Annotated in this window: 43 protein-coding genes and 1 pseudogene (1 of these 44 running past the window's edge); 22 read left to right on the forward strand and 22 right to left on the reverse strand. The window is 68.1% G+C overall.

Annotation, left to right across the window (positions count from 1 at the left end; translation table 11 throughout):
• The 4 genes and pseudogenes from QJS31_RS33000 to QJS31_RS33015 form a co-directional block, all read right to left on the reverse strand.
• Positions 1 to 234 (reverse strand): annotated as a pseudogene (locus QJS31_RS33000) (AAA family ATPase); the annotation flags it as partial.
• An 896-nt stretch (positions 235 to 1,130) separates the two neighbouring features.
• On the reverse strand, positions 1,131 to 2,885 hold the full coding sequence (locus tag QJS31_RS33005; protein WP_306358576.1) for a hypothetical protein: 1,755 nt from the start codon (positions 2,883 to 2,885) through the stop codon (positions 1,131 to 1,133).
• Between the two features lie 104 nt (positions 2,886 to 2,989).
• Positions 2,990 to 3,697: a hypothetical protein gene (locus QJS31_RS33010; protein WP_306358577.1), complete on the reverse strand. Its 708-nt coding sequence runs from the start codon at positions 3,695 to 3,697 to the stop codon at positions 2,990 to 2,992.
• Entirely contained in the window at positions 3,694 to 4,854 is a 1,161-nt protein-coding gene (locus QJS31_RS33015) for a hypothetical protein (RefSeq protein WP_306358578.1), read from the reverse strand. The genes QJS31_RS33010 and QJS31_RS33015 overlap by 4 nt, the downstream gene beginning before the upstream one ends.
• A 787-nt stretch (positions 4,855 to 5,641) precedes the next feature.
• Here QJS31_RS33015 and QJS31_RS33020 point away from each other — a divergent pair.
• Positions 5,642 to 6,847: a GAF domain-containing protein gene (locus QJS31_RS33020; RefSeq protein ID WP_306358579.1), complete on the forward strand. Its 1,206-nt coding sequence runs from the start codon at positions 5,642 to 5,644 to the stop codon at positions 6,845 to 6,847.
• Positions 6,848 to 6,986: 139 nt separating this feature from the next.
• Here QJS31_RS33020 and QJS31_RS33025 read toward each other — a convergent pair whose 3' ends face one another.
• Together QJS31_RS33025 and QJS31_RS33030 are read right to left on the reverse strand one after the other, a co-directional pair.
• Positions 6,987 to 7,802, reverse strand: a complete 816-nt coding sequence (locus QJS31_RS33025; protein ID WP_306358580.1) for an alpha/beta fold hydrolase — start codon at positions 7,800 to 7,802, stop codon at positions 6,987 to 6,989.
• Positions 7,803 to 8,284: 482 nt separating this feature from the next.
• A complete protein-coding gene (locus QJS31_RS33030) occupies positions 8,285 to 13,078 on the reverse strand; it encodes an NACHT domain-containing NTPase (RefSeq protein WP_306358581.1) in 4,794 nt (1,597 codons plus the stop codon).
• A gap of 1,359 nt (positions 13,079 to 14,437) precedes the next feature.
• Here QJS31_RS33030 and QJS31_RS33035 point away from each other — a divergent pair.
• Together QJS31_RS33035 and QJS31_RS33040 are read left to right on the forward strand one after the other, a co-directional pair.
• Positions 14,438 to 14,647: a helix-turn-helix domain-containing protein gene (locus tag QJS31_RS33035; protein ID WP_306358611.1), complete on the forward strand. Its 210-nt coding sequence runs from the start codon at positions 14,438 to 14,440 to the stop codon at positions 14,645 to 14,647.
• Between the two features lie 296 nt (positions 14,648 to 14,943).
• Positions 14,944 to 16,038 (forward strand): hypothetical protein, encoded by a 1,095-nt coding sequence (locus tag QJS31_RS33040; protein ID WP_306358582.1) that lies wholly within the window; start codon positions 14,944 to 14,946, stop codon positions 16,036 to 16,038.
• Here the strand turns inward: QJS31_RS33040 and QJS31_RS33045 are convergent, their stop codons facing one another.
• Positions 16,039 to 16,281 carry a DUF3039 domain-containing protein gene (locus QJS31_RS33045; RefSeq protein WP_029923960.1) on the reverse strand — a complete coding sequence of 81 codons (243 nt, stop codon included), beginning with the start codon at positions 16,279 to 16,281 and terminating at the stop codon, positions 16,039 to 16,041.
• A gap of 159 nt (positions 16,282 to 16,440) precedes the next feature.
• On the opposite strand from QJS31_RS33045, the gene QJS31_RS33050 reads away from it, so the two are divergent.
• From QJS31_RS33050 to QJS31_RS33065, 4 genes are all read left to right on the forward strand, one after another.
• On the forward strand, positions 16,441 to 16,791 hold the full coding sequence (locus QJS31_RS33050) for a DUF3099 domain-containing protein (protein ID WP_029923961.1): 351 nt from the start codon (positions 16,441 to 16,443) through the stop codon (positions 16,789 to 16,791).
• A gap of 48 nt (positions 16,792 to 16,839) precedes the next feature.
• Positions 16,840 to 17,574: a VOC family protein gene (locus QJS31_RS33055; RefSeq protein ID WP_306358583.1), complete on the forward strand. Its 735-nt coding sequence runs from the start codon at positions 16,840 to 16,842 to the stop codon at positions 17,572 to 17,574.
• A gap of 53 nt (positions 17,575 to 17,627) precedes the next feature.
• Positions 17,628 to 19,148, forward strand: coding sequence for a methyltransferase (locus QJS31_RS33060; protein ID WP_306358584.1), 1,521 nt, complete (start codon positions 17,628 to 17,630; stop codon positions 19,146 to 19,148).
• Positions 19,149 to 19,529: 381 nt separating this feature from the next.
• On the forward strand, positions 19,530 to 20,498 hold the full coding sequence (locus QJS31_RS33065; RefSeq protein WP_029923966.1) for a sigma-70 family RNA polymerase sigma factor: 969 nt from the start codon (positions 19,530 to 19,532) through the stop codon (positions 20,496 to 20,498).
• A gap of 523 nt (positions 20,499 to 21,021) precedes the next feature.
• On the opposite strand, the gene ppc is transcribed toward QJS31_RS33065, so the two are convergent.
• From ppc to QJS31_RS33085, 4 genes are all read right to left on the reverse strand, one after another.
• Positions 21,022 to 23,784: a phosphoenolpyruvate carboxylase gene (gene ppc / locus QJS31_RS33070; RefSeq protein ID WP_306358585.1), complete on the reverse strand. Its 2,763-nt coding sequence runs from the start codon at positions 23,782 to 23,784 to the stop codon at positions 21,022 to 21,024.
• A gap of 73 nt (positions 23,785 to 23,857) precedes the next feature.
• A complete protein-coding gene (locus QJS31_RS33075; protein WP_143981758.1) occupies positions 23,858 to 24,199 on the reverse strand; it encodes a DUF4333 domain-containing protein in 342 nt (113 codons plus the stop codon).
• 32 nt (positions 24,200 to 24,231) lie between these two features.
• Entirely contained in the window at positions 24,232 to 27,030 is a 2,799-nt protein-coding gene (locus QJS31_RS33080; protein WP_372341762.1) for a GNAT family N-acetyltransferase, read from the reverse strand.
• Entirely contained in the window at positions 27,023 to 28,261 is a 1,239-nt protein-coding gene (locus QJS31_RS33085; RefSeq protein WP_282786072.1) for an acetoin utilization protein AcuC, read from the reverse strand. The genes QJS31_RS33080 and QJS31_RS33085 overlap by 8 nt, the downstream gene beginning before the upstream one ends.
• 176 nt (positions 28,262 to 28,437) lie before the next feature.
• Here QJS31_RS33085 and QJS31_RS33090 point away from each other — a divergent pair, with 176 nt between their 5' ends.
• Both QJS31_RS33090 and galE read left to right on the forward strand, forming a co-directional pair.
• Positions 28,438 to 29,124, forward strand: a complete 687-nt coding sequence (locus tag QJS31_RS33090; RefSeq protein WP_039815507.1) for a metal-dependent transcriptional regulator — start codon at positions 28,438 to 28,440, stop codon at positions 29,122 to 29,124.
• Positions 29,125 to 29,127: 3 nt separating this feature from the next.
• Positions 29,128 to 30,111, forward strand: a complete 984-nt coding sequence (gene galE / locus QJS31_RS33095; protein ID WP_282786073.1) for a UDP-glucose 4-epimerase GalE — start codon at positions 29,128 to 29,130, stop codon at positions 30,109 to 30,111.
• 346 nt (positions 30,112 to 30,457) lie between these two features.
• Here the strand turns inward: galE and QJS31_RS33100 are convergent, their stop codons facing one another.
• Positions 30,458 to 32,440 carry a DUF4192 domain-containing protein gene (locus QJS31_RS33100; protein ID WP_306358586.1) on the reverse strand — a complete coding sequence of 661 codons (1,983 nt, stop codon included), beginning with the start codon at positions 32,438 to 32,440 and terminating at the stop codon, positions 30,458 to 30,460.
• Between the two features lie 299 nt (positions 32,441 to 32,739).
• Between QJS31_RS33100 and QJS31_RS33105 the strand changes: the two genes are divergently transcribed.
• Together QJS31_RS33105 and QJS31_RS33110 are read left to right on the forward strand one after the other, a co-directional pair.
• Positions 32,740 to 33,159, forward strand: coding sequence for a hypothetical protein (locus QJS31_RS33105; RefSeq protein ID WP_282784144.1), 420 nt, complete (start codon positions 32,740 to 32,742; stop codon positions 33,157 to 33,159).
• 20 nt (positions 33,160 to 33,179) lie between these two features.
• On the forward strand, positions 33,180 to 33,686 hold the full coding sequence (locus tag QJS31_RS33110) for a hypothetical protein (RefSeq protein WP_029923974.1): 507 nt from the start codon (positions 33,180 to 33,182) through the stop codon (positions 33,684 to 33,686).
• Positions 33,687 to 33,690: 4 nt separating this feature from the next.
• Here QJS31_RS33110 and QJS31_RS33115 read toward each other — a convergent pair whose 3' ends face one another.
• Positions 33,691 to 34,398 (reverse strand): DUF5642 family protein, encoded by a 708-nt coding sequence (locus tag QJS31_RS33115; RefSeq protein ID WP_282784146.1) that lies wholly within the window; start codon positions 34,396 to 34,398, stop codon positions 33,691 to 33,693.
• 302 nt (positions 34,399 to 34,700) lie between these two features.
• On the opposite strand from QJS31_RS33115, the gene QJS31_RS33120 reads away from it, so the two are divergent.
• The 5 genes from QJS31_RS33120 (at position 34,701) to QJS31_RS33140 (ending at position 44,386) form a co-directional block, all read left to right on the forward strand.
• On the forward strand, positions 34,701 to 35,648 hold the full coding sequence (locus tag QJS31_RS33120; RefSeq protein ID WP_282784147.1) for a PAC2 family protein: 948 nt from the start codon (positions 34,701 to 34,703) through the stop codon (positions 35,646 to 35,648).
• A gap of 166 nt (positions 35,649 to 35,814) precedes the next feature.
• The gene (locus tag QJS31_RS33125) at positions 35,815 to 38,322 is read left to right on the forward strand and encodes an RNA helicase (protein ID WP_282784148.1); all 2,508 of its coding nucleotides are present in this window, start codon (positions 35,815 to 35,817) and stop codon (positions 38,320 to 38,322) included.
• Positions 38,323 to 38,529: 207 nt separating this feature from the next.
• A complete protein-coding gene (locus QJS31_RS33130; RefSeq protein ID WP_282784153.1) occupies positions 38,530 to 39,630 on the forward strand; it encodes a type III PLP-dependent enzyme in 1,101 nt (366 codons plus the stop codon).
• Positions 39,631 to 39,638: 8 nt separating this feature from the next.
• Positions 39,639 to 40,853 carry an adenosylmethionine decarboxylase gene (gene speD / locus QJS31_RS33135; protein WP_306358587.1) on the forward strand — a complete coding sequence of 405 codons (1,215 nt, stop codon included), beginning with the start codon at positions 39,639 to 39,641 and terminating at the stop codon, positions 40,851 to 40,853.
• Between the two features lie 224 nt (positions 40,854 to 41,077).
• Entirely contained in the window at positions 41,078 to 44,386 is a 3,309-nt protein-coding gene (locus QJS31_RS33140; RefSeq protein WP_306358588.1) for a DUF4132 domain-containing protein, read from the forward strand.
• A gap of 14 nt (positions 44,387 to 44,400) precedes the next feature.
• On the opposite strand, the gene QJS31_RS33145 is transcribed toward QJS31_RS33140, so the two are convergent.
• Positions 44,401 to 44,871 (reverse strand): hypothetical protein, encoded by a 471-nt coding sequence (locus QJS31_RS33145; RefSeq protein WP_143981765.1) that lies wholly within the window; start codon positions 44,869 to 44,871, stop codon positions 44,401 to 44,403.
• Positions 44,872 to 45,146: 275 nt separating this feature from the next.
• Here QJS31_RS33145 and QJS31_RS33150 point away from each other — a divergent pair, with 275 nt between their 5' ends.
• Positions 45,147 to 45,389 (forward strand): hypothetical protein, encoded by a 243-nt coding sequence (locus tag QJS31_RS33150; RefSeq protein ID WP_282779124.1) that lies wholly within the window; start codon positions 45,147 to 45,149, stop codon positions 45,387 to 45,389.
• 167 nt (positions 45,390 to 45,556) lie between these two features.
• On the opposite strand, the gene QJS31_RS33155 is transcribed toward QJS31_RS33150, so the two are convergent.
• On the reverse strand, positions 45,557 to 46,075 hold the full coding sequence (locus tag QJS31_RS33155) for an SRPBCC family protein (RefSeq protein WP_306358589.1): 519 nt from the start codon (positions 46,073 to 46,075) through the stop codon (positions 45,557 to 45,559).
• 56 nt (positions 46,076 to 46,131) lie between these two features.
• Here QJS31_RS33155 and QJS31_RS33160 point away from each other — a divergent pair, with 56 nt between their 5' ends.
• Both QJS31_RS33160 and QJS31_RS33165 read left to right on the forward strand, forming a co-directional pair.
• Entirely contained in the window at positions 46,132 to 46,803 is a 672-nt protein-coding gene (locus tag QJS31_RS33160) for a GntR family transcriptional regulator (protein WP_282779120.1), read from the forward strand.
• 22 nt (positions 46,804 to 46,825) lie between these two features.
• Positions 46,826 to 47,833, forward strand: coding sequence for a PHP domain-containing protein (locus QJS31_RS33165; protein ID WP_306358590.1), 1,008 nt, complete (start codon positions 46,826 to 46,828; stop codon positions 47,831 to 47,833).
• 120 nt (positions 47,834 to 47,953) lie between these two features.
• Here QJS31_RS33165 and QJS31_RS33170 read toward each other — a convergent pair whose 3' ends face one another.
• From QJS31_RS33170 to QJS31_RS33200, 7 genes are all read right to left on the reverse strand, one after another.
• Positions 47,954 to 48,592: a TetR/AcrR family transcriptional regulator gene (locus QJS31_RS33170; protein WP_282779118.1), complete on the reverse strand. Its 639-nt coding sequence runs from the start codon at positions 48,590 to 48,592 to the stop codon at positions 47,954 to 47,956.
• 21 nt (positions 48,593 to 48,613) lie between these two features.
• Entirely contained in the window at positions 48,614 to 49,837 is a 1,224-nt protein-coding gene (locus tag QJS31_RS33175; protein ID WP_306358591.1) for an NAD(P)/FAD-dependent oxidoreductase, read from the reverse strand.
• A gap of 237 nt (positions 49,838 to 50,074) precedes the next feature.
• On the reverse strand, positions 50,075 to 50,572 hold the full coding sequence (locus QJS31_RS33180) for a GNAT family N-acetyltransferase (protein WP_306358592.1): 498 nt from the start codon (positions 50,570 to 50,572) through the stop codon (positions 50,075 to 50,077).
• The gene (locus QJS31_RS33185; RefSeq protein WP_282779114.1) at positions 50,539 to 50,697 is read right to left on the reverse strand and encodes a hypothetical protein; all 159 of its coding nucleotides are present in this window, start codon (positions 50,695 to 50,697) and stop codon (positions 50,539 to 50,541) included. The genes QJS31_RS33180 and QJS31_RS33185 overlap by 34 nt, the downstream gene beginning before the upstream one ends.
• A gap of 425 nt (positions 50,698 to 51,122) precedes the next feature.
• Entirely contained in the window at positions 51,123 to 51,524 is a 402-nt protein-coding gene (locus tag QJS31_RS33190; RefSeq protein WP_306358593.1) for a hypothetical protein, read from the reverse strand.
• Complete coding sequence (locus QJS31_RS33195; RefSeq protein WP_306358594.1) at positions 51,448 to 51,966, reverse strand: hypothetical protein; 519 nt, start codon at positions 51,964 to 51,966, stop codon at positions 51,448 to 51,450. The genes QJS31_RS33190 and QJS31_RS33195 overlap by 77 nt, the downstream gene beginning before the upstream one ends.
• A 91-nt stretch (positions 51,967 to 52,057) precedes the next feature.
• Positions 52,058 to 52,492, reverse strand: a complete 435-nt coding sequence (locus tag QJS31_RS33200; RefSeq protein WP_282779108.1) for a GH-E family nuclease — start codon at positions 52,490 to 52,492, stop codon at positions 52,058 to 52,060.
• 430 nt (positions 52,493 to 52,922) lie between these two features.
• Between QJS31_RS33200 and QJS31_RS33205 the strand changes: the two genes are divergently transcribed.
• The 3 genes from QJS31_RS33205 to QJS31_RS33215 form a co-directional block, all read left to right on the forward strand.
• Positions 52,923 to 53,369 (forward strand): DUF5753 domain-containing protein, encoded by a 447-nt coding sequence (locus QJS31_RS33205; RefSeq protein WP_282779106.1) that lies wholly within the window; start codon positions 52,923 to 52,925, stop codon positions 53,367 to 53,369.
• 66 nt (positions 53,370 to 53,435) lie between these two features.
• On the forward strand, positions 53,436 to 56,648 hold the full coding sequence (locus QJS31_RS33210; protein ID WP_306358595.1) for a DUF4132 domain-containing protein: 3,213 nt from the start codon (positions 53,436 to 53,438) through the stop codon (positions 56,646 to 56,648).
• A 43-nt stretch (positions 56,649 to 56,691) separates the two neighbouring features.
• Positions 56,692 to 57,671, forward strand: partial view of a sensor histidine kinase gene (locus QJS31_RS33215; protein ID WP_282779103.1) — the 5' portion only. Its footprint extends 217 nt past the window's final position; only the first 980 of its 1,197 coding nucleotides appear in the window; it begins with the start codon at positions 56,692 to 56,694; the stop codon falls past the right edge of the window.

The raw sequence follows: 57,671 nt of genomic DNA on the forward strand, positions 1-57,671 counted from the left end.
GGCGCTGGCGGTCTCGGCGTTGGCGCGGTAGCGGCGCGGGGTCGTCTGGGTCTGTTCGGCCTGCCCGGCGCGCACCAGGGCGTCGAGGGCGTTGCCGATCGCACCGGAGGACCGGCCGGTGATCTTCGCGATGGCGCGGGGGCTGAATTCGGTGGCGGAATCGTCTGCCAACGTTTGCGCCACCATGCGCCGGAGTTCGCCGTTGCCCAATCGGGTGGTAGTCGGTGCGGTCATTTTCCCGTCTCCTTTTCGAAAGCGAACGAATTCCGGGTGCCCCGCCATTCATGCGGGATCGTCGCACAATGCGGGCGCGGCCGTCATTCGAATTCGTTGATGTGTGGAATTCCCCGGGTACCACTCGAAGCTAGCTCGACCCGACACCGGAACTCAAGCCGTATCCGAACAATTCCCGCCCCAATCTCCGCAGGTCAACGACCGAATTCGAGCAAGCAAGCCGGACAATGCAACCACTCCAGCACGCCGAGCGCCGACATAAGGGAATCAAGATCAGAAAAGAAAAAGAGAAGACATCGAGCCGGGAAATTCAGGGAATTGACCGGAGCAGAACATGATCGAATCAGACACGACCGCCAGTAGGCGACAACACCACCCCGCACCCCCTCATGTACCGCTACCCCGCTCGGGGGTAGGACCCTGGGCGGCCAGGACCACCCACGCACGGCCCTGACCGGCAGGAATGCGGCCCGGCTGGTGGTCGGACTTGATCAGGGCACCGATCCGACCCCCGAACAGACCCCCGATTCGACCCCCGACCCGGACCGGCGTCCCCACGGCGCGCCCTTCGCGCGCATCCGCGTTCGTTTCCGGAGCAGGCTCGCTCTCTCATCCGCCGTTACCGCCCGCGTCTGATACCTCGGCGACTCAGATGAGCGCGAAATGCTCGACCGCGCGAACTAAACCGTTCCGATGTGCAGAACAGCCGTTCCCCGCACCATTCCCAGCGCACGTTGATATTACCGCAGGCTCCAACGTAGGTCAGCGGAGCCATGTAAACAGCATATTCTTCTATTCTCAATAGGACCGGAAGGTAAACCGCATGCGCGTATCACAGGATTCTTCTGTTCGGGCCTTTTCTTGCACCCGCGTCATCGTTGCGGGTGCGTGATGGATCAGACAGCTTTCTCATCTCGTTGGTCTATGAGTGTCCGGCAATGTTCTTCGCGGAGGCGTTGTGCGAGATCGATCGTTTCCGGACTGGGCTTTTCTCCGATTTCGGCGAGGCGCTGGGTGAGCAGGGCGAGGGTGGTGGGGACCACGAGGTGTTCGCCGAGGCGGGCATGCAGGCGCAGCAGGTCTTGGTAGAGGCGTTCGTTGTAGGGGTCGTTGTCGATCGCGGCTTCGAGCAGGTGCAGGGTCGCGCGCGGGTCGTCGGCGACGAGCAGCTGGGCGAGTGCGCCGACGGCGGTGGTGGTCTCGCGCCGCGCCGCCTCGCGCAACGGGGCGAGCCAGCCGGCATCGAGGTCCGCGGCGAGGACGCCGGGTGTGGCCAGCTCGATGATGGCTGTACAGGCCGTGCGGCGCTGGGCGTCGGTGTTCGCGCGGCGGCGCTGCTGTACGGCGTCTCGGAACTCGCGGTAGTCGATGGTGGTGACGGCAGGATCGAGGCGGTAGCGGTCGCCCTCGCGTGCCAGCGGCCGGGTCACGGTGCCGTCGGTGGCGGCGGCGATCGCGGCGCGCAGTCGCCCCAGGGCGGTGTGCACGGCGCTGGCCGGGTTGCGCGGACACTGCTCACCCCACAGCGCCTCGACCAGTTGGGAGCAGCTCAGTCCGTCGGGATGGGTGGCCAGTACCGCGATCAGCTCGCGGGTGCGCGGCTGCAGCCGCGTGGTGATCTCGGTTGAGGTGGCGGGCTGGCCTTCTGGCCCCGACGCGGGCCGCCAGATCACCCGCAGCGGCCCGAAAAGCCGCAAGGCCAGCACTGGTGCGGTCTCGATCGTTTCGGCCGGGAGCGTGGCCGACGGCACGGCCACCGGTGCTGGGCGGGAATCGGCGCAGTTGGCGGTGGTGGCCGGCGAGGTCGCCGACTCACCCGGTGAGCTCGGTGCTCGGGTGTGCTCGCCGTTGGCGCACATCGCCGCCAGCGCCTGCGCGAGCGGGACGGTGTCGGGCTGGCCGGGGTGCGGGCTGGTGATCGTGTAGACCCGGGGAGCCGAGCGGGTGGTGCGGAATATGTTACCGCGAGGCCACCGTGCTCGCCGCGGCACCGGGCGTGCGGTGCCGGTGAGGGCGACGTGCAGGGCTTCGGCAACCGCGTGGGCGGCGGTACCGAAGTCGCTGGCACGCCACTGGTTTCGTCCACCCCACAGGTCGGCGGCCTCGGCGGGCGCGTACGGCAACCAGCCCAGCACCGCGACAGCGGTCTCGGCAGCGTGCTTTGCGGGTTCGGAACCGATCACCACCATCGCGACGCGGATGCCGTGGGCCGCCGCTTCGCGCACGTTCGGCCCTGAGGCGACCTCCTCGATGTCGCGGGCGCGGGCGACGAGCACGAGCAGGTCGGCGCCTGGTGTCGAGGCTGCGATCGCGGTAGTGGTACCGCAGTCGGCGAGGATGAGGGGGGCGCGCACCCAGTCACGGCCCGGCCCGGGCCGCAGGGCGAGGGGGTCGAGTACGGTGGCGGTGGCCGGTTCGGCGGGGGCGGCGAGGTAGGCGACTCCGGCCCGATGCCATTGCAGATGCTCGGCCAGGTCGAGACCGATCTGCCCGTCTGCATGTGTGCGGGCGGTGCGGAGGCTGGCCAGCCCGCGCCCGGGGTCGCCGCCGCAGCGGTGGGCCAGGGTGCCGCCGCGTGGATCGGCCTCGGTCAAGATCACCGGTTGGCCGATGGGCCAGGCGGCGGCCAGGGCCAGGGCGGTCGTGCTCACCCCGGTTCGCTCGTGTGTCCCTGCGACTGCGACCAGCATCACGACCACCTCCTCTCAAGATGCTCAATCATGGTGTTGCCGTGCCGGTTTCGGCTCGTCGGTTCTCACAGATGGGCTATCGCCGTGATCACCGCGCCCTCGGCGGCGGTGGTGGTCGAAATCTGTTGCCGCCATAGGCGTTCGACTCCGCCGGGGTGGGCTTCGCGGATCTCGACCTCGTGTAGCCCCGCAGCCAGGGTCGTGATGGTGGCGCAGTAGGTGGTGCCTGCGGGCAGCGAGTCGATCCCGGCCTGGATCGCTGCGGGTTCGGGGATCGACGCGGAGGCGGCGACGAGCTGGCGTGCCCGTTCACCGGAACGGGCGAGGTAGTAGGCGGCCTCGAACACCGTGATCGCGTGCGCTCCGTCGGTAGCGCGGAGCCGGTCCGGTCCGGCCACCGCCGCGGCGAGGTCGCCGCGCGGGGTGGTCGTGGCGCAGCCTGGCGCGTTACCGCTGACCACCCGCCGCGCGGACGCAGGCACGGTGGCCGTGGGGCCGCCGCTGGAGGCGGGAGCACCGTCGCGTCCGATCACGACATCGGCACCGGTGACCACCAGCCCGAGCACACCGATGCCCACCATCACCGCGCGCCACGGAGATCGGCGCGGGGCGGGCGCGGGCCGCGAAGGTCGGTCGGTGTCGGCTTCGAGGGTGCTGGTGGTGTGCACGGCCAGCCACCGACGCAGGTCCGCCGAGATGTGGTCGGGCTCGTCGAGCAGGAGCTCCGCGTCCTCACCGGCCCAGTCACCGTCGTTGCCGTGTGTGGTGGTCATCGGCACCACGCGGGGAGGTGGGCCATCGCGGCATCGATCACCGCGTGGGCCGGGGGTTCGACGGCGGCGACGACCGGGGCGAGGGCCTGCTCCGCCAGTGGTGTCCACTGCTCGGGCTCGGTCGCCATCTCCTGCACCCAGCCCAGCTCCTCGGTGATCGAGGCTGGCTCGCCGCCGATACCGGTGCCGAGCACGGTCTCGGTCGCGGGGCCGGCGAGTCCGGCCTCGTCCAGCACGGTCGAGGCGTGATCGACGACGATGGTGTTCCAGGCACGCTCGTGGTCACTGATCTGAGTCGGCAGCCAATCCGGAGCCGGGACCACGGCCGCACCGAACCGCAGCTCCGGCCCAGCAGCGTCCTGTGCGGTGACCGACTCCGAGAACAGTCGCGCGGATGGTCCCTGCACCGCACGCGGTGGCACCGACTGCTGCGGAGCCACCGACACCGGGCGCGGCTGCTCGGTCGCGGGCTCCGGCACCGCCACCGCGACCGCGCCGGGGGCGGCGCTGTCCGGGGCGGCCGGACCGGTGTTCGGGGCCGTGACGGTGGCCGGTGGGGCCGCGATCAACCCGGCCTGGCCGTGGGACGGGGGATCGGGCACCAGTCCCGGCTGCCCATCGGTGGGCGTGCCTGTGGCGGGCACCGCGCACACCAGCGTGGCCACGGCCGCGCACGCGGCCATCGCCAGCCGTGCCCGCGCACCCACCGCGCCCCGCCGGACCAGCCTCGGCCGGTGTGCCCCTGCCCGGGCACGGGGGGACACCGCCGGTATCAACCCCGCCAGTGGCCGTCCACGCAGCGAAGTCCACAGCGCGCCCGCACGCAGGGTCCGCGCATGCACTACACGGACACCGAATCCGTTGGCCGCCAAGAAATCTCCGATCACCACCGCGCGTCCACAGACCGGATGCGCCAGACGATTCGGCGCGACCGCGATCACCACCGCCACATCGGCGCCGGGGACGGTATCGTCGGGAATGCTCACGGGCACTTCGATGTCCAGACGCGTCGACCGCACGCATCGAAGTACTCGGCCCGCGCGCAGCCACACCACCCACAAGCCCACCGCAGCGGCCGAACCACCGGCTCTGCGTGCGGCGATCGCCGTCGCGGTCGACTCGACCGATGCTGTCTTCTTGCTCGTCAACCAATTCATGACCGACTCCTCCTCGGGAGGTGTCCGGCACACGCGAAGATCACCGGCTGGCCCGCAGCTCGGTGCAGCATGATCTGCACGTGTCTACGAGCACCGGATGCACCGCGCGGACGCGGGACACAGGTGTATTGACAGAATTTCGTGAGTGAATCGCGCCAGAACCAAGCCCACCCCTACAACCGGGGTGAACGCGCTGTGCGCTCATCCAGCAGCTGCCAGCGCAGCCGTGGGAATATACCGACCCCGCGAGGCGAAGCGAGAACACTTCACCCCGGACGAGCCGAGCAGGTTGTGCATCGACTTTCGCGCCAACCGCCAGACCATCAAACTCAATAGCTGGACAATTGCCTCGACGTCGAGTGCGATCCACGCTAAACCCTGCATGTGATCTAGGCAACACTTCTCAGCAAAAAGAGTGCGTGACCTGGGGTGTTCTGAGCGGCTGCGCCAGGCCGCCGGGCTGCGACGGGAGTGCAACCCTTCCAAGTCGAGCCCGTGGCGCATGTCATCGTGGTTTCCGTTGCCCGCCGGTGCGTGCTGTCGATTCGGTCGGGCACGCGACTTTTCCGCGACGGCCGGTCGTGCTGCGTTTCCTGAATTTGCTCATGTCGTTATCCGAGCTATCTATCGCTCGCCGAAAAGTTGCGGGATACACTTCAGGAATAGAAACACCCGATGGCCACGGGGAACCGGTCCACTTCAGGTTCGACATGGACCGCGCCGAGAAAGCCGAGCACCGGACAGTGCCGGTGACGGTGATTCGCGACGCGGGGAAAGGTCGGTAACCATGGCCAAACCGCAGCGTCGCAGCGTTCCCGGAAGGGTTGTCACGGGCACCGAACCGCGACAGCGCCGCCGCGCCCCGACCTCGAACCGCCCGGCGTCGCGCAAGCCAGCTCCGTCACCCACCGATGACATCCGTGCCCGGGCGCAGCCCGAGCCGGACTCCGCCGGACAGTCCGAACGAGGCTGGGTGGTCGTCGAAACCCTCACCGGCACAGCCGATCAAGTCACGCTCTTCCTCAACTACGATCGGCCACACGCCTTTTCCAGCCTCGCCCGCGCCAACCTGCCCTCCAGCGTGCTCGAGTCCCTGGTCAAGCAGTCCTTCGAGTCCGGCAAGACCTACGACAAGGTCGTCACCCGCTCCAACGGCAGGCTATTCCGGCTCGTCGCCATCCCCATTCACGGGCCTTCCGGTGCCATTCACGCGATCGCGGTCTGGTCGGCGAGCGTGCTCGAACCCCCGCCTCCCATCCCGGTGATCGGCGCGGTGGAATGGACACCGTCCGGACTGCTCAGCACGAACCCCGCCGGGGAATACCTGCTCGAACCACCTTTCGAGGTCCCGGGCGGGCGCACCATTCCCGAGCTGCTGTCCGGGTTCAACCGCTGGGACGACCGCGACGACTTCCTGGAGATGTTCAACTTCCGCGACACCCCCGCCGAACGCTGGAGCGGACGCGCCGCCAAAGTCTGCGAAGACGACACCCTGCGCCAGTTCCACCTCGCCGCACGCACCGTCGGCACCGGCGACGCACGCGTAGTGCGCGGGGTGGTCTGCGATGTCACCTCCGCTGACCCCTCACACAAAGCCGACATGGCCGTCGAGATGCTGCGCGCCATGCCCATCGAGCACGGACATGCCCTCGCCTTGGTCGACCTGAAATCGGCGTTCGTGCACGAATGGCTCACCGAGGACCACAGTCCCCTGGCCGGGTGGCGACACCACCATCCGCTCTACGACACCGACGGCCGCGACCGCGTCGCGATAACCTGCTACGAACTGGCCGCGGGCCTGCGCGAGCACGCCACCACCGACGTGCGAGTGCGCTTCAACCCCGGCGACGAATGGACCGACATCACCGGAGAATGGACCCGCCTGCCCTACAGCAAACGCCCCCAAGCCATGCTCGACATCACCCCGACCTCACCCAACCCACCGCCCCCGGTTCCCGAATGCAGATACTGCTACGAAATCACCAACACCTGATCGCGCCACGCTCGGAGAACGCACCGCAGGCTACACAACGTCAACGACGAAACTGGCAGGCCACGTTCGACTTGGGCGGCATGGACCGCGCCGTCCCGGCCATCGAGCGGCGCAGTCCATGGTGTCGCAATGCGACCAATCAGGAAGCCGGTTGAGGAGCGTGGCTGTGGCGGCCGACCGCGCGGAGAATGGCGTGGGCGTGATCGACGAACAACAGATGCCCCGCATTCTCGATCTCATCGAACGTGCTGTCAGGGATCATGTCGGCCAGTCTGCGGCCGTCACCCACCGGAACATTCCCGTCGGCGCTGCCGTGCCAAAGGTGCACGGGGACGGTGATGTCGGCGGGGTCGAAGCCCCACGGTCGCGCGAACAACAGCTGGAAGTCCACGGCCACGCCTCGAGTGCCGGTCTCGAAGGCGGTGGTGATATTCGCGGCCAGCCTGCCTTTGAGCCAGTCGTCCCCGGCGATCCTGTCCCGGTCGGCCGCGCCCATGCGCGCGATCATGGCATCGAGCCCGCGCGGCTTGCGCACGACCTGCGCCATCCGTGCCGCCGCCGGACGCGCCAGCCACGGAAACCGCCTCAAGATCAGCAGACCGCCGGCCTGCTTGACCTCCCCGGCACCCTTACCGCCGACCGCTTTCTCGAAGGGCGCAGGCGAACTCACCACTATCGCCTTGCTGACACGATCGGGCAGGCGTGCGGCGGCGGCCATCGCGTACGGTCCGCCCCCGGAGGCTCCCAGGACCGCGAACCGCTGCAGGTGGAATCTGTCGGCGATCGCGGCGACCGTGTCGGCGAAGTCGACCAGTTGCTTGCGTTCGGTCATCGCTGACATGCCCATGCCGGGCCGGTCGATGGCGATCAGCCGCACGCCCACCTCGGCGGCCGGAGCGTCGGCGAAGGCGACGCCTTCCACGTGCGAGCCAGGAGCGCCGTGGAAGGCCAGCACGGGGTACCCGTCCCTGGCACCGCAGTCCATCCCGCCCACCGTCGTACCTTGCCGTGTCATCGTCCATGGTGTCGGAGTCATCACGCGGACAGGATAGGTTCAGGAAATACTCAGCAGACCCCGAATGGTCCAGGCTGTCCGGTTTGTGCGACAAAAGCCAGTGCCCCATCAACTTTTCAGCGAACATCTGTCAGCGGCCAGTAGAAATCCCCCGAGGACGGCCAGTTACGACGGCCAAGCGGCTCCCCGCTCGCGGCCAGATGGGCGTGGCAGCAACAGTCCAGCCACCGCCCACTTTGCCGAGTTGAAGGCCGTGCGGCTCGCCAGCACGGCCTTCAAGCGCACGTCGAGGCAGGTGCAACCGCGCGGGTCGCGGCATTACAGGATATCGGCGATGGACATAACCAATTGATTTCGCTCACCCACTGGTTCTGGCCACAGACAAGGGCGTCAAGGAGACCACGTCGCGGTCAGCAAGCCCTTCAGAACGGGGCCGCAATTTCGTCTGCCTTAAGGTTGGCTCCGCCAGCACCGTTCTCGACGAGGCGGTCGATTATGTCGAGACACCGGTCAATCACTGTCTCCGATGATGTCGCGTTGTAGATCGCCAGGACGATATTGGTGACTTCGTAGGCTTCTGCAGCGGCGTGTGTACTGATGTCACCCGCGTCGGCGCTCCAGCGCTCAAGCCAATCCTCGCACAGCGCCACAACATTGGCTGGTAGCTCCCCCAATCGGCGACTGAGCCCGTCGAGCACCGATGCGGGTGCCTCGTGGAACATTTTCGTTCCCCGGATCTTTTCAAGCAGGTCGGTGTAGGTCGACAGTGGGCCCTCCATGTATTGGACCACCGCCGTTGTATTGTCGCGCACCTCTTTCGACTCGTCGTTCATCAACCTGAGTAGCAGTCCTTGGCTGGGAGACGTATCTGGCTCGTCGGCGTCGTAGGGCGGCAGGCTGCTCACCAACTGGGTCAGGAAGTCGGCAACGGCGGCTCTGACATCAGTCTCGGACAGGAATTCTTCGAGAGGGCCGCAATCGAAGCCCGGCAGTTCGACATTGTCGACGGCGAGCATCGTGGCCATCCGGGCCGCGTTGACGCGCGCGTGGGCGGCCGGCGATCCAGCCATTTTCCGCAGGAAGGCCGCCGTCAACACTGAATATTGCTCTCTCATCAGCCAAATTAACTGGGCAAGTCGAGGAGCTTCGAAAACGGCAGGAGTTGCTGCAGCAAGCCAGTTCTCGGCTAGCGCGACAACGAATTCAGGCGATTCCGACCATGCCATCGCCAGCGCTTGCGGCACGAGTATCCGCACAGCCTCGGACGGGTCTGTTGTTACGTGCTCCAGAAGTGGTCTGACGATAGCCAGCCGCTCGGCGCGCGTAGCCGATGGAGCAAGCAGAGCAGCAACGGCATTGAGCGCGACACCCCGCGGCTGACTGCATGCCTGACCAACCAGGTGATCGTGCCAGACCTCGCCGTCTATCCGGTTACGGCCGAGATCGCATATCTGGGTCAGGACCAGAACAATATCCTCGGGCAGGTCCGGTTGGTCTGCGAGATGATGAATACACCTCGCGATCGCCATGTCGAGATTTGGATCGTGTGACCTGCCGAATGCATTGCGGATTGCACCGTAAACCCGAACAATATTCGTCCCTTGCCGCAGCTCGTCGGTCCGCGGACGAGTTTCCAGTGCGGTTGTAATACCAGCAAGGACAGCGATCACCGCTGTCGCGGGCGCGGATGCCGGGAAGTCGATCAGCAGATGAGCGAACCGGGCCGGATCTTGTTCTGCTGCAGCGCGTAGTACGTGCTTCGTCGCGTCCGATTGCTCCTCGTTAGTCACCGTGTCTGGCCAATCCGCTATCACGGCTAGCCAGTCCGCATCATCGTAGTCCGTGGGAATCGAGACCTCGGCCTGTCCAAAGGAACCGACTCTCAACAGCGGCGCGGGTTCGTTCTCAGCCTCACCCAGAACCGCGTCGAGGGCGTCCAACCGGTGACCAAGTACTTCCGGCATCTGATCGCCAGTCTGACGGCGCAGCAACGACAGCACTACATGCTCTTCAATGGTCAGGCGCGTTCCTGTATCGACCGCTGTCGGGTCACCATGATCGTCGTGAATGCTGTACGCAGTGGCCACGAGGGCGATTGCGCGGGCACGTTGCTCGTCGCTGCCCGCGGTGGCAATGCGCCCGACCACTGACCCCCATGCCCATCCCAGTGAGGCTCCTTCGGGGAGACCACGCACGCGCGGATCGGCGATCCACTTTGCGGCGTCGTCGATGAGGGTTCCAGTGGCGTTGCTGTACGCGACCGCCAGCAGCCGGTGTGCCGCGAAGGTGTCCAAGTCGGCGAAGCGGTCCAGAATCGGTGCCAGCAGATCTGGATTGCTGCGCGCGGCGGCGGCGACTGCGGTTCGGATAGCGTCGTCAGCTTGGCTCTCCAGCGAATCCGCTGTGGCGAACAGCCGTACATCCCGTCGCAGACCTTCAGCCGGGTCGATGATGGACTCGATGGGTGTCCAGCCGGGCCCGGTTGCGATGCGACGGTAGTCATCGAGCACGAAATCCGACAGCTGTTGTACGTAGCGCAATGGTGTTTGCTCGGCACACTTTCGCAAGTTCGGACCGCAGCGCTGGTAACTGGCCAGTGGGCCCTGGACGAGGACAGACTGCTGTATGCCGAGGCGGTCGCCGATGCGCCGTGCCGCGTCAAGCCAAACCGCGACCGCGTCGGCGGCGACGGCTGGGAATCTGTCGATAAAGTTGTCGATGGCATACACCGCGCCGGAGTTCGACAGCCATTGATCGAGTGCGCCCTGCACGTCCTCGGATTGCCTAGTCTGCCCGTCCCCACCGGACTCAAGAGTGCAGACAGCCGCGATTACGCTTCGAAACAATCGCAGGAGATCGTTTCCTGTCCCTGCGCCGCCCCCGACGCCGGCGAGATCAGTGAGGCGGATCAATGCACCAACCCACTCATCGACCCGATCGGTCAGTTGCGCGATCGGCAAGGCCGTTTGTGCCGCGCGATCCGGGCGAAACCGCGCGGCCTCGACCACTAGGTATAGCAACTCTTGGGAGGAGAACCTCCGGAGGGCTGCGCGAACTCGGTCCTCGCCCCCTGGTCGGTTCGTTCCGCAGTAGGTCTCGGTTACGACCTCGAGCACGCCCTGGTCGGCCATAGCTTCGGCAAATGGTTTGGTTGTGAGGGTCCGGATCACCTGATTGCGCATCGGGTCCGTCTCATCGGCCGCGATGGACAAGAGGAGTTCGATTTCCTCAATATCAACCTCGTTTTGCGTGCCGAGAAGAGAAAGTACGGCACCGCGAATGTGAGAACGATTGCTACGCGCCAGGACTCGGGCCAAATCCTCGCAATATCTCGGAGGTTCGTCGCGTTCGAGCGTGAGAATCGCGCGTACAATACCGCGCCGAGAGAGTAGCTGCGTACCTTCGGATAGTACGTCCGCAGCGGTCCGCCCAGCATTGAGGATGGTCAGTGCTACGAGGTATTCGTAGTAGGTCTCGTGGAAGAACCGTATCTGTCCTTGGTCGCGGACGATTACTCCGTGATGGATCAGTGTATCAATCGAGTCACGGACGAGAGTGAGTCGATTCAGCGGCAGTGACAGAACGCCATCTTCATGCATTTTCGCTGCGATATCCAAGGTGATTTCAGCGAATCCATTGTTGCCCAGCTTCTCTCGGCATCTGTCGGCTTTCCACTGGTGGTAGCGGTCGAGCAGATTCATCCGAGACCGCGTCGCCATCAGTGAGTCTCGGTCGCCTTCGGAGCTATCTTCGAAGATCTTGATGAACAGGCCCAGGTTCAGGGGGCTTCGGAGCAGCTCCACTAGCTTCGGTGCAGCAGAGGAGGCGTTGAGTCCGATTTGGTGGAGCGCCGAATTCACTTCTGCCACAGTAAGGTCGGACAGTTGGATTTGTCGGGGTTGTTCGGCCTCGCCAGATCCGTCCATTCCGACCAGCCGGCGCAAGTCGGCGTCGAACGTCAGGTCCTCGGTTCGGCAGGCCATGATCAGCGTCAGATCGCCACTGGCACGCAGGTTTTCGAGCATGTCAGCGACTGCCCACCGAACCTTGTCGCCCCGGCCGGACAGTCTCGACATCGTGTCGACCTGGTCGACAACGAGGACGCCAACTCTGTCCGCTTTCGCTCGTGAGACAACAGCGACCGGTGAGCCACCGAACCCGATGCCCTCTTGTCTTCCCAGCGCTTCAGCAGTCGAGACAGGGGCCGCGTCGTCCAACCGTAGAACGCCCACAACGACGCCTCGGTCGCGCAATCCGGACACGACTTGCGCCAATACATTGGACTTTCCACTGCCCGGCGTACCGGTCAGCATAATCGCCGAGGGACGGTCAGCGCCGGTCACGAGTTCGATGATCTCGGCGGCCTGCTTGCGTGGGATTTCGGCCAGCGAATGCGGCCGCTCCAACTCAGCGTGACGGATATAAGTATCGGCAAGTCCGGACAGTCGCCCGGTGAGATCGATTGGGTCCTCACCTCGCGGCCCATGCCCCGCCGCCTTCAACAAATCCCACAAAGCTACCGAATCCAGTTCGGCCGGTGCTGTATCCTTCAGACTCTGCCACAGCACCGATACCGCCACACCGGCGTCGCCTTCCATCACGTAGGGCAGCAGCTCCAATGTGAATCGTTTCAAAGCCTCGTGTCCGACGACGTTGAAGGACATCAGGCAGAGCCGCTCATGCAGCGCATCCTCGTCGAGGCCCCATTCGAGAAGCAGTTCGTCGAATGCCGACCGCTCCTTCTTGTTCAGGTCGCGGAGAAACTCGTCTCCAGCGACGCGTTTTGCCTTCTCCGTCAAACTTCCCAGTATGGAAATCTGCTCAGAAACGAAAACAGCACGCCATCCACGGTCGGTCATTCTCCGAAGTCCGGTCAGGAAGCCGACCCTCCGCAATGCACCAAGAGTCCATGCTGTGCCACGGGATCGTTTGCATTGATGCCCCTCGATAGGTCCATCCACGGCAGGACCGAACAGTTTGAATTCGATTGAGTCTTCGCCGGGGGGCTCTACGCGCAATGTCGAGAACGTGCCGTTGAGAACCGGTAGGACACCGCGCAGGACGGTCCAATAGCCCTCGTAGATATCGGCTAGTTTGGCTCCCAGTCCGCCGCCCGCAGTCGTGGCTCCTGTGACCGCCGAGGCATCGGCTCCCGACGAAAGGGGGCTGGCTGGGTCCGCGTCATCGCCCGTCACATACTCACGCCTCTCCGGCATTCCACAACTATGCACATACTCTGACAACAACCGCACGGTCGGACTCGCCACCACGGGCGAACATGCATACTAGCCAACTGTCGTGGGTCGGAGCCACGCAATCGACTGCCGGACCGACCCCGCCCGGCGCGCGGGTCCTGAACACGCTGATGCACCTGTTGGGTGGCATCCCTTGTCGTCGGACGCGCTGCTGCCGACACTGACGTCCACACCAACCGGATGTGGGGGAAGTTCGGTGGCGGTGGTGGTGGCATGGACCTGGTCGGATTGATCGCCGCCCTCCGGGGTTTCATAACGAACGTCCGGTAATCGGCTACTTAAGACTGGTGTGAGGACCGGGTCCAGGCCAGGATCTGGTTCAGGTGCCCGGTAGGATGCTCCCTATGGCTTCCTGGTAACGGTTTCCATAAGGCGCGCAGTCGCGTCCGACCAGACCCGTTTGACCGGCCTGCCCCCGTTCCACTCCAGCGTGAGAGTCCACCGTGGTGGCACACATCGTCAGGTGATTTCCTGACCACGGGCGGGTATCGCCCAGACAGGTCACCGACATGCCCGGGCGTGCTGGTGTTCCGAGAATGCACCGGTTCGGACCAGGATGCCGGTGCACTCGCCCACTCCCTCCCCTCCGGGCAGGAAGCCGCACGGCGACCTCACGACCGACATTCCGTGCCGGCACCCTGGCTGCCAGGTGTGACGCCGAGTGCACCAGCGCTCCAGTCCCTCGGCAGGAGCGTTCCCCTCAGCAGCTCCCGGATCTCCTGCACCGCGATGGCCCGTCGCCACGCCGCAAGCATTCGGGCAAGGCGATGTCGAGAACCGGGGGTCGCCGCGCAGTCCCGGGGGTATCAGGATCCTTGTGATCACCCGCCGCCCCGGGGAGTGACCGATGAACACACCGCGCCGACACCGCATGCCAGCCACGCGCACGGCACGCCCGCATCCGGCGCTGTCCGCCACTGCCGACGACATGCCGCATCACGGTCCCCACCGGCAATTCACGCGCCGCACAGCGCCACCAGAAGTAGGCGAGCGCATTCCGGAGTAGCGAGTCTGACGGCCACTAGGAATTTCGACACACCGTCACCATAATCGGTCATCCGGATTGCTTGGTCCACTACCGCAAATACCTCGCTCGATCGAATATCCCCATCTCGCAATGCTCACATACACTCGCGCCAAAGTGACGAGTTCTGCCGTGAATCGGATTTCACAATTCGAAGGCACTTGATATTCCATACACGTTGGAGCGTGAATATCAACGCACGGTTGTTATTGCCGATTCCGAATAGCTCGTCGATCGACATCGAATCACCGACAGAAGAGAGTGTACCCATTATGGACGAACCATGTGAACACTGGATGAGCACCGATGAGGTCGCTCAGCACCTTAAGATTCCCCCGAAGACGCTAGCGAATTGGGCCTCACTAGGAAGAGGGCCTCGCTTCGCGCGAATTGGCCGATTTCGCCGTTACAAGCTGAGCGACCTGATTGCTTGGGAGCAAACGCTGCGATATCGGGGCGGGACCCCCTCCAGAGACATCACCGACGATCCCCGAAAAGCCGCCTGATCTGGTGATATACAAGTTTGAAGGGAGGAAGTTACATGGCACAAGCAGCCCTGGAACCCGGCGCTATGCCGCCGAAAGACAAACTCGTTCCAACAAAAGGCGCAGACGGCATATGGAGGATATCTCAGGTTCGCCACCGCGCCTATAGCGGAGAATACGTTCGCACCAGCGGCAGTGGTAGAACACGTCGAGCATGCTTGGAAGACTGGGAGTGCAACTTCAAAAGGAATGTACATAAAGGTTCGAAGCGTCGGCGCCAATCGAGCACAAGAACACTGTTCTCCCCTACCGACAAGATGAGTAAAGTTTTTGCCGAACTGGACGCAGCGTATAAGGCAAAGGTTCAGGCAGGCAAGATGTCTGAAGACACGTACAACAACTATCGTTACTGCATCTACCCTCCGACGAAGAATGCGAAGCGCAGCAATAACCCTGACGCATTCAAGCTCAACACTGAGATGGGGAGCCTCAGCATTGCTGAGGCAGCCGATGCTGCGTGGATTGCAGATTTCCTGGACGAGGTGGCCGATAGCGCACCCAGTACCGCCTACCACCAATACCGTCAGTTGTGCTCCGCATTCAAGCTCGCGGTATTGCGCAAGGGCATCGCAGCCAGCGCCAACCCCATGCCGTACGTGCCTCGGCCGACAAGCGACGGTGCGAAGCCTCGGCCGCTCAGCCCCATGGAGCAACGCAGCGTCCTACAGCGGATCGATACATGGCTGGACGATGGTCGCGGTGAGAGCCGTTATCTCCGGCTGTTGTACTTGCTTCTGCTTGGCACGGGGATGCGGCCGGGTGAGGGACTTGCTGTCCGCTGGTGCGACATCACGAAGGAAGACTTCGACGGCGTCGCTCGGTCCGTACTGCATGTCTGTGGCACGGTCAGATGCAAATCCAAGACCGGTCCGTACCGAAATCCTGGGCGCAAGAGCGGTAACGAATACAGGCTGGTACTCCCCGACTGGCTTGCTGCCGAGCTGGACACCGAGAAGGAGAAGGCCGCCCCCGCCCTCGAGACCCTGCCGATTCTTCGAGGCCCCCGTAGCGCTTCAGGGTCCTGGGTAAGCGTGTCCAACGCCCGCATGGCTATCTACGCCATGCGGAAGGGCAGCGAGTTCAAGACATTCCGCTTGTCGGATCTGCGAGACACAGTGGCCACGCACGTCGCCACGATGACCGGTGACGACGAACGCGCCAGCGCCCAGCTGGGGCACATGGATGGCAACAAGTCGATGGCTCAGCGTCACTACATCCACCAGGGCATTCGCCGCATGGTGGCGGTCGACAATGCGGCGGTCATGGAACTACTGGATCCGGCCAAAATTACACCAAACTTACATTTTTCGGCCCGTTCCAGCAGCCAGCAAGCCCCTGACCAGCGGAAATAGCTAGTCCTTCTTCATCATCTCGTAAATCCGCTTGCACTCCGGGCAGACCGGGGAGCCCGGCTTGGCGGAGCGAGTGACCGGGAAGACCTCGCCGCAGAGGGCCACGACGTGGGTGCCCATGACCGCGCTCTCGGCGATCTTGTCCTTCTTCACGTAGTGGAAGTACTTGGGGATGTCGCTGTCGGTGGACTCGTCGGTGGTCTCATCGGGGCGTACCAGGGTGTCTGCGCTCACGCCCTCCATGATGCCAGGAGCCCTGCCCGGGACCACCGCCGTGTGCATTCGGGTGGCGAGGGTGGAAGACTCGGGGGTATGCAGCGTGACGGCGAGACCCCCGATGCCGAGCACGATGGCGACGCGGTTCGCCCCGAGTTCGAGTTCCGTCCGGCCGGTTCCATACCCATGCCGCCCCGGCCTTCGCAGGGCTTCTTCAAGGGTGAGCCGGAGAAGCCGGTGCTCATCACCGAGGCGCAGACCTCGCTGGAGCAGCAGCATCGGAACCGGGTTCGTCGGTACACCATCCTCATGGGCTTCCGGATCCCGTGCCTGATCCTGGCGGCGGTGGCCTACAGCATGTGGGAGAACTGGGTGATCTCGCTGCTGATCATCGGCGTCTCCATACCGCTGCCGTGGATCGCGGTGCTCGTCGCCAACGACCGGCCGCCGCGCCGTAAGGACGAGCCGAGCCGCTGGGATGAGCGCCGCCGCCAGATCGCCCTGGAATCGGGCCAGCACCGCGCGATCGACGGTTGACGGTCGCCGGACTCCCGCGCACATGAACCTCCGGTGACAGGAGAACACATGCTGATTCGATGGCTCTGGGTGTTCCTGGACCGTCCCGCCGCCGAGTTCGACACCGTGGCCGACTTCTGGACCACCGTCACCGGTAGCCGCCTGTCGGACACCCGCGGCGACAACGCGGAATTCGTGACGCTGCTTCCGGAGTCCGGCACGCCCAGCGTGAAGATGCAAGCGGTGGAAAGCCATCCGCGCGTGCACGTGGATCTCGATGTCGACGATGTCCCAACCGCGGTGGAGCGGGCCCGGGAGTTGGGCGCGACGCCGGTTCTGGAGCATCCCGACTACACGGTGCTGAAATCCCCGCACGGCATGACGTTCTGCCTCACACCGTTCGACCACTCCGCGGGCACCGACGACACACCGGTGGTCGTCGCCCCGGACGGCAGCCGTTCCCGACTCGATCAGGTGTGCCTGGATATCGGAGCCGCGGACTACGAGGCCGAGAGCCGATTCTGGGTCGAACTCACCGGCTGGGACCGAACACCGTCCGCGCGGCCGGAATTCGAGCGACTCCGCCCGCCGGACGGACCACTCGTGCAGTTCCTGCTGCAACGCCTCGACGAGGACCGTCCCACCTCCGCGCACATCGATCTGGCCAGCTCCGACACCGAGGCCATCGCGACCTGGCACGAATCGCTCGGCGCCCGACGCCTGGGCATCGGCAAGGAATGGATCGTCATGGCCGATCCGAGCGGCCAGCCCTACTGCGTCACCGGACGGTCGCCCAGGCAGTGACGTTCCGGGGCCGCTGCGCGATGCCCGAAGGTTGCGGTGGCAGAGTTTCGGTCATGCCGACGAATCCGACGACCACCTCGTCTCTGCTCGCCGCACTGGCCCCGGACCTGCGCGCCGCCCTCACCCGCGTCGGCTACGACGCCGACACTCTCCTGGACGTGCTCGGCGATGCGGCGCATTCGGCCCTCGGGCGCTCCGAGCCGGTGCCGGTGCGCCGGGCCGCCCGGTCCGCCGGGGAACTCGGCGTTCTCATCCGGCTGCTGCTGCTCGGTGATCCGGTGCCCGAGCGGGAGGCGGCCGCGGCGCTGCGGCCGGTCGATATCGAGGCCGCCGTCGCCGCCGGTCTGCTCGACCGTGAGGGCGGCGAGGTGTGGGCGGCACTGGATCTGCGCCCCCTGGACCTGGGCCACGGCACCCGCTGGATCCTGTCAGATCTGGACGACTCCATGCGGCGGCGGGCACTGGACACGGACCATGTGCTCGGGGTCGGGCAGGCGTCGCTGTCGCTGCTGCGCGCTACCCCGACCGAACCGGTCGGCACCGTCCTCGATCTGGGCACCGGCTGCGGTGTGCAGGCCGTCCACGCCAGCGGTTACGGCCGCAGCGTCACCGGCACCGACGTGAACCAGCGCGCCCTGTGGCTGGCCGAGGCCAATGCCGCCCTCAACGACCTGACCTTCGAACTGCTCGAGGGTTCCTGGTTCGACCCCGTGGCGGGACGCCGCTTCGACCAGGTGGTGGCCAATCCCCCGTTCGTCGTCGGCCCGGCCCGGGTCGAGCACACCTACCGTGATTCCGGGCTGGCGCTGGACGGGGCCAGCGAACTCGTCGTGTCGGGTGCCCCCGCCCTGCTGAATCCGGGCGGTACGGCCGCCATGCTGGCCTCCTGGGTCCATGTCGAGGGCGAGGACTGGCGCGGCCGGGTATCGCGCTGGCTGCCCGATCACGGGGTGGACGCCTGGATCGTGCAGCGCGATGTGGCCGATCCCGCGCTCTATGTCGGCACCTGGCTGCGCGACGCCGGACTCGATCCGCGCGATCCGGCCGCTCAGGCCCGCGCCGAGGCCTGGTTGGACGCGTTCGCGGCGGCGGAGGTGGAGGGCATCGGTTTCGGCTTCGTCTATCTGCGCGCCATCGACGGCCCGACCGAGCTGCTGGCCGAGGACCTCACGCACGGTTTCGACGATCCGCTGGGAGCGGAGGCCACCCGCTGGTTCGAGCGCTCGGCGTGGCTGCGGGCGGTGGCCGCCGATCCCGAGGTGGCGTGGTCGGCACGCTTCGAGGTGGATGCCGCGACGGCGCTGGAGCGGGTCTCGCTGCCGGGCCCGCACGGCTGGGAGCAGCGGGTGGTGCGCCTGCATCGCGGTGACGGCCCGCGCTGGCAGCACGAGATCGACGACGCCATCGCCGCCCTGCTGGCCGGGATGCGGCCCGACGGGCTGCCGCTGGCCGATCTGGTCGAACTGCTCGCCTTCGGTGAGTCCGGTGACACGGCAACCCCGGAGTTCCGGACCGCCGCCCTGCGGGTGGTGCTGGACCTGGTCCGGCACGGCCTGATCCGACCGGTTCGGTAGTTCGGCGAAACGCACACGTCACGGCGGGTGGTCCCACGCATTCCCCAGGGAATGCCCGGTGACCACCCGTCGTTTCATCTATCGGTTGAGCTGCTCCCACGAGACCCACACCACACAACGTCCGACGGCGGGGTTACTTCTCGCCGAAAACGCCTATCCGAGGGGCGTATGCGGAAGTTGGGTTCCGGTTACGGCAACCATCCGGAAATCGGCGCGGACCCGTCGGGGGCCGCGTTCCCCGGGCGGACCCTTCTCAGGAACTTCTCAGCCGAAGCGTGATGAAACCGCAGCTCAGATGCGGTTTATCAGGCTCACGGCGGGGAACTTTCCGAATGTCGGGTCCGTTGATCGGAGTGAGACACCACCGACAGGAGGCAAGTCATGACAAGCCCCGCCACCACTGACGTGCGCACCAGCGAACAGGACCTCGACGCCCAGAGCCCCGCCGCCGACCTGGTACGTGTGTACCTGAACGGGATCGGCAAGACGGCGCTGCTGACGGCGGCCGACGAGGTCGAGCTGGCCAAGCGCATCGAGGCGGGCCTCTACGCTCAGCATTTGCTGGAGACCGGCAAACGGCTGTCGGCCGCGAAGAAGAAGGATCTCGCGATCCTGGTTCGCGAAGGTCAGGCCGCGCGCCAGCATCTGCTCGAAGCCAACCTGCGTCTCGTGGTGTCGCTTGCCAAGCGCTACACCGGTCGCGGTATGCCGCTGCTGGACCTGATCCAGGAGGGCAATCTCGGCCTGATCCGAGCCATGGAGAAGTTCGACTACACCAAGGGCTTCAAGTTCTCCACCTACGCCACCTGGTGGATCCGGCAGGCCATCACCCGCGGTATGGCCGATCAGAGCCGCACCATCCGGCTCCCCGTGCACTTGGTCGAGCAGGTGAACAAGCTGGCCCGGATCAAGCGCGAACTGCATCAGCAGCTGGGACGCGAGGCCACCGACGCCGAGCTGGCGCGCGAGTCGGGCATTCCGGTCGAGAAGATCGCCGATCTGCTGGACCACAGCCGCGATCCGGTCAGCCTGGACATGCCGGTCGGCAATGACGAGGAAGCCCCGCTGGGCGACTTCATCGAGGACTCCGAGGCCACCTCCGCGGAGAGCGCCGTGATCGCGGGTCTGCTGCACCGCGACGTGCGCACCGTGCTGGCCACCCTGGACGAGCGCGAACAGCAGGTCATCCGCCTGCGCTACGGCCTCGACGACGGCCAGCCGCGCACCCTGGACCAGATCGGCAAGCTCTTCGGCCTGTCCCGCGAGCGGGTTCGCCAGATAGAGCGTGAGGTCATGTCCAAGCTCCGCAAGGGCGAGCGCGCCGACCGCCTGCGCGCCTACGCGAGCTAGACCCCAGATCGTCGGGCCGTCTTCGAGGCGCCGGTCCGACACCAACGCCGGTCGGTTCCCGCTGCCCACCAACCCCTCGGGACAGCGTGGACCGACCGGCACTTTCGTGTGCGCGACACCGGGCGGATTGCGATACCGGGGCGGATTTCTACGCACACGGTCCGCGCCGACATCGGCCAACCGCGCACCGCCGTGTTGATCAGTCCGCCGTGTTGATCGGTCCGCGGCGAGCGTCTGGTCGAGTCGGCGCAGCACGCCGGGCCAGCCACCGCGCATGATGTTGCGGGAGGGTGCGAGGCGTCGCCAGGGTCGAATCCGCTGTGTGTCAGCGCGACTCGGGTGCCACTCCCCTCCGGGCGCAGGTCTCAGGTGATCACCCGGCCGGTGGGCCGCTCCGCCTTCGCATCGTCCCGAACTGATGCGCAGGCGCTTCGGGACGACGGCCTCGAACACCTCAGAGCTGATTTCCTACTCGGCAATCGCGACCCCGCCACCGAGGGGTATGCGGTGGCGGCCCGGACCGCTAGCCGGAGTTGCGCAACGCGGTCGCCAGGCCGTTCATGGTGAGTAGGATGCCGCGCTCCACGAGTTCGGAATCGTCTCCGGCGCGGCGGCGGCGCAGCAGTTCCACCTGCATCTGGTTCAGCGGTTCCAGGTACGGGAAGCGGTTGCGGATGGATTCGGCCAGCGCCGGGTTGTCGGCGAGCAATTCGTCGCTGCCGGTGATGGCGGCGTACACGCGTACGGTGCGGGCGTACTCGTCCCGGATCATCCTGAATACGGTGTCGCGCAACGCCTCATCGGGAACCAGCTCGGCATAGGTGGCGGCGATGTCCATATCGGCCTTGGCCATCACCTGGGCGAGATTCGACAGCACCGTGCGGAAGAACGGCCACCGCCGATACAGGTCCGACAGGGTGGCCAGCCGGTCCGGATCGTCGCCGATCCACTGCTCGAAGGCCGAACCGGTGCCGTACCAGCCGGGCAGCATGACCCGCGACTGACTCCAGGCCATCACCCACGGAATGGCCCGCAGATCCGAAACCGAATTGGTGGGCTTGCGGGAGGCGGGGCGGCTGCCCAGGTTGAGGTCGGCGACCTCCGCGATGGGAGTGGAGGCACGGAAGTACTCCACGAAACCGGGGGTGTCGTGCACCAGGCGGGCATAGGCCCGGCGCGCGAGTTCGGCCAGTTCGTCGAGCAGTTCGTAGGCCGGTTCGGCATCCGCGCCGAGCCCCTCCACATCCAGCAGCGTGGACTCCAGGGTGCCCGCCACCAGCGCCTCCAGATTGCGGTACGCGGTGCCGGGATCGGCGTACTTGGTGGAGATGACCTCGCCCTGCTCGGTGAGCCGCAGCGAACCGCGCACCGCTCCGGCGGGTTGCGCCAGGATGGCGTCATAGCTGCGCCCGCCGCCGCGACCGACCGTGCCGCCGCGACCGTGGAAGAGCCGCAAGCGAATTCCCGTCTTGCGCGCCGCTTCCACCAGATCGAGTTCGGCACGGTACAGCGCCCAGTTGGCGGCGAGATATCCACCGTCCTTGTTGGAGTCGGAGTAGCCGAGCATGACCTCCTGTCGCATGCCGCGTGCCGCGACCAGCCGCTGATAGGCGGGCACCTCCAGTGCGGCCACCAGGATGTCCGCGCCGTGACGCAGATCGTCGATGGTTTCGAACAGCGGCACCACGCCCACCGGACTCGACGGCGGCGTCTGCGCGTCGCCCGGATCCAGGATCCCCGCCTCCTTCAGCAGCAACGCCGCCTCCAGCATGTCGCTGACCGAGGTGCACATGGAGATGATGTAGTTCGGCACGGTATCCGCGCCCAGGTCGTCGAGGGCCGTGCGGGCCGCCCGCACCACACCCAGTTCCTTGGTGGCCAACTCGCTGAGCCGTGCGTTCGGGCCGACCAGCGGACGGCGGGTGGTGAGCTCGGCGGCCAACAGTTCCACCCGCTGCGCCTCGTCGAGCGACGCGTAGTCGGAATGCACTCCGGCCCAGGCGAACAGCTCGGCCACCACCTGCTCGTGCACTTCCGAGTTCTGCCGCATGTCCAGGCCCTGCAGATGGAATCCGAAGGTCTCCACCGCGTTTCGCAGCGCGGCGAGACGGTCGTCGGCGAGCAGCCCGTCGCCGGAGGCGCGCATGGAGGCGTCCACCACACACAGCTCGTCGAGGAACTCGCGCGGTCCGGTGTAGGGGCGCGCACCGACATCGATGCCGTCGGCGGGGATTTCGCCGAGCGATCGCTGCGCGGTGGCGCTGAGCCGGGCGCGGATACCGCGCAGGGCACGCCGGTAGGGCTCGTCGGCGCGCTGCGGCGAATCGTCGTAGCCCTCGTCGGTGAGCGCCGCGAGCGCGGGGGTGACCGGCACCAGCCGCGCCGATTGCGAGAGCTGCTTCTCCAGATCCACCAGCGCGGTGAGGTAGTTGCCGAAGGCCACCGCCCCCGCGCGGTGGGTGGCCCGGTGCACCACCTCGGCGGTGACGTTCGGATTGCCGTCCCGGTCGCCGCCGATCCAGGAGCCCGGCCGCAGGATGGGCCGGGTCAGCAGCTCCTGTTCGGGCCAGCGCGTGCGCAGCGCCTGACGCAGTTCGGCGTTGATGCGTGGGATGACGTCGAAGAGGGTCAGGTCGTAGTACCGCAGGCCGACCTCGATCTCGTCCTGAATCCGCAAGCGTGCCAGCCGAATCAGCGCGGTACGCCAGAGCAGCAGCACCTGGCGTCGGATATCGCTCTCGAGCGCGGCGTACTCGGGTTCGGTCTCGGCGTACCGCTGCCGCCGCCGCATGAGTTCGGTGATGCGTGACTGCACGTCGAAGACGGTGCGACGCCGCGTCTCGGTGGGGTGCGCGGTGATGACCGGCGAGACCAGGGCGTCGCGCAGCAGTTCGGCGGCGATATCGGCGTCGGGCCGGGCGGCGTCGAGTTTGCGGTAGGTGGCGGCGAGGCTGGAGTCCTGCGGCGGCTCCCCGGCCGCCATGTGCACGGCGCGGCGGCGGTCGCGCTGGAGGTCCTCGGCGAGGTTGGCCAGCAGCAGGAAATGGCTGAAGGCGCGAATGAGCGGTATGGCGGTGTGAATGTCCACATCGCGGACCATGTCGGCGACGGCGCGACGCTCCACCTCCGAACGCCGGACCCGGAACGCCTCCACCCGCACCCGCTCGATGAGGTCGAAGACGTCCGGCCCCTCGTGATCGTGGATGGTGTCGCCGAGGATCCCGCCGAGGAACCGGATGTCGTCGCGCAGCGGCGCGGTGGCTGTTTCGATCCGATCTTCCCGCATGGGATGAATTCTGCCCGCTTTCGCCGCGGGAGGCGGACCGGGCACACCCGCGGCTATCGCGCGGCGCGCAGCCTCACGACTCGTCGACCTGCACGTCGTAGTTGACCGTATCGCCGTCGGTGCCGGTCACGGTCACCGTCAACCCGAGCGTGTCGGCGCCCGCGGTCAGGGTGCAGCGCATGGTGGTGCCCTCCTTCCCGCGCAGATCGCCGGGGCAGTCGATGGCGTCGGGGGCGACACCCACCTGGTCGGTGAGCGTCTGCTTGATCGAGTTCTCGAGTTCCGCCTCCTCGACGACGGGACCGCCGCCGATCGAGACCGAACACGCGGTGGCGGCGAGCGCGACGCCGAGAACGAATGCGGAAGCGGACAGCGCACGAGCGGATCGACGGCGAGCCGAGAGCAGAGCGGACATGTCGGAAGTATCGCCGCCGACCCACCGATCGTTTACGCCAAACGACGGGGACCGATATCGAATCGACTCGGTTCGGGACCGATGCGGACCCGGCCGTAGAGCACCGCCGCGCCCTCCGGGGAGGCGAGGATCGGTTCGCACAGCAGCTCCCGCACCTCCGGTAGGTCGTCGCACAGCGCGGAGATGCGCTGGGCGATCTCGGCGAGTGCGCCACGGTCCACCGGCTTGTCGATGGTGCGCCCGCCGACGGTGCCCGACAGCAGCGGGGCGGCGCGCGGCGCGTCGATGAGTTCCGCGGATTCGGCCTCGGTGAGCGGCAGCGCCCGGTACACACGGTCTCCGAGCAGGTCGATGATGGTGCCGGACAGGCCGAAGCTGATGACCGAACCGAAGGACGGATCGTCCTGCACGCGGAAGGTGCAGCCCACCCCCTTGGTGGCCATCCGCTGGATGTGCACCACCGGATTGCCGGACACCTCCGCGAGGTCGGTGTAGCCGCGCCGCACCGCGTCGGAGCGCCACAGGTCCAGCCGCACCCCGGTGAGGTCGGGCCGGTTGCGCCACAGTTCACCGGTCGCCTTGGCCGCCACCGGGTAACCGAGTTCCTCGGCCGCGGCCACGGCGGCATCGGCGTCGAGCACCTCCCGGAACTCGACGATGCGAATCCCGTAGCAGGCCAGCAGGTCCACGGCTTCCAGATCGGTGAGCCAGCGGCCCTCGTCCGCCGCCATCCACCCGGCCACCAGGTCACGGGCGCGGGTGGTGTCGAGTCCGTCCGGCCGCGCCACCGGGGAGATCGGGCGGGCGACCCAGTCGGCGTAGCGCCGCACCCGGGCCAGGGCCCGCGCCGCGCGCTCCGGATCGGCGTAGGACGGGATGGAGCCGCGTTCCACCGAACCGCCCGCACCGCGCGTGGCGAGCAGATTGGGCATGCCCTGATCGGCGACGAAGGTGGTGAGCACCGGTGTGTCCGGATCGGATTGCGCACCGGAACGGATGGCCTCGGCAAAGGCGGCCACACCGGTGGCGACCGGCGGTGAGTACACGACGATGACCGCGTCCACCTCGCTGTCGCTGACCGCGGCGGCCACGGCGGTGAGATAGTCGGCCGGACTCGCCTGCGGTCCCAGGTCGATGGGTTCGCCGACGTCGAGGCCCTCGCCGCGGGCGGCGTCGACGGCCAGCCAGGCGAGGGCGGCGCTGTTGCCGATCACCGCGAGTCGCTTGCCCGCGGGCAGCGGCTGATAACCGACCAGCATGGCGCAATCGAACAGTTCGGCGATGGAGTCGACCTGGATGATGCCCGCCTGCGCGAACAGGTTGCGCACCAGCGACCGGTCCAGATCCCGCTCCCCCTCCGCCTGCGCCACATTGCGGCCACTGTTCACCGCGACCACGGGTTTGCTGCGGGCCACCCGACGGGCGATGCGGGAGAACTTGCGCGGATTGCCGAAGGTCTCCAGGTACAGCAGCACCACATCGGTATCCGGGTCGCTGTCCCAGTACTGGAGCAGATCGTTGCCGGAGACATCGGCACGATTGCCGGCGGAGACGAAGGTGGACAGGCCCAGCTGCCGGGCCGCGGCCTCGGCCAGAATGGCCCCGCCGAGCGGGCCGGACTGGCAGAAGAAGCCGATCCGCCCGCGGCCGGGCAGGACCGGGGCGAGGGTGGCGTTGAGTGCGATGGCCGGATCGGTATTGGCGATGCCGAGCGCGCTCGGGCCCACCACCCGCATACCGTGGGCGCGGGCCGCGTCGACCAGGCTGCGTTCGGCGGCGTAGCCGCGCGGGCCGGTCTCGGAGAATCCGGCGGTCAGCACCACCAGCCCCTTGACGCCCTTGGCCATGCAGTCGTCGAGCACGGAATCGATCTCGGTGGCGGGGACGGCGATCACCGCCAGGTCGACCTCGTCGGGAATATCGCGGACGGTCGCGTACGCCCGCACCCCGCGGACGGCGGCGCGATTGCGGTTGACCGGGAAAACCGGCCCCTGGAAGGTGCCCGACAGCAGATTCGCCAGCACCGCGCCGCCCACCCGCCCGGTGGAGGGTGTCGCGCCGATCACGGCAACGGACTTGGGCGACAGCAGATTTCCCACACTGCGCGCCTCGGAGGCGCGTTCGCGCGAGTCCCGCACCGACAACAGCGCCTCGGTGGGGTCGATGGCGAATTCCAGGTGCAGGACCGACCCGTCGCGACTGCGTTGCACCTGGTACCCGGCATCCCGGAACACCTGCACCATGGCGTTGTTCTCGGCCAGCACCTCGGCCACGAAGGTGTCGATGTCGTTCTCGGCCGCCGCGCCCGCCAGATGTTCGAGCAGGATCGACCCGAGCCCGCGCCCCTGATGCCCGTCGGCCACCACGAAGGCCACCTCGGCGGCCCGGGGCTCACCCCGTTCGGCCAGATACTCGTACCGTCCCACCGCGATGATCTCGTCGCCCAGCTCGATCACCAGCCCGACCCGGTCGTGATAATCCACGTGGGTGGTGCGGTACAGATCCTTCGGCGTCATTCGCGGATACGGCCCGAAGTAGCGCAGGTAACGCGTGCGATCCGAGAGCCCCGCGTGGAACCGCTGCATGGGCTCCGCGTCCTCGGGGGTGATGGGTCGCAGCCGCACCACGCCGCCGTCGGAGGCGAGCACGTCGGCGAACCAGTGTTCCGGCGGGGGCGGGGGCGTCGCCGGGGTCCCCGGACTGTCCGGAAACGAGGGTGCGGCGGCGGCCGGTGCTCCAGCCGGGGTGGCCGACGGCTCGCCGGCGGCGGGTCTGTCGCGTGCGGCGGGTTCGCCCGGCGGCGGTGTCGCCGGGTCGGTGGGTTCAGTCACGGGGATCCTCCGGATCCAGGCCGAGCAGTCCGAAAGTCGCTCGGCGTGTTGCCAATACGGATGTGTCGAGGGCCCGGCGGGCCCGGTCGGCGCGTTCGTCACCGGTCTCCCGGCCGCCGCCGGGGCCGTCCCAGCGTTCGAAGGCGATGTCGCCGCCGTCGCCCATGGTGGCGGGCGGCGCGATATTCGGCGCGTACTCGGCGGCGGCCGCGGCCCACTCCGCCGGAATGGGGGTGGCCGGGTCGATATCGCGGTCCAGGGCGGCGGCCAGCAGATGCGTCCAGGCGCGTGGCACCACCCGGATCAGCCCGTAGCCGCCACCGCCGATGGCCAGCCAGCGGCCCTCGGCGTAGCGGTCGGCCAGTTCGCGCATGGCCAGGAAGGCGGCGCGCTGCCCGTCCACCGACAGCTCCAGGTCGGCGAGCGGATCCTCGCGGTGGGTGTCGACGCCGCACTGGCTGACCACGATCTGCGGCCGGAACGCGGCCAGCGCGCCGGGCACCACCGCGTGGAAGCCCCGCAGCCACAACGCGTCCCGGGTGCCGGGCATGATGGCGAGGTTCACCGCGGTGCCCTCCGCCTTACCCGCGCCGGTCTCCTCGGACCAGCCGGTATTCGGCCACAGCGTCGCCGGATGCTGGTGGATGGAGACGGTCAGCACGCGCGGGTCGTCGTAGAAGGCCCGCTGCACCCCGTCCCCGTGGTGGACGTCCACATCCAGGTAGGCGATGCGGTCGAAACCGTTGTCCAGCAGCCACGAAATCGCCACCGCCGCATCGTTGTACACGCAGAATCCGGCCGCCGAAGCCGGCATGGCGTGGTGCATGCCGCCGCCGATGCTCACCGCGCGGCGGGTGCGTCCGGCGGCGATCTCCCGGGCCGCCGCGAGGGTCCCGCCGACGATGACCGAGGCCGCCTCGTGCATCTGCGGGAACACCGGGTTGTCGGGGGAACCGAGTCCGTAGGGCGGTGCCAACGGCGGCTGACCGTCCGGTTGTCGAGCGTGCTTGACCGCTTCGATGTAGTCGTGGGTGTGCACGCGCAGCAGATCGCCCTCGGTGGCCGCCGTCGGCGAGAGCGCCTCCACCCCGTCGAACAGGCCGAGACTCTCGGCCAGCGCCATGGTGAAGCGCAGCCGCACGGGACGCATCGGATGCTCCGGCGTCCACTTGTAGTCCAGGAAACGGTCGGTCCAGACGACGGTGCCGTCACTGCGCGGTGGGCCAGGCATACCTGCCACGCTAATGCGTCACGGCGCTTCGTAGGCTCTGGACACCGCGCAGCACCGAACCCGCAGGGAACACGCAGCGCGCCCTGGGTGTTGACAGTGCGTTCGCGAAATAAGCTGTCGCCCGGTGCAGCCGCCGCGCATGGGTAGAATTCGTGCACGACGAAGGGGTTAAACAGGTGAAGGATCTGGTCGACACCACGGAGATGTACCTCCGTACCATCTACGACCTCGAGGAGGAGGGCGTCACGCCCTTGCGTGCGCGCATCGCCGAGCGCCTCGAGCAGAGCGGGCCCACGGTCAGTCAGACGGTGGCGCGCATGGAACGCGACGGACTGCTGACCGTCGCGGGTGATCGCCATCTCGAGTTGACGGAGAAGGGCCGGGCCATGGCGGTCGCGGTGATGCGCAAGCACCGGCTGGCCGAGCGGCTGCTGGTCGACATCATCGGACTGGACTGGCAGAACGTGCACGCCGAGGCGTGTCGCTGGGAGCACGTGATGAGCGAGGAGGTGGAGCGCCGTCTGGTCGAGGTGCTCAACCACCCCACGACCTCGCCGTACGGCAACCCGATCCCGGGCCTGGACGAGCTGGGTGTCACCGGCACCTCGAACGCCGAGGAGAAGCTGGTCCGGCTCTCGGACCTGCCCTCCGGGCAGTCCGCGGCGGTGGTGGTGCGACGGCTCTCCGAGCACATCCAGACCGATCCGGAGATCATCAACCAGCTGCGGGAGGCGGGCGTGGTGCCCGACGCCCGCGTGAACGTCGAGACCAAGCCGGGCGCGGTGGTCATTCTGGTGCCGGGCCACGCCGGTTTCGAACTCTCCGACGAGATGGCCCACGCCGTCCAGGTGAAGTTGGTCTGAGGCGTGAAACTTCTGGTCACGGGCGGTGCCGGCTATGTCGGCGGCGTCTGCGCGCAGGTGCTGCTCGAAGACGGCCACGAGGTGGTCGTGGTGGACGATGTCTCGACCGGCAATGCCGACGGGGTGCCCACCGGCGCCAAGTTCGTGGAGGGTGATATCGCCACGGTGGGCGTGGAGCTCGTCGCCGCCGAGAACTTCGACGGCGTGTTGCATTTCGCGGCGCAGTCGCTGGTCGGGGAATCGGTGCAGCAGCCGGAGAAGTACTGGCACGGCAATGTGGTGAAGACCCTCGCCCTGCTGGAGGCCATGCGCGCCGCCGGTACGCCGCGCCTGGTCTTCTCCTCCACCGCCGCTGTGTACGGCGAGCCGGAACAGGTGCCGATCGTGGAGGACGCGCCGACCCGGCCGACGAACCCCTACGGGGCGTCGAAGCTGTCCATCGACTACGCCATCACCTCCTACGCGGCGGCGCACGGTCTGGCGGCGACCAGCCTGCGCTACTTCAATGTGGCGGGCGCGTACGCGGGCCTGGGTGAGAACCGCGTCGTGGAAACCCATCTCATTCCCCTCGTCCTGCAGACGGCGCTGGGCCACCGCGAGTCCATCTCGGTCTTCGGCACCGACTACCCCACCGCCGACGGCACCGCGGTGCGCGACTACATCCACATCCGCGATCTCGCCCAGGCGCATCTGCTGGCCCTGGCGCAGTCGCGCCCCGGTGCGCACCGCATCTTCAATCTCGGCAGCGGAACCGGTTTCTCGGTGCGCGAGGTGATTTCGGCCTGCGAGCGCGTCACCGGCCTGCCCATCCGCGCGATCGACGCCCCTCGGCGGGCGGGCGATCCGGCGGTGCTCATCGCGTCCAGCGAGCGGGCAGTCACCGAACTCGACTGGCGTCCGCGACACACCGAGTTGGACACCATCGTGGCCGATGCCTGGTCGTTCCTGCAGACGCTCGGCGACCGCGCGCACAGCGCCCGCCGCTGACCCGCGCCTTCGCCAACCCGTCCGCCCCAGTCCCGTCCGCCGCAGTCCCGTCCGCCTCGGACACGTTCGCCTCGGACACGTTCGCGCAGCCCCGGTCGCCCCGGACTCATTCGCCCCGGACTCATTCGCCCCGGACTCGTTCGGCCGAGCCCCGTTCGCCCGAGCCCCGTTCGTCCGAGCCCCGTTCGCCCCGGACTCGTTCGCCCGAGCCCCGTTCGCCCCGGACTCATTCGGCCGAGCCCCGTTCGCCCCGGGTTCGGCCTTGCCGGGCGCGGACGGGGTTTCGGCGTGCTTCTCCCGGCATCGACCGGATGACCGGTGTGCGGAAGTGGGCCCGCCGGGGCGGTCACGACAGCTCCGGGCCGAGGTCGACGCCGAGGATCGCGGCGGCTTCGCGACCGGTCTCGGCGATCCGGCGCAGCTGGGCCGGGCGCAGACCGTTCCGCAGCGCCGTCTCCAGCAGGCGGGCCATGGTGTGGTCCGGATCGGAGGCCAGCGCCGCGTCCAGTGCGACTCCGGCCAGTGGACCGTCGCCGCGCACATAGGCGCAGTAGCCGAGCAGTGCGGCCGCCTCGGCTCGGTCCGGGTCGGGTAGAACGCGGGTGAGGTGGATCCACAGCGCCTCCGCGGCCGCGGCGTGGTCACCCGGGGCGAGCGCGAACATGACATCCCGCACCACCGGATTCCGCAGGGCCACCGCCAGTTCCGCGAGTTCGGCCGGATGAAGCCGCGCTCCGGATTCGACGTTCGCGAGCTGCCACAGCACCTTGCGCAGCGCGGCGCGCGTGTAGACCTCCGCTTCGCCGCGTCGCACGGCCGCGGCCAGCCGGGCCTGCGCCGCGGTGACCACCGACTCCAGCACCGCCGCGACCGCGGCGCGGGCGTCGGCGTCGACCGCCACCACGGCGGCCAGTTCGGCTCGCGATCCGCGCAGCGGACGGCCGTCGAGGACCTGCCGGAAGGTCACCGGCGAGTCGGCCGGAGCCCGTTGCGCGCCGGTGTTCGCCGGGTCCAGCACGCTCCACCACGGCCGCCCGGCGTCGAATCCGGCGACGGCCCACGCGCCGGTCAGTGTGACATCGGCGGCCGCGAGCCGAGCGGCGAGCAGGTCGGTCAGTTCCCGGTGGCGTCGTGCGCGCACTCCCCGGTGGCGCGCATCCGGCACGGTGGCGCGGTCGTCCACGATCAGGGCCAGCGCCGCGACGGCCCGCTGCCGCACGCAGATATCGGCGAGTTGGTCCATCATGGCCCGCACCGCCGCCCGTCCCGTCACATCGGTGTCCACCCGCACCACCACATCCACCGCCGCGGTATCCGCCCGCCCCTCCTCCGCCCGCAGCACCGCCAGCACCAGCGACCGCGCGGGCACGAATCCGAGCATGGCGGGCACCGCCGCGATGAACTCCCCCGGCTCGCGCAGATGCTGCTGCGGCACAGCGGCATGCCCGAACAACGCGGCATCCGCGTCCGTCGCCGCACGATCGGCCCGGACGGCCTTCTCGGCGGTCACCACGTCGTCGACCGATACCCCGTCCTCCGCAGACTGAGCGCTCGCGGCAGACACCGCGCTCCCGATCGGCGCGGCGCTGTCGACAGCCCCAGCACTCTCGACCGACGCGGCGCTGTCGACAGCCCCAGCACTCTCGACCGACGCGGCGCTCTCGATAGACCCAGCACTCTCGACCGACGCGGCGCTCTCGATAGACCCAGCACTCTCGACCGACGCGGCGCCCTTGGTAGACCCAGCGCTGTCGACAGTCCTAGCACGCTCGGCAGACGCGGCGCGCTCGACAGACCCAGCACGCTCGGCCGACAGCGTATTCCCGGGTGACGCCGCCTGGCCAGGTGACACCGCTTGCTCCGGCGACACCGCCTGCTCCAACGACTCCGACTGCTCCCGCGACTCCGCATGCGCCGGCGACACCGACCGCCCCAACGACTCCGCATGCGCCGGCGACACCGACCGCTCCCACGACACCGCCTGCTCCGGCGACTCCACCTGCTCCCGCGACACCGCCTGCTCCGGCGACCGCGCAGCCCCGGCCGATGCCGTTGCCGCGGAGTCCGCGCCGCGCCCCGGCGGCTCGGTGTACGGCGCACGGGCGTCGGATGTTTCACCGCCCTCGACCGGCGGCGGGTCGTCGTCCGCCAGCGGATCCGGCGGTGGTGGCAGCCAGCGTTCGGTGCCGAAGTCGTCCGGTGGGAAGGTGTTCCCGCCCGAGCAGGTGCGGCGGCCGCGGTGGCGCGGGATGCGCGCGGGTTCGCAGTAGCGGTAGCGCGGGGCGTCACCCGGTGGCGGTGCGGGCAGGGGTTCGGTGGAATTCGTCATGTCCTCACGGTGCGCGATGGCGCCGACCGCGCCGGAGTGCCGACCTGGGCGTCGGACAAGTCTGTGAGTAGTCGCCGCGGCTGTGTGGAATAGGCGCGAATCGGCTCGCGCCGAGGGCTTTTCGTCGGTGCCCCCTGCTACCGTCCGATTCCGGCAGGTCGCGTGACGGACGATCGGCGACCCACCCGGCGAAAAATCTGAATGCGTAGCGTTTCATTTTGCCCGACCCGCCACCGTCGCGCTGTTACAGTCCGCCTCGACACCATCGGCTCGGTGTCGGAAGGAAGAACGCATCAGCAATGAAGAGAAGTACTTTCGGCGGTCTCGTGGTCGCCGTGGCGAGCGTCGCCGTGCCGGTGCTGCTGGCCCCGACGGCGTCGGCGGATACCGAGAACATCCGCGTCGACGCCCGCGTGTCCGGTGAGACCTGCGGCACGTCGGGTGGCTGCGTCATCCGCATTCGGACCGTCGGCAACAACCGTCTCGACGAGGTCGCCGTCACCGTGAACGGCACCGTCGTGGGCTACGCCTGGCCGGTGCAGGATCAGTGGGACCCCAACCGCGGTTCGGCCGAAGTGGTCTGGAATCCCAGCGAATCCGGCAGCTACCACATCGTCGCCAAGCAGGGCGTCTCCTCGGGCGTCATCACCTACGATATCCAGAGCCCTGGCGGCACCGGATCCTTCGGTGGCTCGCTCCCGTCCGGTTCGGCGGGCTGATTCGCCAGAAGAGTGATCACATGACGAGAACACGTACGGGGCTGGGCGCGACCGCCGCGCTGTTCGCCCTGACCGCACCGGTCGTCCTGGCGGGATCCGCGTCCGCGGATATCGAGGACATCAGCATCACCGGTATCGACGAGCGGCCGTGCTCGGTCGCGGCGGGCTGCCTCATCCAGGTGACCGTGACCCAGTTCGAGGCGGTGGACTTCCTGATCAACAACACCGCCGTCGGCACCGCCACGCCGCAGCGCACCAGCTCCGGCCTGATCACCGCCACGCTGCAGTGGCGGCCGGAAGCCTCGGGCACGTACACGGTGGGCGCGCGACAGGCGCAGAACACGTCGACCATCGTCTACACCGTCACCCAGCACGCCTCCGGCTGCGGCTGGTTCCCCACCGGTTCGGCCTCCGGGTCCGCGGGCACCGGGTCGGCCTCGGGATCCGCCGATACCGGCTCGGCCGGAAGCGGTTCCGCCGGTTCGGGTTCCGCGGGCAGCGGCTCGGCGAGCGGCTCGGCCTGCTGACCCGTCAGCCCCTGCGCACCTTGCTCACCGCGGTGGTGAACAGCGAGTCGAGGGCCTCGCCGTCGAGGCTGTCGGCACCGAAGGTCATGTAGGTCACGGTGATTCGCACATCGCCGACCTGACCGAGCAGGGTGCGCATGTTGCGGGTGGTCTCCGGATCGCCCGCCTCCGACCGGACGGTGCGCCGCAGCGCCACCGTCTCGTCGGCATCCAGCGGTGGCGGCGGCAGCAGTTCGGTGGTGACGGTGGCCGTCGTGCCGTTCTGCGTGGCGCGTACGGTGCCGCAGCGTTCGAGCTGCCGTTGCAGGGTGGCCAGGGAGTGATCGGTGCGCACCAGCTCCACCGTGAGGGTGGCGCGGGTGGCATCGTCGGTGCCGACCGAGACCGCGGGTACGGATACCGGCGGCACCGGCGCGCAGTCCTCCGGATCGACCCGCGCGCCCGGCAGAATCCCGTCGAGATCGTGCGCGGCCTGCTCGGCGGTGTCCGGCGGCAGTTCCACCGCCGCGTACGGCTCGGGGAACTGCGATGGATTCGGCAGCAGCCGTGCCAGTTCCGATACCGCGGCCGTCGAGTTCGGCCCGGACGAGGACCGGGGGTGCCCGGAGACCGTGGTTCCGCAGGCGGTGAGCGCACAGCCCAGGGCCGCGACACCCAGCAGTGCGGATATCCGCCGTACGGTCGATGTGCGGCGGCGCCGCACCACGGACACTGGAGGCTGCCGCGGGCACGGCGAATCCGGCACGATCACCCGTCCACTATGCCGAATTTCCGCTGTTCATCCGGGATGCCACGCCGGAAACAGGTGTGACCGCGAGCGGTGTGGGAATGCGTTCCACCGTCGGGCGTGTTGCACACCAGATGCGGGCTCGCACCCACGGGGCGCGGGCACGCGAGGGCATGAGGGACAATGGTGGTGGTCCCAGTATCGCCCGTCAGGCGAATGAACCGCGGCACGCGCCGCCGAGTTCCGCCGGACCGGACCGCTGGAGACCATGCAGAAGGGATGAAGCGATGGACTACGAGTCGAGCATGTACGAGTTGGAGTTCCCCGCGCCGCAGTTGTCCTCCGCTGACGGCGCGGGTCCGGTGCTGGTGCACGGGCTGGAGGGTTTCACCGACGCCGGTCACGCCGTCCGCCTGGCCACCACGCATCTGCGGGAGAGCCTGGAGGCGGAGTTGGTCGCCTCGTTCGATATGGACGAACTCCTCGACTACCGCTCGCGCCGCCCGCTCATGATGTTCAAGACCGACCACTTCTCCGACTACACCGAGCCGGAGCTGAACCTGTGGGCGCTCAAGGACACTCAGGGCACACCGTTCCTGCTGCTGGCCGGTTTGGAGCCGGATCTGCGGTGGGAGAAGTTCGTGACCGCCGTGCGGCTGCTGGCCGAGCAGTTGGGTGTGCGCCGCACCATCGGTCTGAGCGCGATCCCCATGGCGATCCCGCACACCCGCCCGCTCGGAATGACCGCGCACGCCAGCGACCGCGACCTCATCGGCGATCACCAGCGCTGGCCGGGTGAGTTGCAGGTGCCGGGCAGCGCCTCCTCGCTGCTGGAGTACCGCATGGCACAGCACGGCCACGAATCGGTCGGCTTCTCCGTGCACGTGCCGCACTATCTGACCCAGACCGCCTATCCGGAGGCCGCGCAGACGCTGCTGGAGAGCGTCGCCGAGAACGCCGGGCTGGAGCTGCCCCTGGCGGCGCTCACCGAGCAGGCGGCCCGGGTCCGGGAGCAGGTCAACGAGCACATCGCGGGCAATTCCGAGGTGGAGACCGTGGTGGCGGCCCTGGAACGCCAGTACGACAGCTTCGTCACCGCCCAGGAACGCCAGTCCAGCCTGCTGGCCAGCGAGAGCGACCTGCCCACCGGCGAGGAACTGGGCGCGGAATTCGAACGCTTCCTCGCCGAACAGTCCGGCTTCGGCGACGACGAGAACGGCCAACCGCGGCCTTAGCTCCGCAGAAGAACACTCCAGACGGTTCGCGGCGCGTCCCGGTTCTGGACTGACCGGAGCGGGGGAGCGAAGCGGAGGAGCGGAGGGAGGGAAGAACCGGGACCTTCAGCGCCGCGAACCCGCCGGAGCGAAGCGGAGGCAATCAAACGCAGTAACGTAGGTGGGCGTGCAGCTATCCGAACTCGTCCCCGACCGTGCCGTACCCGACGTCGATGCCGAGTGGCTGTATGAGACTTTCGTCGACTGGACCCTCGAGCAGGGCCTGACGCTGTATCCGGCGCAGGAGGAGGCGCTGCTCGAGCTGTTCACCGGCTCGAATGTGATTCTGGCGACCCCGACCGGTTCGGGTAAGTCGATGGTCGCGCTGGGCGCGCACTTCGCCGCGCTCAATCGCGGCCAGCGCAGCTACTACACCGCCCCGATCAAGGCCCTGGTCAGCGAGAAGTTCTTCGCGCTGTGCGAGGTGTTCGGGGCGGACCGGGTCGGCATGGTGACCGGTGACGCGGCGGTGAATCCGGATGCGCCGATCATCTGCGCGACGGCGGAGATCCTGGCCAACCTGGCATTGCGCGAGGGTGCGGACGCCCCGGTGGGCCAGGTCGTCATGGACGAGTTCCACTACTACGCCGATCCGGATCGCGGGTGGGCGTGGCAGGTGCCGCTGATCGAACTGCCGGGGGTGCAGTTCCTGCTCATGTCGGCCACGCTGGGCGAGGTCGACTTCTTCGCGAGGGATCTGAAAGACCGTACCGGCCGTGACACCGCGGTCGTCTCCGGTTCGGAACGCCCGGTGCCGCTGAGCTTCTCCTATGTGCGCACCCCGATCACCGAAACTCTCGAGGATCTGGTGACCACCAGCCTCGCCCCGGTGTACGTCGTGCACTTCACCCAGGCGGCGGCGATCGAACGGGCGCAGGCCCTGATGAGCGTGAACTTCGCCAGCAAGGCGGAGAAGGAGGCCATCGCCGCGGCCCTGGGTGATTTCCGCTTCGCCACCGGCTTCGGCAAATCGCTGTCGCGCTTCATCCGCCACGGTATCGGCGTCCATCACGCGGGCATGCTGCCCAAGTATCGGCGGCTGGTGGAGAAGCTGGCCCAGGACGGCCTGCTGAAGGTGGTCTGCGGCACCGACACCCTGGGCGTCGGCATCAATGTGCCGATTCGCACCGTGCTGCTGACCGGTCTCACCAAGTACGACGGTGTGCGCACCCGCCGCCTCAATGCCCGCGAGTTCCATCAGATCGCGGGCCGCGCGGGCCGGGCCGGCTACGACACCATGGGCACCGTGGTGGTGCAGGCGCCCGAGCACGAGGTGGAGAACGCCCGCCTCATCGCCAAGGCCGGTGACGATCCCAAGAAGCTCAAGAAGGTCCAGAAGCGCAAACCGCCGGAGGGTTTCGTGTCCTGGTCGGAGGACACCTTCGACCGGCTGGTCGGGGCCACCCCGGAACCGATGATGTCGCGTTTCAGCGTCACCAATTCCATGCTGTTGAACGTGATCGCCCGCAAGGGCAACTGCTTCGACGCCATGCGGCATCTGCTGGAGCGGAACCATGAACCGCGCCCGGCACAGCGGCGGCACATCCTGCGCGCCATCCGGCTCTACCGCGCGCTGCGGGACGCGGGCGTGGTGCAGCAGCTCGACACACCCGACGAGTTCGGCCGCCGCGCCCGGCTCACCGTGGACCTGCAACGCGATTTCGCCCTGGATCAGCCGCTGTCGCCGTTCGCGCTGGCCGCGCTGGAGCTGCTCGACAAAGAATCCCCCACCTACACCCTCGATGTCATCTCGCTCATCGAGGCGACCCTGGAGGATCCGCGCCAGCTGCTCATGGCCCAGCAGCACAAGGCCCGCGGTGCGGCGGTGGCGGAGATGAAGGCCGACGGCATCGAGTACGAGGAGCGTATGGAGCTGCTCGAGGAGGTGACCTGGCCCAAACCGCTCGCCGACCTGATCGAGCCCGCCTTCGAGACCTACAAGGGCGGCCACCCGTGGGTGTCGGAGTTCGAGCCGTCGCCGAAGTCGGTGGTGCGGGAGATGATCGAACGCTCCATGACCTTCGCCGAACTGGTGTCCACCTACGAGTTGGCGCGCTCCGAGGGGGTGGTGCTGCGCTATCTCGCCGACGCCTACCGGGCGCTGCGCCGCACGGTGCCCGAGCAGGCCCGCACCGAGGAACTCGACGACATCACCGAGTGGTTGGGCGAGCTGGTGCGCCAGGTCGACTCCAGCTTGCTCGACGAATGGGAGCAGCTCACCAATCCGGGCGCGGAGAGCGATACCGAGGAGGTGGCGTTCGGCGCGGAGGCGCTCCGGCCGATCTCCGCGAACGAGCGATCGTTCCGGGTACTGGTGCGCAATGCCATGTTCCGGCGGGTGGAGATGGCCGCGCTGCGCCGCTGGGACGCACTCGACGAGTTGGGCGACGGCCTGGACTGGGAAGGCGAACTCGCGCCCTACTACGACGAATACGGCGAGATCGGTATCGGGCCGAACGCGCGCGGCCCGAAGCTGTTCCAGATCGAGCAGCGGCCGGGTTTCTGGCATGTGCGGCAGGTGCTGGACGATCCGTCCGGTGACCACGGATGGGCCGTGGCGGCGGTGGTCGATCTGGCGGAGTCGGATGCCGCCGGTGAAGTGGTATTCGACGAGGTCACGGTGTCGGCGGGCTGACCGCCGCCCCGTTCGCGCCCCGATTTCTTCATAGTTCCGTAAGATGCCCGGTCCGGTTTGTTCAACCGTCCCGGCGGTACGGTGACGAAGACGACCGCTGGCCGGTTCGTTTTTCCAGGCTGATCGCGTGTATCGTCGCGCACTGTTGCCCACATCCCGCCACAGCGCCCGATCGAAAAGAGTTCCCTTAGATTGACCAACCGAAACCTGCTCGAATCCCCCCGTCTGGTCATCGACCTGCACCGGGTCCGTGCGAACTACCAAGCACTGCGAGCCGCTCTACCCGCGGCACGAATTCGCTTCGCCGTCAAGGCGAGTCCCGTGCCGGAGATCATCCGGCTCCTGAACGACGAGGGCGCCGAGTTCGACGTCGCCAGTATCGGTGAGATCGAACTCTGCATCGCGCAGGGTGTCGATCCGGCCGTCATGTGTTACGGGAATCCGATCAAGAAAGCCGCCCATATCGCCGCCGCTCACGCGGCCGGGGTGCGCCGCTACGCCTTCGACACCGAGGACGATCTGGCTCGCATCGCCGAGCACGCCCCCGGCGCGGAGGTGGAGTGCCGGTTCCTGTCCTCCGCTCCGCAGTCGCAGACGCCGTTCGGCACCAAGTTCGGCTGCGATCCCGGTGAGGCCAAGCGGCTGCTGGTGCGGGCGCGTGACCTGGGCCTGCGGGTGGCTGGCCCGTACTTCCACGTGGGCTCGCAGCAGACCGATCCGATCGCCTGGCGCATCGGCATCGAGCAGGCTGGTGCCATCGCGGAAGCGTTGGCCGTCAAGGACATTCCGGTTCCGTCGGTGAATGTCGGTGGTGGACTGCCGATTTCGTACGCCGATGCCGCACCGGAGCTGTCCGAGCTGGGTGCGGTGATCGCCGAGGCGTTCGCGGCCCATTTCCCGGAACACACCGAACTGGTGGTGGAGCCCGGTCGCGCCCTGGTGGGCAATACCGGTGTGATTCACGCCGAGGTGGTGAATGTTCGCCAGGCGCCGGACGGGCGGCGCTGGATATACCTCGATATCGGCCGCTACAACGGTATGGCCGAGACCGAGAACGAGTACATCGCCTACCGTTTCGAAACCGATCGGGACGATGACCCGATGGACGAGGCGGTGGTCGCCGGACCGACCTGCGATGGCGACGATGTACTCTATCAACGCACGCGTGTCCTCCTTCCGACCACGTTGCAAGCCGGTGATCCCGTTCGGATCCTCGATACCGGCGCTTATACGGCGAGCTATTCGTCGGTGTCCTTCAACGGTTTTCCGCCTTTGACTGTTCATGTCATCGGCGCTGAGCGAGAGTGAGTTCGCTTATGACGGCAGAATTCACCGGCTGGCATGTGCTGGCCGAGTTCGGTGGTGTCGACCCGCAGCTGTGCGACGACCTCGAACGACTCGAGAGTGCGCTCCGAAAATCGTTGGTCGCCGCGGGGGTGACCATTTGCGATGTGGTGCACAAGCAGTTCGAGCCGCAGGGGGTCACTATTCTCGCCCTGCTGTCGGAGTCGCACGCCTCCATCCACACGTATCCGGAGTCCGGGGACATCTTCGTCGACGTATTCACCTGCGGCAGTATCGGTTCCGGTGCCACGAAGGCGGTCGAGCTGCTGAAGGAGGAGCTGTCGCCCGGATCGGTCAACATGGAGGTCATCCAGCGCGGCCACACCTCGCGCCGCATCCACGAACCGGTCGGCGAGGGCCTGACCCGGGTGTGGAACATGTCCGAGGTGATCGTGGACACGAACACCCCGTACCAGCACATGGTGATCGCCAAGACCGAGCAGGGCATCAGCCTGTTCTCCGACGACGACCGCCAGTCCACCGAGTTCTCGCAGCTCACCTACCACGAGGCCATGCTGGTCCCGGGGTACGCGCTGGCGGAGAAGCTGGACAGGGTGCTGATCATCGGGTCCGGTGAGGGCGTGGCCTCGCAGATGTCGGTGGCCGCGGGCGCGTCGCTCGTCGACCACGTCGACATCGACCAGCTCGAGGTGGAGCTGTGCGCCGAGCACCTCCCCTACGGCTACACGCAGGCGGATCTGGCCGCGGCGGTCGCGCAGACCGGCCCGATCAAGATGCACTACGCCGACGGCTGGGACTTCCTGGCCCGGGCCGAGGCCGCGGGCGTGCGCTACGACATGATCGTCATCGACCTGCCCGACGAGCGGGTCGAGGACGCCCAGCACAACCGCCTCTACGAGGACGAGTTCCTGCTGCGCTGTAAGGCGCTGCTGTCCGAGGGCGGCGTGCTGGCCGCGCAGGCGGGCTGTCAGACCATGTGGCGCAACGAAACCCTGAAGCGCTCGTGGACCCGCTTCCACAGCCTGTTCGACACCGTCGTGCCCTACGTCAGCGACGAGCACGAGTGGACCTTCATCTTCGGCACCCCGAAGGCGATCGCCGACCCGGTCGCCAAGATGACCACCACCCTGTCGCGGCTGCCGTACCGGGCGGAGACCATCGACGAGCGGGCGATCGTCCGCGGCGCCATCGAGCCGCACGCCCTGCGCGTCGGCGTCAGCGTCTGAGTCGAGGCGACTACGACAGCGCCCCGCACGGAGCACCGTGCGGGGCGCTGTCGTAGTCGACCGCCGATTCGCTTCGAAATACCCTCTCCCACAGAGCATTCGACCGGTCCAAACGGCGAAGCCACAACGCGCTCCCACCGATATGTCGGACTCCGCGTTTACAGTCGTGGCGACCGGACGCCGGCCACCCCATCGGCCATGCCGCCGGGACTACGGAGGGGAATATGACACACCTGCGCCGCGCCGACGAGGACCAGTGGGTGGTGCCCGACGCATGGCACGCCAAAGCCACGCCGTTCCGCGGCCGAGGTCCCGTGCGGGCCGTGCGAACCGACCCCAAGGCGCTCGGACTGTATCGGAAATGGCTGGACGACAAGCGTGTTCGCCTCGCGATCGAACTGACGTCCCGAGGCGGATACCGCGACCTCGCCGAAGCGGCCGCGCATGCGATCGAACATCCCGGGGACGCCACACCGCTGGGTATCGCGGTCGCGGGCGCACTCGCCGCACGGGTGGCCGATGCCACCCGCCCCAAGCCCAATCTGACCGGTCGACTGGTCGACGCATGGGTGGCCGCGCACGGGGCGGGCACAGCCGCGGCGGCGGGTGCGCTGCTGGCCGGACTGTCCGTCGGCCATATCGGCGCCGATCTCACCCGGTGTGTCGCGCGCCGCCCGGAACGCCCGCACGTCTTCGACGAACCGGCCGCGACGCTGCTCCCCCGGCTGCGCACGCATCTCGCGGCGCTGAGCGACACCGAGTACTACGCGGCGGTGGCGGACCTGGGGCGGGTGCGCGCCGAATCGCGGGCGCTGGCCGTGCACACCGCGACCTCGTATCTCGCACCCACCGAACAGGATTGGGTGAACAGCGATCTGGCACTGGCGCGCAGCGCTTCCCACCCCGACAGCGCCGAGACCATGCTCGCCGCGACCGTGACATCGGCCGAACAGCTCGCACTCCTGGACACCCCCGGATACCTGTGGCGGCTCACCGGCAGGGCCGACATCCTGCGCGCGGTGATCGAGGTCGGCCCCGACGCGACGCCGTATCTGACCCAGCTGCTGGACGTGTACGGCTTGTCCGCCGATGACCAGCGCGGTATCGCGGAGCTGCTCGCGCAGTTGCCCACCGATGCCGCGCTCCTCGCGCTGCTGCACCGCACCGACCGGCCCGGGGTTCGCGCGGCCGCCGTCGAGGCGACGTATCGCTTCCCCCGACGGGCCGCGCACGTGCTCGCCGACCTGCCCGACGAGCCGTTCACCGTCGGGCTGCGTGATCTGCTGACCCGTGTGTACCCCGGTCTGAACGCGGGGACGCACGCGCCGCAATCAGCCGTGGAGTGCGTTCCCCGCGATGAACTGCCGGAGTTGCTGCGCATGCCGCCGTGGGAACGCGGCGTCGCGCCCGCGCCGCCGACCGTGCTGCCCGGTCTCGGCTCACCACGGCCGCTCGCTCTGTCGTGGCTTCCCGGCGAACAGGATGGTTGGTCGAATACCTTTGTGGCGCAGACGGATCCGGGCCGCGACTGGGAGGACGAGTTCCAGCGCGTCCGCGATCGGAAATGGCACGGCTCCTGGTGGACGCTGCGACTGATCGCCACCGCGCCCCCGCCGCTGGCACTGGCGAACCTGGATCTGATCGAGCCGACCGAGCTGTGGGACGCCGTCGACCCGCTCCGCCGCATCCTGGTCCGCTGCGGCGATGCCGCCCTCACGACGATCGTCGACGCCGTGCGACACAACGCGGCCACGACGATCTCGGTCCTGCTCCCGGCCACGGGGACCCCGGTCACGGAATTGATGACCCGTCAGCTCGACTCGCGGCGCAATCGCGCCGTGGCTCTGTCCTGGTTCGAGCGTCACCTGCCCACGGCGGCACCGGACCTCCTCACCGCCGCCTTCGACAAACCGGGCAGACAGCGCACCCTGGCATGGAAGGCGCTACGCGCCCTGGACGGCCGCGGCCACCGGGAGGCACTGGTCACGGCCGCGCACACGCTCGGCGAGTCGGCGGCGGAGGCCCTGGTGGCGGCATTGTCCACCGATCCGCTCGACATCCTGCCGAAAACCGTTCCGACACTGCCCACCTGGCTCGCGCCGGCGGCACTCCCGCCCATCGTGCTGCGCCGCGAGGTCCTGACCAGGCCCGACGGACCGCGCGCCCTACCGCCCGACGCCGTGGCGGCGGTATGCACCATGTTGGCGATGAGCGGCCCCACCGGCGACTACGCGGGCGTCACCCGGTTGCTCGAGCTCGCCGAGCGGGATTCGCTGGCCGAGTTCTGCTGGGCGCTGTTCGAACTATGGGGCTTCACCGGGTACTCCGCCGACGAGAACTGGGTCCTGCACGCCCTGGGCCTGCTCGGTACCGACGACACGGCCCGCGCCCTCACGCCGCTGATCCGCGCCTGGCCCGGCGAGAACGCACACGCGCGCGCGGTGGCCGCGCTGGACGTCTTGACCGCCATCGGCAGCGACGTCGCGCTCATGCAACTCAACAGCATTGCCGAGAAGGTCAAGTTCAAGGGCATCAAGGCCACAGCGCGGGAGAAGATCCGCCAGCTCGCCGAGGAGGCGGGAATGTCGGCGGAGGAACTGGCCGATCGACTGGTACCGGGCTTCGGATTGGCCGAGGACGGGACGCTGCGGCTGGACTACGGACCGCGCGCCTTCCTCGTCGGCTTCGACGAGCAGCTGCGCCCGATGGTTCGCGACGTGGCCGGGACACCCCGCAAGGCATTGCCCAAACCGGGCGTGAAGGACGATCCGGAACTCGCACCGGCAGCATACAAACGGTTCAACAACCTGAAGAAGGATGTGAAATCCGTTGCCGCCGAACAGCTGCTCCGCATGGAGCGCGCGATGGTCCGCAACCGGCGCTGGACCGCCGCGAACCATCGGCGGCTGTTCGTGGAGCATCCACTGCTGTGGCATCCCACCCGCCGCCTGGTGTGGGCCACCTTCGACGCCGACGGCGCGCCGACCGGTTCCTTCCGGGTGGCCGAGGATCGCAGCCTCGCCGACGTCGACGACGATACCGTCACCCTGCCCGATGACATGCTGGTCGGCATCGCCCATCCGCTGCATCTCGGGGACACCCGCGCCGCATGGGCGGAGGTCTTCGCCGATTACGAGATCCTGCAGCCGTTTCCACAGCTGCAACGGGAGATCCACCTGCCCACCGACCGGGACGCCGCCTTCGCCCGCTTCGACGGCACGGTCGTTCCGGCGGGCAAGGTGCTCGGCTTGACCCGCCTCGGCTGGGAGCGCGGTACGCCCATGGACGCCGGTATCTCGGGCGAGATCTTCCGGCCGCTCGGCGACGATCGGTCCGTGGTCCTCGATCTGGATCCGGGCTTCGTGGCCGGTATGGCCCTGGAACTGGGCGACCAGACGATCAGCGTGCACATCACCGCCAGCGGGCAGGAATCCGCGTGGGATCATCGGAACCGGACCGAGCACTCCTTCGCCGACCTGGATCAGGTCACGGTGTCGGAGCTGTTGCGGGAGCTGGTACAGCTCACCACCTGACCGAGGCGAACGACTCAGCGCGAGATCATCAGCGGACCCTGCGGATGCAGTTCGACAATGGCGACCAGGTCACCGTAGGGCACCGCCCCGTGCGCGAATCGATGCGCCATGCGCGCCAGTGCGATCTTGGCTCCGTATTTGATGCGCATCCCCTCGTGTACCCGTTCGGTCACCCGGGGATCGTTGACGATGTGCGCGGTTCCGTAGTGCTGGCGGGATCCCAGTGCGGGGCGGCCGCGCCAGTCGCCGATCTGGATCACGACCCGGCCGTCGTAGGCGAGCTGCTGCGCTTCCTCCCCGTAGGAGGAGAGGACGAAGGCCAGTCGCCCCTGTTCGGCGGGGAGCACCAGATGCGGTGCGGTGGCGATACTTCCCGGTGCGACCGGACGCGTCACCAGCACGGATTTCGCATCCCACCACAGCGATCCGTCATGCCATGCGCTCGTGCCGACCGGGACCATCTCGGCCCGCCGGTGCGGTCTCATTGCGGGTGCGGTGTGCGAAACCATAGCCGATCGAACTCCAAAGTAGTTGTTTGCCAATACCTTTCACACGCGAGTCAGCGCTGACACGGGTGAGACGAGCAACGCCCCGCCCGCCGTCCCAGACGAAGAGCGTCGCGATTGTCCCGAAACCGAGGTTAGCGTCGTCCGCGCGGCCGTGCCACGACGCGCCGGGCCGTCCCGTTCGGTGTGAAGGCCATCTCAGAAAGGGTCTTTCGGCTCTGCCGCGGCGGCCGCCCACCCAGCAGCCTGTACCTGTGATTCCCACTACTGGAACGCCCGGGCCGACGCGAACCATCGACCCGGCGGTGTACGACCAGACGGTCGAGCGGCTGTCCGCCGAACTCGCGGGCGTCGTTTCACGACAGCGGGTGGAGCTGGTGCTCCGGTGGAGTCTCGACGATCTGACCGGCAATCCCCCCGGCGCCATGCCCGAACTCGGTGAGCGACTGGCCCGCCAACGACTACTCGAGCCCGCCCTCCACTCCGAGCGGCGCTGAGCGTATCGCTACGCAGCCCACTCGCGTCCGACTGTCCGACGGTCTGTCCCAGCCGTCGCGCGGCTGGGACAGTATCGAACTGGGCGAGGCCGCGGCCCAGGGCGACCACTGACGATGCGGTCATTCCGCTGCTCGACCCAACCGCTGCTGCGCGCGGACTGATCGATTCAGGCGGCGCGCCGCCGGACGGTGCGCTCGAGAATTCCGAGCGTCGCCCTGAGCGCCGATGCGGGGACCACCGGGAAGTCGACGCGCCGCCGCCAGTGCTCGTCGACCTCCGACCAGTCGTAATACGAGGTGACGCGGGTGCCGTCCGCGACCGGTTCCAGCCGGTAGCCGTAGACGTGGCGGGCGTGCGGCTTGATGCGGGCCTCCACGGTCCACGCGATCTCGGTATCCGGAACCAGTTCGGTGATGACGACTTCGACGTCGTATCGCCCCAGCGGAAGATCGCCCAACGCCGCTCGATCCATATGGACGACGAACCGGTCGCCGGTCCGCTCGACCGTCGCACCCTCCGCATCGAGGAGCGTTCCCGACGCGTCGATATCGACGTGCCCCTTCGGGTCGGTCAGCACCGAGAAGATGGCGGCGGCGGGCGCGGGGATGAGCCTCGAGACCTCGATCCGTTCGATGGCATCTGCCGTGGAGGGCGTTTCGACGGGGGCGTTCGCATGATTGGACATGAGATCGACGATAACACGAATAATCGATTATCCATTGTTCTGTCTATGATGCTCCTGTGCCCTCCACTCCGCTCTCCACGGGTAAGCAGATGCTGTCCGAGCAGGTCTACACCCACCTGCGCACGGCGATCATGCGCGGCGACCACCCTCCCGGCACCGCCCTCAAACCGCAGGATCTCGCGCGGGACCAGGGCGTGAGTCTGGCTGTCGTCCGTGAAGCGCTGGTGCGCCTGGTCGGCGAAGGTCTGGCCGACCGGCTGCCCAACCGCGGCTTCGCCGTCCCGGAGTACTCCGATCGCCGCTGGCAGGAGATCGCGGAAGCGCGGCGCACCGTCGAACCGGTGCTGCTGCGGCTGTCCATCGCGCGCGGTGACGTCGACTGGGAGGCCCGGGTGCGCGCCGCCCACCACCGGCTGGCCCGCACCCCGGCCTTCGCTCGGGAGGAGGGCGCGTACTACACCGAAGCCTGGTCCGAGGCGCACCGCCGGTTCCACCGCACCCTGCTGGAAGGGTGCGGCAACCCCGTGCTCCTGGAGACCTTCGACCGCTTGTGGACCGCCAGCGAGCTGGCCCGCCGCTGGTCGGCACACCGCAATCCCGATCGGGATGGAGCCGCGGAACACCGCCGCCTGGAGGAGGCGGCGCTGTCGCGCGACGCCGATACCGCCGCCGCCGTACTGACGCGGCACCTCACGCTCACCGCGACCGGACTCACCGATCCCACGTGACACTCCCGGGCACACTGGAGGCATGGACCCCGTCGTCGCACTACGCCAGATCGCGTACTGGAAGGACCGCGCCCGCGAGGACACCCGACGGGTCATGGCCTACCGCAGGGCCGCCGATATCGTCGAACGGCTGGACGCGGCCCAGCGCGAGGTGCTGGGTCGCACCAACGCCTGGCAGTCGCTGCCCGGTATCGGACCGAAGACGGCCGCGGTCATCGCCCAGGCGTGGTCCGGTCGCGAACCCGACGCACTGATCGAATTACGCTCGGCGGCAAGGGATCTGGGTGGCGGTGCGGTGCGCGCGGCGCTGCGGGGCGATCTGCACCTGCACTCGAACTGGTCCGACGGTTCGGCGCCCATCGCGGAGATGATGGACACCACCCGCACCCTGGGTCACGAGTACTGCGCGCTCACCGATCATTCGCCGCGCCTGACCGTCGCCAACGGCCTGTCGGCGCAGCGGCTGCGCGAACAGCTCGACGTCATCGACGAGTTGCGTGAACGGTTCGCCCCCATGCGCATCCTCACCGGTATCGAAGTGGATATTCTGGACGACGGCTCGCTCGATCAGGACCCGGCTCTCCTCGATCGCCTCGATATCGTCGTGGCCAGCGTCCACTCCAAGCTCAGCATGGAATCCGCCGCCATGACCAGGCGGATGATTCGCGCCGTCGCGAACCACCGCGTCGACGTCCTCGGCCACTGCACCGGCCGCCTGGTCGAAGGCTCTCGCGGCCGCCGCCCCGAATCCGCCTTCGACGCCGAAGCGGTCTTCACCGCCTGCCGCGATCACGGCACCGCCGTCGAGATCAACTCCCGCCCCGAACGCCGCGATCCACCGACCCGCCTGCTCCGCCTCGCTCGCGATCTGGGCTGCCACTTCTCCATCGACACCGACGCGCACGCCCCCGGCCAACTCGACTTCCTCGGCTACGGCGCCCAACGCGCGGTGGACAACGGCATCCCGATCGAGCGCATCGTCAATACCTGGCCGGTGGACGAGTTGCTGGCGTGGGCTTCCCGCGGCTGACGGCAGCACGGGCAGCGCCGGCTCAGCTCGCGCTGCCCTGTGATCCCACCGAGTGTCGTGATCATCGTGGGTTGCCTGGCGGGTCAACGCGACCGCCACCGGTCCGGCCGCGAGCTGCGATCAGGTCCCGGCCGGATGGCTCAAATGGTCGACGGCGGCGGTGATGAATGCGGCGAGGTGGGCCGGGGGGTAGCGGTCGGGGTCGGTGACGGCCAGACGGACGAGTTGTTCGCCGACCGCCAGCAGTGCGATGGACAGCAGTTCGGGGTCCAGGCGGCTGAGGTCGGGGCGGCGCGGGCGGGCCCATTCGATGAGGGCGCGCAGGTTGTCGCGGGCGAATGCGCGGGCGCGGGCGGCATGTTCGCGGACTTCGGCGGGGGCGTCGTCGGCGGGTGCGGTCAGCAGCAGGGCGGATTCCGGATGTTCGACGACGGCGTGCAGCAGGTTGGTGGCGGCGGTGGTGAGGATGGTTTCGAAGTCGCTGTCGTCGTCGAAGGGTGGCATGGCCGTCGCGAGGGTATCGATGGTGCGTCGCTGTTCGCGTTCCAGCAGTGCCAGCAGGAGCGGGCCGCGGCCCGGGTAGGCGGCGTAGACACGGGGTTTGGCGAGTTGGGCCTCGCGGGCGATCGCCTCCATGGTGGCGGACGCGTAGCCGTCGCGGACAACCAGCCGCAGGGCGGCGTCCAGAACCTGGACGCGACGGACTTCCAGGTCCATGCGCGGTTGGCGTTTCCGCGGCGACTCGAGGGGAGCGGGCATACGGTTCACCGTATGCGGTGCTCAGTACAGGCCGCGCAACCCGACCGGTGGCGGCGCCACTTGCAGCGGCGCGTTGGCCAGCCAGGCTCCGGCGGGCCAGCATACGGGCGCGAGACGCGCCGCCCGATCACGGACGCGCAGGGTGTCGGGCTCGGCGGCGCGCATGATCCGCAGGGCGCGCGACGACAGGTCCCGATTGCGGATGCCCCAGGCGCGCCGGTGGCAGGCGACTCGCTCGATCGTGCGGCGGGCGCGGTGCGGATCGGGAGTGCGGAGGGCGTGCGCGATGGCGGTGGCGGCATCGGTGGCGTCGAAAACCCCGGAGTTGAGCCCTCTTCCACCCCACGGCGCGAACAGGTGTGCGGCTTCGCCGGCCAGCAGGACCCGCCGGTGCGGGTCGGTGTAGGTGTCGGCGACCGATTGGTGGAAGCGGTAGCTCGACACCCAGGTCACATGCTCCCCGTACCAGGGGTCGACGACCTCGGCCGTCCACCGCCGGATGCCGTCGAGACCGGACCAGTAGTCGATGTCGTCGCCGGGCAGGCATTGCAGATCGATGCGCATCCCGCCCTGGAACGGCATATGCATGACATTGCGCCCGCCCAGGCGGGGACAGTTGTACTGGAAGAAGCCCGGCATACGCGGTGTCGTGCCGTCGGGGTGGTCGGCGACGTCGACGATGACGAATCGGGTGTCGTCCGGCGCACCCCGCAGGGTCGCACCGATCTCGTCCCGAACCCGCGAGCGCGCCCCATCGGCCCCGATAACGTATGCGGCAGAAAGAGTTTCCCCGGTTTCGAGCTCGATCTCGACTCCGTCCGGACCGCTGGACAACCGCATCAGCGGCGACGCCCACCGAAACCGCACGCCGTGCGCCACGCACGCCTCGTACAGGTGGTTCTCGGTAACCGTCTGCGGCAGACTGACACCCAGCAGTTCACTGGGCATCACCCGCCCCAGCACGCCGCGCCGGGAGCGGTACCCGAACACCCGCCGCTCCCCGTAGTACGCGTCATAACCCCGAACCCGAATGCCCGCCGCCGCAACAGCTTCCCCCAGCCCCGGCAGCACGGCATCGAACCGACGCACGGTCGGCGCGAACAACCCGATAGCCCGACTCCCCGGCCGCACCCGCCCCACCCCCTCGGCCTCCACCACCGTCACCGCCACACCCCGCCGCGCCAACGCCAGCGCCCCGACCAACCCCACCGGCCCAGCCCCCACCACCACACAGTTCGCACTCATCGACGGTTCCCCTTGTCCTGCCCGCTCGCTTCCGACGTTTGATACGGTAGCGTAACTACGGACTCGTAACTATGGATTCGAGAATCCGAGTACCCACGAACCATCGGCACCGGGAATGCTCCTGACCCCGGTGCTGTCACCGTTCGCGGCGGCGTGCGGTCGCTCCGCATGTGCGATCGTGCTGGCGAATGCGTATGTGGCCGCGCGGCGGCGCAGCGGCTCAGGTCAGCTCGGCCGTCAGGACAGGTCCCGGCTCATCTCCACTGTCGGAATGGCGTTGCCGCCCGGGCTGTCTCTGGTACGACCGGTGGGAGCGAAGCCGTGCCGCTCGGCCAACTGTCGCATCGGAGCGTTGTCCTGCCGAGCCCACAGCACCGCTCGACGGTAACCGTTGTCGTGCACCCACTGCAGCTGCGCGTGCAGCAGCCGGTCACTTGCCCCGCTTCCGCGTGCCTCGGGGGCAACCCACACAGCGGCAATCTCCAACGTGTCGGATCGTTCGGGATCGGCAACCGTGCCGATACTGCCGACCGGCTTGCCATCCCGCGTCGCGACAAACCTGCTCATCGCCGACTCGACCAGCGCGCGCCACTCCTGCTCCGTCCGCGCCGACGCCTGCTCGAGGGTGGTCTTGAACGCCCACGGTGCGTCCGCGATGGAACGAAAAGTTAATTCTCGCTGGCATTTCCAATCCTCGGCGGTCAGTCGACGGACATCGAGGGCGTCGTCACGCATAGCACGATCTGCCGGATCCGGTGCGCCGCCGGTCCCGGTCGGTTCATCATGGCCGTGCCGTAAATCACCGAAATCGAGTGCAGCGGCTGCTCTTCCGCCGACTGCGTCGCCGCGTTCACAGTCATTCGTCGTAGCTCGTAGGTGCTCGGCCGATTCCACCAGCGGTCGGCGGCGGACACCTGCCACAAGGGCGATGGCGGCACTCACTCGCTGGAGGACCTCGCCCCGGACGTGGGACCACCTCGACAAAAGCACCCTTCCAACAGTGGATCGCGGGGTAGCTCGACAGTACCGGACGTGGTGACCCGCAGTCACCGAGGACCATCGCCGCCCCAGCCGACATCCACCGGCCCGGCCCGAGGTAGTTATAGCTTCCACGGCGAATGCGGCACGGCGGCAGCGAAGTACATGCGTACCCGCGGGCAGCACGTTGCACTGGTGGCCGCGCCGGTCCTATGCCGCCGCTGGTGACGATATCGTCGGGCCACCGCTGCTCCGGTCGCCCGCGGGTTCACGACTCGGATCGAACCTCGGACAGGAGTCGGGTCGGCTATTCCACGACCGGGAAGTAGGACTCCCCGTCTTCCGGGGTGTCGTCGACCTGCCCGCGGTGCTGACGGGTGGGGCGTGGGTCGGTGTCCTCGGCGTTCTCGTCGGTGACGACGGCGGATGTGTCCAGTGGGGAGAATTCCTCCGTGGGCGGGCCCGCGTCGGGGTCGCGCCGGTCCGCGCTGACGTCCGGTTCCTCGGCGTCGAGGCGGGCGGCGTGGGGTTCGCCGATGCGCTGTTCCCGCTCGGTCATGCCGTACTTGTCCGCGGCGCGCCAGTCCTCCGGTGGTGCGACCACGGTGTCGTCATCGGCGTTGCGTACGTCATCAGGGTCCAGGCTCTCCGTCGAACTCAGCGTGTCGCCGGGGCCCATTTCGTCGGCCGGGTCCTGGTTTCCGTTCATGCAGGCCGGATGCCCGTACCGCCCGGCCCGAAACCCGGGTATCCGGAGTGAACTCGCCCACCGTGTCGGCCGACGACACCACACCGCCCGCGCGCACGAATCGCACCAGCCGCACCAAACGCAGGAACCGCAGGAACGGCAACGCCAGGAACACCACCTGCCACCAGTGTTTTCGCAGGAAGCGACCGCGACGCGGGGCCACGTAGAGTCGCAGCAGGAATTCTCCGGCGAAGATCAGCCACAGCCCCCAGGCCGAGACCGCCAAGACTGTGACCAGAACCGGTGACCGCGCCAGCGTCTGCCCCAGCACGACGAACAGGAACACCACGCCGAGGGCGCTCATGGGGCCGTCCAACCGAGCGACCAGCCCTTCGGCCCAGTCCTGGCGCTTCTGATCGGCGCCGCCACCACCTCCCGATTGAGCGGAACGTGGTTCGGTCATGGCGCCATCCGATCGACTGCCCGGCGACCGCCGGATTCTCGATAGCCGTACCCCTCCAGCCGAGCCGAAACCGACGCTCGCCGAAACGGGCCTACTCCCAGTCGTGGCTGGCGTTGCAGGAACGGCACTCGAGGCGCAGATTGCCGAGATCGTTGTACGCCGCTTTCGCCTCGGCCGGGGTCGCGACCGCCGCGTATTTCAGATGGTCGCGCCACCTCCGAATGTGGCCCAGTTCCACGCCGCTCTCCGACACGCCGTTACGGCAGCTCTCGCACAGGAAGATCCGCAGCTGGCGTTGCGGGTTCCACGGGTCGGCCACGGGACGGAACTCGCGGTGGGACAACATCCAGATTCGGGTATCCCGCGACGCGCGTAGGTGATTGGGATCGGTGTACCAGCCCGGTTTGGCCAGACCGTTGACGTAGGCGTCGACAGTCGGCTGATGGACCGCGGCGTCGGGGGTCCAGGTGACATCGAATCCGATGTCCTCGGGCAATGCGATCTCGTGCTGGTAACCGGCCCTCATCGTGGCGCTCCTTCTGAAGCATTTCCGTGAGGGTGGGCGCCCGCAAACCCACCGTCGTCCTATCGTACTTGCGCTGCAATGTGATTCAGACGGAAAACGGCGTTCTGATGCACGACATCAGCCGCGACGCGCCGAACGCTGTTGCACGCTGACGGGCGGCCCGCCAGTCGGGGCGGGCCAGGGTGGTGTCCTCCTCCCGGCCCGCGTCCAGATCCTCGAGATACCGGGACGCCCGCTGCTTGCGCGGGCAAAGCGGCTCGCAGGAAGCGTGGATGGAGAGGATGCCCTCGGCGCGCTGCCGGTTGATGGGCCAGATTCCGCCCTGCTCGCAGCCGTCGTGGATCCAGATATAGGTGCCGCACTCCGACAGCCTCGATCAGCTACCGGACCTGCTCGCGACGCTTCGGCACATCCAAGTCGCCTACCTCGAATGGCGGCGGATTCTCGGGACGGGCACACGGGCATCCCGGACGACCTCGACGAGGGGGTCGCCATCCGGATCGAACGCCAGCAGGTCCTGTACCGGGGCGACCACCGGTTCTCCTTCGTGATCGGCGAATCGGCGTTGCGAACAACCGTCGGCGACAACTCGGTGATGCTCGGCCAGCTCGATCGACTGCTGACCGCGATGTCACTGCCCCGAGTAGTGCCCGGTATTCTGCCCGAACGCGCCACGTACGAGGCACCCGCCACGAACGGCTTCATCATGTTCGACAATCGCCTCGTCCACGTTGAGACGATCACCGCCGAACTGTCGGTCACCCAACCGCGCGAAATCGCCTTCTACGGAAGAATGTTCACGCAGGTGTCCGAGCAGGCCGTCTACGGCGAATCGGCTCGGCGACTGATCATGGCCGAACTCGAGGAACGCCGGTAGCGGCCGGCGTCGGTACCGGTGACTACAGTCGTCGACGAACCACCGAGCGCGCTGACAGGGGAATCGATGGCCGTATCCGCACACCGTTCGACGGCCACGGGCCGGGTGGGTGGCGAGTCGGTTTTCGAGCCGACGGCAAAGCAGTTGAAGCAGCTGTTGTTTCGACGGGATGGGTTGTTGCGCGCGCCCCGGGGTGCGGTGGGCGTGGGTGCGGCACTGGGGGAGGTGGGGGCGCTGCGGGTGGAATCCGCTGCGGCGTTGCTGCGTAGGCGAATGGAGCTGCTGCATCACCTGAGCGGTGGAGAGCGGCGGCGGGCGGTGACGGATGTGCGTGCGCTGCTCGACTCGTGGAGTGCGGTGCGGGGGTTGGGGTTCGCGGCCGAGGTGTTGATGCGGGCGGTCACCGAGCCGTCGTGGGTGCGTCCGCCGCAGTGGGACGCACGGGGCGAGGTGCGGGAGATGCGGGCGGTGTCGGGGGCCTTGCGCAACCGCCTCGCGGGGTGTTCGGAGGAGGAGTTGGTGGCGGCGGTCGCCGTGCTGGACCGGTATCGAGGGACGTCGCGGTGGGCGCGCGTGGTCACGTCGGTGTTGTTGCCGTCGCGGCGGGAGTGGGTGGCGGCGGATATCGAGGAGGCGGTGGCGGCCGGGTCCACGGGGGATGCGCGGCTGCTCGTCGACGCGGCCTGGTCGGTGGCGCAGTTGCGGCGCTTGAATTCGCTGTTCACCGGATATTGGTACGGCACCGAGGGGTTGGCCATCGATACGCCCGGGATGGCGATCACCGTGGTCGACGGGGTTGGGTTCGAAGTGGTGGAGATGCTGACGCACTGGTTCGACCACCCGGGTACCACGCAGGCGCTGCGCGTTCCGATCGCGGACGCGCTCGGCGTGATACCCACGGATGCCGCGTTCGCGGCGCTGGCCGCCCGCATTCTCCGCCCGCCCGCGCTGGCCGCCGTCCGCGGCGCGGCCGCACGCTTCCCGATGCGGGCCCTGCGCCTGCTCGACCCCGGCACCCACGGCGACATCCTGCGCGAGCACATTCACGGTCACCCCGAGCTGGCGCGGCAGCTGAGACCCGAACTTCCCACCACCACAGCCGAACTCATCAACAGCGAACTGGGCCGGATGGCTTCTCAACCCACCACCGACGAGGTCGGGATACCCGGCATACTGCGGAATCCGCCCTGGCAGAACCGGAAACGCGGCAAGGCCGCCGCGGTGGTGCCGGAACTCGCAGCGCCCACCGAACCGTACTGCGCATGGCTGCCGGGTGAACGCGAGGAATGGCGGAACCTGGTACGGCCCGACGACTACGCGGATCTCGACAAGACCCTCGAGCGCCGCGCCGACGGCACGCTCACCGAGCAGGTTCTGGGCGCGCTGGTGCTCGCGGGCCCCGAGCGCGCCCTGCCGATACTTGCCGCCTCCCGGCTGCGCTGGCTCTACGGACCGTCGAAACAGGTCAAGGCCGCCATCGCGGCGTTCGAAACCGCCGCCTACCCGATGGTCGTGGCCGCGGCGCGCGAGTATCCCCACGATATGGAGGACGCGATCGTTCCCTACGCGGGCACGGAACTGATCGACCTCGCGATCACCCGCCTGGACCGGCGCACCCTGCGCCCCGGGGCACTGCGCTATCTCCGCCGCCATGCCCACCACGTCGCCCGCGTGCTGATCCCTCGTGCCGTCGGGTCGGCGGCAAAGGACCGCCGCCTAGCCACCCGGGTCCTACGACTACTGGCGGCACACGGCCACGACGGCGACATACACGGCGCCGCAGCGGAATACGGCGACAAGACCACGGCGGCGGTCGCGGCGCTGCTGGCGGCCGATCCCCTCACTCTGCTGCCCGCCCGGCTCCCGGCGGTTCCGGCCTGGATCAATACGGCCGCACTTCCTCCGGTGCGTACCGCCGACGGCGCGACCCTCCCAGCCGCCGCGGTGGAGAATCTGCTCGTCATGCTCATGCTGGCCGACCCGTTCGAGCCGTATGCCGGTGTGGCACAGGTGTATCGGCACTGCGATCCGGCATCGCTGGCCGACCTGGCATGGGAACTGTTCTCGCAGTGGCAGCGGGCGGGTGCGCCCACCCGGCACAGCTGGGTGTACGACGCCCTCGGCTCCTTCGGCGATGACGACACGGTGGCCGCGCTGCTCAACCACGTCCGCGCCCATCGTTCCGATCCGCGCTCGGTGTCGGCGCTGGACGCCTTCGTCGCCATCGGTTCCGATGCCGCGCTGCTGGCATTGCGGCATATCGGCGAGAAGGTCAAGACCACTCGCGTGCGCGAGGGCGCGAAGGAGCGCATCGAGGCGGTGGCGGAGCGGCTCGGGCTCACCGCCGATCAACTGGCCGATCGCCTGGTGCCGGATCTGGGGCTGCGCGCGGACGGCACCGCCGTCCTGGACTTCGGACCGCGACGGTTCGTGGTCGGCTTCGACGAACAGCTGCGCCCGACCGTCGCCACCGCCGACGGCACCCAGGTCCGCTCGCTGCCCAAGCCCGGAGTCCACGACGACCCGGAGCGAGCAGCGCAGGCCCACAAGGATTTTCGCGCGCTCAAGAAGAACGCGCGGACGATCGCCACGGATCAGATCCGCCGCCTGGAGCGGGCCATGGTGGTCCAGCGCCGCTTCACCGTCGACGAACTGCACACCCTGTTCATCGGCCATCCCCTGCGCTGGCAGGTGACCCGCCGCTTGGTCTGGGGCGTCTACGAGGGTGATGCGCTGACGACCACCTTCCGTATCGCCGAGGATCGCGGCTTCGCCGACAGCGCCGACGACGGGATCACCCTCACCGACGATGCGGTGCTGGGCGTCGCCCATCCGCTCCGGTTTCCGGGTGAGCTCACGTCCTGGCGGGAGATCTTCGCCGACTACGAACTCCTGCAACCCTTCCCCCAGCTCGACCGGGAGACCCACGCGCTCCCCACGAACCTCCGCGACCGCGACGTGCTCGGCGGCGCGGGTGCGACGGTCGAGGGGCCGCGCCTGCTGGGGCTGGCGTCACGCGGCTGGCTCCCCCCGGAGACCGGCGACGGCGGCTACATCGACAGCTTCGAGAAACCGCTGCCGCACGGCCGCGTCCTCCACCTGAGCTGCGACCCGGGCCTGCCGACCTGGGATCTGAACGGTTCGCCGAAACAGTCCATCGAGGTGCGTCTGCATCCGACCCGCTCGACGTCCGGCGGCATCACCTTCGGCGACCTGGACACCGTCACCGTGTCGGAAATCCTGCGCGATATCGCCTGGCTGCGGCATGAGCGCCACTAGCGAACGGTCATAATCCCTGCATGGGTGACCCGAGGCGCGTCCGGTGACGGCGACGGCGGTGGCGGTGCTGGTCGCCGGCGTACTGATCGCGGCGGCCGTCGTGGCCTGGCCGCGCACCCGCCGCACCGTGACCACCTCCGCCGAACGCGCGGTGCACAGCACCCTGCACACCGCTTCCCTGGCCGCGAACGCGCTGCGGCGGGGCCTCACCGAGGAGTCGGCCAGCGAGGCCGCGCCGCACCTGCGCACCCTGACCGCCGCCGACGGACTCGGTATCGCCGATCCGGAGGGGCAACTGCTGGCGTGGGACGGCGGGCACGCCGACCTCGCCGACCGGTTCACCGAGGCGGCCCGGCGCGCGGTGGACGGGGAACGCCGGGTGCTGGATGCCGGACCCGAGAACGGGGCCTATCCGCGCCGCATCCTCATCGCGCAGCCGCTGCTGATCGACAGCACCGGCCCGGTCGGGGTGCTCGGCGTCGTCACCACCGTGCAACCCGAGCCCGGTATGCTCGGCGCGCTCGCCGAGGTGGCCCGCTATGTGTGCGGGCAGCTGGAATTGGCCGAACTGGACGCGTCCCGCGCCCGCCTCGACCGCGCCGAGGTCCGTGCCCTGCGCGCCCAGATCAGCCCGCACTTCATCTACAACGCCCTCAACACCATCGCCTCGTTCGTGCGCACCGACCCCGCCCGCGCCCGCGAACTCATTCTCGACTTCGCCGACTTCACCCGCTATTCCTTCCGGGCGGCGGGCGAATTCACGGTGCTGTCGGACGAGTTGAGCAATATCGACCGCTACCTCGCCCTCGAACGCGCCCGCTTCGGCGACGCCCTCCAGGTACGCCTCCGGATCGCCCCCGAGGTGCTCGGGGTGGTCCTGCCCTTCCTCGCGCTGCAACCCCTGGTCGAGAATGCCGTCCGGCACGGTCTCGCGCCGCGGCCCGGTGGCGGCACGGTCAGCATCGTGGCCCTCGACGAGGGCACCGACTGTGTGATCAGCGTGGAGGACGACGGTGTCGGCAT

The organism is Nocardia sp. CC213A (assembly GCF_030766805.1).
Lineage (GTDB): Bacteria > Actinomycetota > Actinomycetes > Mycobacteriales > Mycobacteriaceae > Nocardia > Nocardia otitidiscaviarum.

Bases quoted from the DNA above. Each gene is read 5' to 3' on its own strand.
- QJS31_RS33030 (WP_306358581.1), bottom strand. From the start codon at position 13,078: ATGCCGGAGAGGCGTGAGTATGTGACGGGCGATGACGCGGACCCAGCC.
- QJS31_RS33195 (WP_306358594.1), bottom strand. From the start codon at position 51,966: ATGACCGAACCACGTTCCGCTCAATCGGGAGGTGGTGGCGGCGCCGAT.
- QJS31_RS33185 (WP_282779114.1), bottom strand. From the start codon at position 50,697: ATGACTGTGAACGCGGCGACGCAGTCGGCGGAAGAGCAGCCGCTGCAC.
- QJS31_RS33060 (WP_306358584.1), top strand. From the start codon at position 17,628: ATGCCGACGAATCCGACGACCACCTCGTCTCTGCTCGCCGCACTGGCC.
- QJS31_RS33145 (WP_143981765.1), bottom strand. From the start codon at position 44,871: ATGAGACCGCACCGGCGGGCCGAGATGGTCCCGGTCGGCACGAGCGCA.
- QJS31_RS33165 (WP_306358590.1), top strand. From the start codon at position 46,826: ATGGACCCCGTCGTCGCACTACGCCAGATCGCGTACTGGAAGGACCGC.
- ppc (WP_306358585.1), bottom strand. From the start codon at position 23,784: ATGCGGGAAGATCGGATCGAAACAGCCACCGCGCCGCTGCGCGACGAC.
- QJS31_RS33075 (WP_143981758.1), bottom strand. From the start codon at position 24,199: ATGTCCGCTCTGCTCTCGGCTCGCCGTCGATCCGCTCGTGCGCTGTCC.
- QJS31_RS33200 (WP_282779108.1), bottom strand. From the start codon at position 52,492: ATGAGGGCCGGTTACCAGCACGAGATCGCATTGCCCGAGGACATCGGA.
- QJS31_RS33175 (WP_306358591.1), bottom strand. From the start codon at position 49,837: ATGAGTGCGAACTGTGTGGTGGTGGGGGCTGGGCCGGTGGGGTTGGTC.
- QJS31_RS33040 (WP_306358582.1), top strand. From the start codon at position 14,944: ATGAGTAAAGTTTTTGCCGAACTGGACGCAGCGTATAAGGCAAAGGTT.
- QJS31_RS33010 (WP_306358577.1), bottom strand. From the start codon at position 3,697: ATGACCACCACACACGGCAACGACGGTGACTGGGCCGGTGAGGACGCG.
- QJS31_RS33050 (WP_029923961.1), top strand. From the start codon at position 16,441: ATGCCGCCCCGGCCTTCGCAGGGCTTCTTCAAGGGTGAGCCGGAGAAG.
- QJS31_RS33190 (WP_306358593.1), bottom strand. From the start codon at position 51,524: ATGAACGGAAACCAGGACCCGGCCGACGAAATGGGCCCCGGCGACACG.
- QJS31_RS33210 (WP_306358595.1), top strand. From the start codon at position 53,436: ATGGCCGTATCCGCACACCGTTCGACGGCCACGGGCCGGGTGGGTGGC.
- QJS31_RS33035 (WP_306358611.1), top strand. From the start codon at position 14,438: ATGAGCACCGATGAGGTCGCTCAGCACCTTAAGATTCCCCCGAAGACG.
- QJS31_RS33205 (WP_282779106.1), top strand. From the start codon at position 52,923: ATGGCGGCGGATTCTCGGGACGGGCACACGGGCATCCCGGACGACCTC.
- speD (WP_306358587.1), top strand. From the start codon at position 39,639: ATGACGGCAGAATTCACCGGCTGGCATGTGCTGGCCGAGTTCGGTGGT.
- QJS31_RS33105 (WP_282784144.1), top strand. From the start codon at position 32,740: ATGAAGAGAAGTACTTTCGGCGGTCTCGTGGTCGCCGTGGCGAGCGTC.
- QJS31_RS33180 (WP_306358592.1), bottom strand. From the start codon at position 50,572: ATGCGTGACGACGCCCTCGATGTCCGTCGACTGACCGCCGAGGATTGG.
- QJS31_RS33045 (WP_029923960.1), bottom strand. From the start codon at position 16,281: ATGGAGGGCGTGAGCGCAGACACCCTGGTACGCCCCGATGAGACCACC.
- QJS31_RS33065 (WP_029923966.1), top strand. From the start codon at position 19,530: ATGACAAGCCCCGCCACCACTGACGTGCGCACCAGCGAACAGGACCTC.
- QJS31_RS33155 (WP_306358589.1), bottom strand. From the start codon at position 46,075: ATGTCCAATCATGCGAACGCCCCCGTCGAAACGCCCTCCACGGCAGAT.
- QJS31_RS33085 (WP_282786072.1), bottom strand. From the start codon at position 28,261: ATGCCTGGCCCACCGCGCAGTGACGGCACCGTCGTCTGGACCGACCGT.
- QJS31_RS33020 (WP_306358579.1), top strand. From the start codon at position 5,642: ATGGCCAAACCGCAGCGTCGCAGCGTTCCCGGAAGGGTTGTCACGGGC.
- QJS31_RS33120 (WP_282784147.1), top strand. From the start codon at position 34,701: ATGGACTACGAGTCGAGCATGTACGAGTTGGAGTTCCCCGCGCCGCAG.
- QJS31_RS33110 (WP_029923974.1), top strand. From the start codon at position 33,180: ATGACGAGAACACGTACGGGGCTGGGCGCGACCGCCGCGCTGTTCGCC.
- QJS31_RS33055 (WP_306358583.1), top strand. From the start codon at position 16,840: ATGCTGATTCGATGGCTCTGGGTGTTCCTGGACCGTCCCGCCGCCGAG.
- QJS31_RS33170 (WP_282779118.1), bottom strand. From the start codon at position 48,592: ATGCCCGCTCCCCTCGAGTCGCCGCGGAAACGCCAACCGCGCATGGAC.
- QJS31_RS33100 (WP_306358586.1), bottom strand. From the start codon at position 32,440: ATGACGAATTCCACCGAACCCCTGCCCGCACCGCCACCGGGTGACGCC.
- QJS31_RS33140 (WP_306358588.1), top strand. From the start codon at position 41,078: ATGACACACCTGCGCCGCGCCGACGAGGACCAGTGGGTGGTGCCCGAC.
- QJS31_RS33015 (WP_306358578.1), bottom strand. From the start codon at position 4,854: ATGAATTGGTTGACGAGCAAGAAGACAGCATCGGTCGAGTCGACCGCG.